General features: G+C 74.6%; 49 protein-coding genes and 1 riboswitch (1 of these 50 running past the window's edge). Of the genes, 20 read left to right on the plus strand and 29 right to left on the minus strand.

Annotation, left to right across the window (positions count from 1 at the left end; all coding sequences use genetic code 11):
* Nucleotides 1–496 carry the 3' portion of a histidine ammonia-lyase gene (hutH, locus tag GPA02_RS12355; protein ID WP_156200375.1) on the plus strand. The gene continues 1,058 nt to the left of window position 1, outside the view, so the window shows 496 of its 1,554 coding nt (coding positions 1,059–1,554); the start codon falls outside the window, past its left edge; the stop codon is at nt 494–496.
* A gap of 16 nt (nt 497–512) precedes the next feature.
* Here the strand turns inward: hutH and GPA02_RS12360 are convergent, their stop codons facing one another.
* Entirely contained in the window at nt 513–1,064 is a 552-nt protein-coding gene (locus GPA02_RS12360; protein WP_162457771.1) for an NUDIX domain-containing protein, read from the minus strand.
* Nucleotides 1,061–1,861 (minus strand): helix-turn-helix transcriptional regulator, encoded by an 801-nt coding sequence (locus GPA02_RS12365; RefSeq protein ID WP_156200377.1) that lies wholly within the window; start codon nt 1,859–1,861, stop codon nt 1,061–1,063. Before GPA02_RS12365 ends, GPA02_RS12360 begins: the two co-directional genes overlap by 4 nt.
* An 85-nt stretch (nt 1,862–1,946) precedes the next feature.
* Between GPA02_RS12365 and GPA02_RS12370 the strand changes: the two genes are divergently transcribed.
* From GPA02_RS12370 to GPA02_RS12400, 7 genes are all read left to right on the plus strand, one after another.
* Nucleotides 1,947–2,654 carry an SDR family NAD(P)-dependent oxidoreductase gene (locus GPA02_RS12370; RefSeq protein WP_156200378.1) on the plus strand — a complete coding sequence of 236 codons (708 nt, stop codon included), beginning with the start codon at nt 1,947–1,949 and terminating at the stop codon, nt 2,652–2,654.
* 181 nt (nt 2,655–2,835) lie between these two features.
* Nucleotides 2,836–4,491, plus strand: coding sequence for a urocanate hydratase (gene hutU / locus GPA02_RS12375; protein ID WP_156200379.1), 1,656 nt, complete (start codon nt 2,836–2,838; stop codon nt 4,489–4,491).
* 1 nt (nt 4,492) lies between these two features.
* Nucleotides 4,493–5,710, plus strand: a complete 1,218-nt coding sequence (locus tag GPA02_RS12380; protein ID WP_156200380.1) for an allantoate amidohydrolase — start codon at nt 4,493–4,495, stop codon at nt 5,708–5,710.
* Nucleotides 5,707–7,032 carry a formimidoylglutamate deiminase gene (locus GPA02_RS12385; RefSeq protein ID WP_156200381.1) on the plus strand — a complete coding sequence of 442 codons (1,326 nt, stop codon included), beginning with the start codon at nt 5,707–5,709 and terminating at the stop codon, nt 7,030–7,032. Before GPA02_RS12380 ends, GPA02_RS12385 begins: the two co-directional genes overlap by 4 nt.
* Entirely contained in the window at nt 7,029–8,186 is a 1,158-nt protein-coding gene (gene hutI, locus GPA02_RS12390; protein WP_156200382.1) for an imidazolonepropionase, read from the plus strand. Before GPA02_RS12385 ends, hutI begins: the two co-directional genes overlap by 4 nt.
* A gap of 22 nt (nt 8,187–8,208) precedes the next feature.
* Nucleotides 8,209–8,709, plus strand: coding sequence for a GNAT family N-acetyltransferase (locus GPA02_RS12395; protein ID WP_156200383.1), 501 nt, complete (start codon nt 8,209–8,211; stop codon nt 8,707–8,709).
* An 89-nt stretch (nt 8,710–8,798) separates the two neighbouring features.
* A complete protein-coding gene (locus tag GPA02_RS12400) occupies nt 8,799–9,494 on the plus strand; it encodes an SDR family oxidoreductase (RefSeq protein WP_156200384.1) in 696 nt (231 codons plus the stop codon).
* On the opposite strand, the gene GPA02_RS12405 is transcribed toward GPA02_RS12400, so the two are convergent.
* Complete coding sequence (locus tag GPA02_RS12405; RefSeq protein ID WP_156200385.1) at nt 9,495–10,307, minus strand: GAP family protein; 813 nt, start codon at nt 10,305–10,307, stop codon at nt 9,495–9,497.
* A gap of 119 nt (nt 10,308–10,426) precedes the next feature.
* On the opposite strand from GPA02_RS12405, the gene GPA02_RS12410 reads away from it, so the two are divergent.
* Complete coding sequence (locus GPA02_RS12410; RefSeq protein WP_204986603.1) at nt 10,427–11,620, plus strand: sensor histidine kinase; 1,194 nt, start codon at nt 10,427–10,429, stop codon at nt 11,618–11,620.
* On the plus strand, nt 11,587–12,279 hold the full coding sequence (locus GPA02_RS12415; protein ID WP_156200387.1) for a response regulator: 693 nt from the start codon (nt 11,587–11,589) through the stop codon (nt 12,277–12,279). Before GPA02_RS12410 ends, GPA02_RS12415 begins: the two co-directional genes overlap by 34 nt.
* A 243-nt stretch (nt 12,280–12,522) precedes the next feature.
* Here GPA02_RS12415 and GPA02_RS12420 read toward each other — a convergent pair whose 3' ends face one another.
* Complete coding sequence (locus GPA02_RS12420) at nt 12,523–13,311, minus strand: helix-turn-helix transcriptional regulator (RefSeq protein ID WP_240134026.1); 789 nt, start codon at nt 13,309–13,311, stop codon at nt 12,523–12,525.
* Between the two features lie 72 nt (nt 13,312–13,383).
* Between GPA02_RS12420 and ilvD the strand changes: the two genes are divergently transcribed.
* Nucleotides 13,384–15,324 (plus strand): dihydroxy-acid dehydratase, encoded by a 1,941-nt coding sequence (gene ilvD, locus GPA02_RS12425; protein ID WP_156200389.1) that lies wholly within the window; start codon nt 13,384–13,386, stop codon nt 15,322–15,324.
* On the opposite strand, the gene tadA is transcribed toward ilvD, so the two are convergent.
* Complete coding sequence (gene tadA / locus GPA02_RS12430) at nt 15,259–15,711, minus strand: tRNA adenosine(34) deaminase TadA (RefSeq protein ID WP_275689724.1); 453 nt, start codon at nt 15,709–15,711, stop codon at nt 15,259–15,261. The two genes, ilvD and tadA, sit on opposite strands and share 66 nt — an antisense overlap.
* 165 nt (nt 15,712–15,876) lie before the next feature.
* On the opposite strand from tadA, the gene upp reads away from it, so the two are divergent.
* Nucleotides 15,877–16,512 (plus strand): uracil phosphoribosyltransferase, encoded by a 636-nt coding sequence (upp, locus tag GPA02_RS12435; protein WP_156200390.1) that lies wholly within the window; start codon nt 15,877–15,879, stop codon nt 16,510–16,512.
* Nucleotides 16,513–16,552: 40 nt separating this feature from the next.
* Here upp and GPA02_RS12440 read toward each other — a convergent pair whose 3' ends face one another.
* Genes GPA02_RS12440 through GPA02_RS12450 form a run of 3 tightly spaced genes read right to left on the minus strand, consistent with a single transcriptional unit; the run spans nt 16,553 to nt 18,401 of the window.
* Nucleotides 16,553–17,779: an O-succinylhomoserine sulfhydrylase gene (locus GPA02_RS12440; protein ID WP_156200391.1), complete on the minus strand. Its 1,227-nt coding sequence runs from the start codon at nt 17,777–17,779 to the stop codon at nt 16,553–16,555.
* Complete coding sequence (locus tag GPA02_RS12445; RefSeq protein ID WP_156200392.1) at nt 17,776–18,186, minus strand: rhodanese-like domain-containing protein; 411 nt, start codon at nt 18,184–18,186, stop codon at nt 17,776–17,778. The genes GPA02_RS12440 and GPA02_RS12445 overlap by 4 nt, the downstream gene beginning before the upstream one ends.
* The gene (locus GPA02_RS12450; RefSeq protein WP_156200393.1) at nt 18,183–18,401 is read right to left on the minus strand and encodes a DUF1737 domain-containing protein; all 219 of its coding nucleotides are present in this window, start codon (nt 18,399–18,401) and stop codon (nt 18,183–18,185) included. The genes GPA02_RS12445 and GPA02_RS12450 overlap by 4 nt, the downstream gene beginning before the upstream one ends.
* 5 nt (nt 18,402–18,406) lie before the next feature.
* Nucleotides 18,407–18,496, minus strand: a riboswitch (SAM riboswitch).
* A gap of 362 nt (nt 18,497–18,858) precedes the next feature.
* Between GPA02_RS12450 and GPA02_RS12455 the strand changes: the two genes are divergently transcribed.
* A complete protein-coding gene (locus tag GPA02_RS12455; protein ID WP_156200394.1) occupies nt 18,859–19,482 on the plus strand; it encodes a hypothetical protein in 624 nt (207 codons plus the stop codon).
* A 10-nt stretch (nt 19,483–19,492) separates the two neighbouring features.
* On the opposite strand, the gene GPA02_RS12460 is transcribed toward GPA02_RS12455, so the two are convergent.
* The gene (locus GPA02_RS12460; RefSeq protein ID WP_156200395.1) at nt 19,493–20,734 is read right to left on the minus strand and encodes an MFS transporter; all 1,242 of its coding nucleotides are present in this window, start codon (nt 20,732–20,734) and stop codon (nt 19,493–19,495) included.
* An 82-nt stretch (nt 20,735–20,816) separates the two neighbouring features.
* Nucleotides 20,817–21,419 carry a winged helix-turn-helix domain-containing protein gene (locus tag GPA02_RS12465; RefSeq protein WP_156200396.1) on the minus strand — a complete coding sequence of 201 codons (603 nt, stop codon included), beginning with the start codon at nt 21,417–21,419 and terminating at the stop codon, nt 20,817–20,819.
* Nucleotides 21,420–21,492: 73 nt separating this feature from the next.
* Between GPA02_RS12465 and GPA02_RS12470 the strand changes: the two genes are divergently transcribed.
* The 4 genes from GPA02_RS12470 to GPA02_RS12485 are packed head-to-tail and all read left to right on the plus strand — an operon-like array spanning nt 21,493 to nt 24,947.
* Entirely contained in the window at nt 21,493–22,749 is a 1,257-nt protein-coding gene (locus GPA02_RS12470) for an MFS transporter (protein WP_162457773.1), read from the plus strand.
* An 18-nt stretch (nt 22,750–22,767) separates the two neighbouring features.
* Entirely contained in the window at nt 22,768–23,727 is a 960-nt protein-coding gene (locus tag GPA02_RS12475; RefSeq protein WP_156200398.1) for a hypothetical protein, read from the plus strand.
* 24 nt (nt 23,728–23,751) lie between these two features.
* On the plus strand, nt 23,752–24,390 hold the full coding sequence (locus GPA02_RS12480) for a hypothetical protein (protein WP_156200399.1): 639 nt from the start codon (nt 23,752–23,754) through the stop codon (nt 24,388–24,390).
* The gene (locus tag GPA02_RS12485; protein ID WP_156200400.1) at nt 24,387–24,947 is read left to right on the plus strand and encodes a hypothetical protein; all 561 of its coding nucleotides are present in this window, start codon (nt 24,387–24,389) and stop codon (nt 24,945–24,947) included. The genes GPA02_RS12480 and GPA02_RS12485 overlap by 4 nt, the downstream gene beginning before the upstream one ends.
* A 487-nt stretch (nt 24,948–25,434) precedes the next feature.
* Here GPA02_RS12485 and GPA02_RS12490 read toward each other — a convergent pair whose 3' ends face one another.
* The 4 genes from GPA02_RS12490 to GPA02_RS12505 all read right to left on the minus strand — a co-directional run bounded on the left by GPA02_RS12490 (nt 25,435) and on the right by GPA02_RS12505 (nt 32,024).
* On the minus strand, nt 25,435–26,952 hold the full coding sequence (locus GPA02_RS12490; RefSeq protein ID WP_156200401.1) for a hypothetical protein: 1,518 nt from the start codon (nt 26,950–26,952) through the stop codon (nt 25,435–25,437).
* Between the two features lie 52 nt (nt 26,953–27,004).
* Nucleotides 27,005–29,950: a helix-turn-helix transcriptional regulator gene (locus GPA02_RS12495; RefSeq protein WP_156200402.1), complete on the minus strand. Its 2,946-nt coding sequence runs from the start codon at nt 29,948–29,950 to the stop codon at nt 27,005–27,007.
* A gap of 106 nt (nt 29,951–30,056) precedes the next feature.
* Nucleotides 30,057–30,215 carry a hypothetical protein gene (locus tag GPA02_RS12500; RefSeq protein ID WP_156200403.1) on the minus strand — a complete coding sequence of 53 codons (159 nt, stop codon included), beginning with the start codon at nt 30,213–30,215 and terminating at the stop codon, nt 30,057–30,059.
* Between the two features lie 93 nt (nt 30,216–30,308).
* A complete protein-coding gene (locus GPA02_RS12505) occupies nt 30,309–32,024 on the minus strand; it encodes a hypothetical protein (protein ID WP_156200404.1) in 1,716 nt (571 codons plus the stop codon).
* A 103-nt stretch (nt 32,025–32,127) separates the two neighbouring features.
* On the opposite strand from GPA02_RS12505, the gene GPA02_RS12510 reads away from it, so the two are divergent.
* Together GPA02_RS12510 and GPA02_RS12515 are read left to right on the plus strand one after the other, a co-directional pair.
* Nucleotides 32,128–33,075, plus strand: a complete 948-nt coding sequence (locus GPA02_RS12510) for an alpha/beta hydrolase (protein WP_156200405.1) — start codon at nt 32,128–32,130, stop codon at nt 33,073–33,075.
* 33 nt (nt 33,076–33,108) lie between these two features.
* On the plus strand, nt 33,109–34,389 hold the full coding sequence (locus GPA02_RS12515; RefSeq protein ID WP_156200406.1) for a hypothetical protein: 1,281 nt from the start codon (nt 33,109–33,111) through the stop codon (nt 34,387–34,389).
* 4 nt (nt 34,390–34,393) lie between these two features.
* On the opposite strand, the gene GPA02_RS12520 is transcribed toward GPA02_RS12515, so the two are convergent.
* From GPA02_RS12520 to GPA02_RS12530, 3 genes are read right to left on the minus strand one after another with little or no spacing between them, the layout of a single operon-like run.
* Complete coding sequence (locus GPA02_RS12520; RefSeq protein ID WP_156200407.1) at nt 34,394–35,245, minus strand: hypothetical protein; 852 nt, start codon at nt 35,243–35,245, stop codon at nt 34,394–34,396.
* Nucleotides 35,242–35,823: a hypothetical protein gene (locus tag GPA02_RS12525; protein ID WP_156200408.1), complete on the minus strand. Its 582-nt coding sequence runs from the start codon at nt 35,821–35,823 to the stop codon at nt 35,242–35,244. Before GPA02_RS12525 ends, GPA02_RS12520 begins: the two co-directional genes overlap by 4 nt.
* Entirely contained in the window at nt 35,823–36,482 is a 660-nt protein-coding gene (locus GPA02_RS12530) for a hypothetical protein (RefSeq protein ID WP_156200409.1), read from the minus strand. The genes GPA02_RS12525 and GPA02_RS12530 overlap by 1 nt, the downstream gene beginning before the upstream one ends.
* A gap of 94 nt (nt 36,483–36,576) precedes the next feature.
* On the opposite strand from GPA02_RS12530, the gene GPA02_RS12535 reads away from it, so the two are divergent.
* The gene (locus GPA02_RS12535) at nt 36,577–36,900 is read left to right on the plus strand and encodes a histone-like nucleoid-structuring protein Lsr2 (protein WP_156200410.1); all 324 of its coding nucleotides are present in this window, start codon (nt 36,577–36,579) and stop codon (nt 36,898–36,900) included.
* Between the two features lie 589 nt (nt 36,901–37,489).
* On the opposite strand, the gene recD is transcribed toward GPA02_RS12535, so the two are convergent.
* From recD to GPA02_RS12595, 12 genes are all read right to left on the minus strand, one after another.
* A complete protein-coding gene (gene recD, locus GPA02_RS12540) occupies nt 37,490–39,295 on the minus strand; it encodes an exodeoxyribonuclease V subunit alpha (RefSeq protein WP_156200411.1) in 1,806 nt (601 codons plus the stop codon).
* Nucleotides 39,292–42,714 carry a UvrD-helicase domain-containing protein gene (locus GPA02_RS12545; RefSeq protein WP_156200412.1) on the minus strand — a complete coding sequence of 1,141 codons (3,423 nt, stop codon included), beginning with the start codon at nt 42,712–42,714 and terminating at the stop codon, nt 39,292–39,294. The genes recD and GPA02_RS12545 overlap by 4 nt, the downstream gene beginning before the upstream one ends.
* Nucleotides 42,711–46,121, minus strand: coding sequence for an exodeoxyribonuclease V subunit gamma (gene recC / locus GPA02_RS12550; protein WP_156200413.1), 3,411 nt, complete (start codon nt 46,119–46,121; stop codon nt 42,711–42,713). Before recC ends, GPA02_RS12545 begins: the two co-directional genes overlap by 4 nt.
* A 57-nt stretch (nt 46,122–46,178) precedes the next feature.
* Entirely contained in the window at nt 46,179–46,916 is a 738-nt protein-coding gene (locus GPA02_RS12555; protein WP_156200414.1) for a VIT1/CCC1 transporter family protein, read from the minus strand.
* Between the two features lie 132 nt (nt 46,917–47,048).
* A complete protein-coding gene (locus GPA02_RS12560; protein ID WP_156200415.1) occupies nt 47,049–48,533 on the minus strand; it encodes a peptide MFS transporter in 1,485 nt (494 codons plus the stop codon).
* A gap of 147 nt (nt 48,534–48,680) precedes the next feature.
* Nucleotides 48,681–51,305, minus strand: a complete 2,625-nt coding sequence (locus GPA02_RS12565; RefSeq protein ID WP_156200416.1) for an exo-rhamnogalacturonan lyase family protein — start codon at nt 51,303–51,305, stop codon at nt 48,681–48,683.
* Complete coding sequence (locus GPA02_RS12570) at nt 51,302–51,970, minus strand: DUF1961 family protein (protein WP_240134027.1); 669 nt, start codon at nt 51,968–51,970, stop codon at nt 51,302–51,304. The genes GPA02_RS12565 and GPA02_RS12570 overlap by 4 nt, the downstream gene beginning before the upstream one ends.
* Complete coding sequence (locus tag GPA02_RS12575) at nt 51,967–52,632, minus strand: rhamnogalacturonan acetylesterase (protein WP_240134028.1); 666 nt, start codon at nt 52,630–52,632, stop codon at nt 51,967–51,969. The genes GPA02_RS12570 and GPA02_RS12575 overlap by 4 nt, the downstream gene beginning before the upstream one ends.
* A 6-nt stretch (nt 52,633–52,638) precedes the next feature.
* Nucleotides 52,639–53,523: a carbohydrate ABC transporter permease gene (locus GPA02_RS12580; protein ID WP_156200419.1), complete on the minus strand. Its 885-nt coding sequence runs from the start codon at nt 53,521–53,523 to the stop codon at nt 52,639–52,641.
* The gene (locus GPA02_RS12585) at nt 53,523–54,500 is read right to left on the minus strand and encodes an ABC transporter permease (RefSeq protein ID WP_156200420.1); all 978 of its coding nucleotides are present in this window, start codon (nt 54,498–54,500) and stop codon (nt 53,523–53,525) included. The genes GPA02_RS12580 and GPA02_RS12585 overlap by 1 nt, the downstream gene beginning before the upstream one ends.
* Nucleotides 54,501–54,604: 104 nt before the next feature.
* Nucleotides 54,605–56,158 carry an extracellular solute-binding protein gene (locus GPA02_RS12590; protein WP_156200421.1) on the minus strand — a complete coding sequence of 518 codons (1,554 nt, stop codon included), beginning with the start codon at nt 56,156–56,158 and terminating at the stop codon, nt 54,605–54,607.
* Nucleotides 56,155–56,841 (minus strand): YesL family protein, encoded by a 687-nt coding sequence (locus tag GPA02_RS12595; protein WP_162457774.1) that lies wholly within the window; start codon nt 56,839–56,841, stop codon nt 56,155–56,157. Before GPA02_RS12595 ends, GPA02_RS12590 begins: the two co-directional genes overlap by 4 nt.
* Nucleotides 56,842–56,992 lie beyond the last annotated feature (151 nt).

The raw sequence follows: 56,992 nt of genomic DNA on the forward strand, positions 1-56,992 counted from the left end.
GGACGTGGCGTCGATGTCCGAGCGCCGCACCGACCGGTTCCTCGACAAGGCCCGCAACCACGGGCTGCCGCCGTTCCTCGCCGACGACCCCGGCGTCGACTCGGGCCTGATGATCGCCCAGTACACGCAGGCCGGCGTCGTCGCCGAGCTCAAGCGGCTGGCGGTGCCGGCGTCGGTCGACTCGATCCCGTCGTCGGCGATGCAGGAGGACCACGTGTCGATGGGCTGGGGCGCCGCCCGCAAGCTGCGCCGCGCCGTCGACGGGCTCGCGCGGGTGCTGGCGATCGAGGTGATGACCGCGGCGCGCGGCCTGGAGCTGCGCCGTCCGCTGGCACCCGCGCCGGCGACCGGCGCGGTCGTCGAGCTGCTGCGCGAGCACGGCGTGGGCCTGCCCGGGCCGGACCGGTTCCTCTCGCCGGAGATCGAGACCGCGCACCGGCTGGTGCGCACCGGCGAGGTGCTGGCCGCGGCGCAGCGGCACACGGCCCTGGGCTGAGCGTCGGGGCCGCGGCTCAGCCGCGCGGCCCCACGAGCCCGAGCGCCACGGCGTGCGCGAGCACGTCGGCGTGCACCGGGTCGTGGACCTCGAGGTAGGCGATCGCATCGGCGGGCGGCAGCTCGAGCACCTCGGTGATCTGCTCGCCGTCGTCGGGGCAGCTCGGCGGGCCGGTCACCTCGACGGGCGCCACGGCGTGCAGCCAGTGCGCGTGCGGGTGCGGCAGATGGGCCCGGTAGGGCGCCGCCTCCCGGCTGCGGACGGCGAAGCCGGAGAACGGCCGGACCTCGCCGAGCAGCGTGGCACCGGCCTCCTCGACCAGCTCGCGGCGTGCGAGCTCGGTGAGCGGCTCGCCCGGCTCGCGGGTGCCGCCGGGCAGGAACCGCCAGCCCTGCACCGAGCGGCTGACGACCACCCGCCCCGCCGCCGTCACCGCGACGAGGTGCAGCCGCGACACCAGGTGGTCGGGCGCGGGCTCGACGGTGTACCGCACGTCGCAGCCGGCGTAGGCGACGTGGGTCAGGCCGTAGAGGCGCGGGAAGCGTCCGCGCCAGCGGTCGTCGCTCACCCGATCACCTGGGCGAGGCGCCGCTCGTCGTCCGACCCGGGCTCGGCGGTGTAGACCATGACCCGCAGGTCGTCGTGCACGACCGTGAGCAGGTCGCAGTCGAGGTGCAGCAGGCCGACATCGGGGTGGTCGATGCGCTTGCGTGCCGACACGTGCGGGCGGGCCGGGTCGGCGTCCCACAGCCGCGCGAACGGCTCGCTGCCCTGCCGCAGCTCGGCGACCAGCGCCCGGAGCCGGGCGTCGCCCGGGTAGCGGCGGACGGCGTCGTGCAGGTCCGCGACGAGCTCGGCCTCGAGCGCGCCCCGCTCGTCGTCGGTGTAGCGCGCCCGCGAGCCCGACCCGAGGAACGTGCGCCAGACGGCGTTGCGGTCCTTGCCGTGGTACTCCCCCATGAGCGCCACGTAGGGCGCGTTGGCGTCGAGCAGCGTCCAGGCGGCGTCGAAGACGGCGACCGGGACGGCGGCGAACCGCTGGAGCAGCCGGCGCATGCTGGGCGGGATGCGGGTGGGCACCTCGTCGCGGCCGGGCGGCGCCAGCCCGGCGAGCGTGAAGAGGAGCCGGCGCTCGTCGTCGGACAGCCGCAGCGCGTGCGCGAGCGCGCCGAGCACCTGGCCGGAGGGGTGGGTGGCGCGGCCCTGCTCCAGCCGGACCACGTAGTCGACCGAGACGCCCGCGAGCGCGGCCAGCTCCTCGCGACGCAGACCGCTCGTGCGCCGTCGGCCGGCGGTGACCACGCCCACCTCGTCGGGGTGCAGCCGTTCCCGCCAGCGTCGCAGCGCTCCGCCCAGCTCGGTCATGGTGGGTCCCAGTGTGCCTGGTACCCGCGATCACAGGACAGAGCGTGCCTGGAGCGCCGGGCGAGCGGTTCCTACCGTGACGAGCATGACCACCACTCTGATCACAGGAGCGACCAAGGGCATCGGGCTCGCCACCGCACGCAGGCTGGCGGAGCTCGGCCACACCGTGCTGCTGGGGGCGCGAGACCTCGAGCGCGGCCGCCGCGCCGCCGAGGAGATCGGTGCGCGCGCGGTACAGCTGGACGTCACCGACGAGGCCTCGGTGCGCGCGGCGGCGGACGTCGTCGCCGGGCTCGGCGGTCTCGACGTGCTCGTCAACAACGCCGGCATCGAGCCGCGCCGCGAGGACAACAGCGTGCCGCCTGCCGGCGAGACCACCGGCGAGGACCTGCTGCGGGTGCTCGACACCAACACGATCGGCCCGGTGCGCGTGCTGCACGCGTTCCTGCCGCTGCTGCAGCGCTCGTCCGCGCCGGTCGTCGTCAACGTGAGCAGCGGGCTGGCCTCGCTGACCACGATGTCGACCCCCGGCTCGCTCGCGTCCGCCTACCCCGGCATCGCCTACCCGGCCTCGAAGGCCGCGGTGAACATGCTGACCGTGCAGTACGCCAAGGCGTTCCCGCAGATGCGCATCAACGCCGTCGAGCCGGGCTTCACGCGCACCGACCTCAACGGCAACACCGGCACCCAGACCGTCGAGGAGGCCGCCGAGGTCGTCGCCCGCCTGGCGACGATCGGCCCCGACGGCCCCACCGGCACCTTCCAGTCGAAGGACGGTCCCCTCCCCTGGTGACCGTCTCAACCCACTTCTGCCCCCGGAGCAGGTTTCAACCGACTCTGGCCCGGCTGAGCTCGGGTAGGGCAGTAGTGGGTTGAAACCGCGCATGGGGGCAGAAGCGGGTTGACAGCGGCGGGGCGGGGCCGCCGCCCCGACCGCCTGACGGGCGCCGGGGGCCGTGGCTAGGTTGACGGGCATGGAAGGTGCACGGCCCGTCCGCGCCCCTCGGGGCACCACCCTGACCGCCCGCAGCTGGAGCACAGAGGCGCCGCTGCGGATGCTGATGAACAACCTCGACCCCGAGGTCGCCGAGCGCCCGGACGACCTCGTCGTCTACGGCGGCACCGGGCGGGCGGCGCGGGACTGGGCGAGCTTCGACGCCATGGTCCGCACGCTCACCACGCTGGCCGACGACGAGACGATGCTCGTGCAGTCCGGTCGCCCGGTCGCGGTGCTCCGCACCCACGAGTGGGCGCCGCGGGTGCTGATCGCCAACTCCAACCTCGTGGGCGACTGGGCCACCTGGCCGGAGTTCCGCCGTCTGGAGCACCTCGGGCTCACGATGTACGGGCAGATGACCGCCGGGTCCTGGATCTACATCGGCACGCAGGGCATCCTGCAGGGCACCTACGAGACGTTCGCCGCCGTCGCCGCCAAGCGGTTCGGCGGCACCCTCGCCGGCACGCTCACGCTCACCGGCGGCTGCGGCGGCATGGGCGGTGCGCAGCCGCTCGCGGTGACGCTCAACGAGGGCGTGTGCCTCGTCGTCGACGTCGACCCGGCGCGGCTGCGTCGCCGCGTCGAGCACCGCTACCTCGACGTCGTCGCCGACGACCTGGACGACGCCGTCGAGCGCTGCACCACCGCGCGGCGGGAGCGGCGGCCGCTGAGCGTCGGGCTGGTCGGCAACGCCGCCGAGGTCTTCCCCGAGCTGCTGCGGCGCGGCGTCGAGATCGACGTCGTCACCGACCAGACCTCGGCGCACGACCCGCTCTCCTATCTGCCCGAGGGCGTCGCGCTCGAGGAGTGGCACGACTACGCCGAGCGCAAGCCCGAGGAGTTCACCGACCGGGCGCGGGAGTCGATGGCGCACCACGTCGAGGCGATGGTCGGGTTCCTCGACGCCGGCGCCGAGGTGTTCGACTACGGCAACTCGATCCGCGACGAGGCCCGCCTCGGCGGCTACCCGCGGGCGTTCGACTTCCCTGGCTTCGTGCCCGCCTACATCCGCCCGCTGTTCTGCGAGGGCAAGGGCCCGTTCCGGTGGGCGGCGCTCTCGGGCGACCCGGCCGACATCGCCGTCACCGACCGCGCCGTGCTCGACCTCTTCCCCGACGACGACCACCTGCGCCGCTGGATCACGGCCGCGCAGGAGCGGGTCGCCTACCAGGGGCTGCCCGCCCGGATCTGCTGGCTCGGCTACGGCGAGCGCGACAAGGCCGGGCTGCGCTTCAACGAGCTCGTCGCTGCCGGCGAGATCAGCGCACCGGTCGTCATCGGCCGCGACCACCTCGACGCCGGCTCGGTCGCCTCCCCGTACCGGGAGACCGAGGACATGCTCGACGGCTCCGACGCCATCGCGGACTGGCCGCTGCTGAACGCGCTCACCGCCGCGTCGTCGGGCGCCACCTGGGTCTCGATCCACCACGGCGGCGGCGTCGGCATCGGCCGCTCGATCCACGCCGGCCAGGTCAGCCTCGCCGACGGCACCGACCTCGCGGCCGCCAAGCTCGAGCGGGTGCTCACCAACGACCCGGGCATGGGCGTCGTGCGGCACGTCGACGCCGGCTACGAGCGCGCCGAGCAGGTCGCCGCCGAGCGCGGTGTCCGCGTCCCCATGCGGGAGGGCTGAGGTGCCCGACGACGGCCGCGCGGTCGCCGAGGCGGCGTTCCGGGCCGACTGGGACGCGTTGGCAGGGATCGGACGCGACCCGCGCTCGGGCGGCTACCGGCGGTTCGCATGGACCCGCGAGGACGCGACGCTGCGCGCGTGGTTCACGGCCCGCGCGGGAGCGCTCGGCATGGAGGTCGTGACCGACCGGGTCGGCAACCTGTGGGCGTGGTCGGGCGACCCGGACGCCGCGGTCGCCGACGGCGCCGCCCCGCTCGTGCTCGGCTCGCACCTGGACTCGGTGCCCGACGGCGGCGCGTACGACGGCCCGCTCGGGGTCGTCTCGGCGTTCGCGGCGCTGGAGCTGCTGCGCGCGAGAGGCCGCGCGCCGGCCCGCCCGGTCGGGATCGCGTGCTTCGCCGACGAGGAGGGCGCCCGGTTCGGGGTCGCGTGCGCCGGGTCGCGGCTGCTCACCGGGGTGCTCGACCCCGACCGCGGTCGCGCGCTCACCGACGCCCAGGGCACCAGCGTCGCCGAGGCGATGGCCGCGGCCGGGGTCGACCCTGCGCACGTCGGCCGCGACGAGGAGACGCTGCGACGGGTCGGCACGTTCGTCGAGCTGCACGTCGAGCAGGGCCGCGCGCTGATCGACGACGACGCCGCGGTCGGGGTCGCGAGCGCGATCTGGCCGCACGGCCGCTGGCGGCTCGACCTCGCGGGCCGCGCCGACCACGCCGGCACCACCCGGCTCGCCGACCGCGACGACCCGATGCTGCCGCTCGCGACCGCGGTCGCCACCGCGCGCGCCGCCGCCGAGCGGCACGGCAGCCTCGCCACCATCGGCAAGGTCGACGTGCGCCCGAACGGCGTCAACGCGATCCCCTCGCGCGTCACCGCCTGGCTGGACGCCCGCGGCGCCGACCCCGACGCGGTGCGCCGCGTCGTCGCGGAAGTGAGCGACGCCGTCGGCGTCCCGGCGGCCGAGGAGTCCTGGACGCCGTCGACCGACTTCGACGTGCCGCTGCGGGACCGGCTCGCGGCGCTGCTCGGCGACGTCCCGGTGCTGCCGACCGGCGCCGGCCACGACGCCGGCATCCTCGCCGCCGCGGGCGTGCGCAGCGCGATGCTGTTCGTCCGCAACCCGACCGGCGTCAGCCACAGCCCCGAGGAGCACGCCGAGGACGCCGACTGCGTCGCGGGCATCGCCGCGCTCGCCGCGGTGGTCGAGGAGCTGGCGTGACCTTCTGGTGCGAGCACGCGCAGCTGCCCGACGGCGTGGCGGCTCGGGTGCGGCTGGTCGTCGAGGGTGGGGCGATCGCCGCCGTCGAGCGCGACGCCGACGCGGAGCCCGGCGACGAGCGGCTCGCCGGCCTCGTCCTGCCCGGGCTCGCGAACGCCCACTCGCACGTGTTCCACCGGGCGCTGCGCGGCCGCACCCACGACGACGGCGGCACGTTCTGGACCTGGCGGGAACGGATGTACGCGGTCGCGGCACGGCTCGACCCCGACCGCTACCTCGCCCTCGCGCGCGCCGCCTACGCCGAGATGGCGCTCGCCGGGACCACCTCCGTCGGCGAGCTCCACTACCTGCACCACCGCCCCGACGGGGCTCCCTACGACGACCCGCACGCCATGGCCGCCGCGCTCGTCCAGGCAGCAGCCGACGCCGGCGTCCGCCTCACGCTGCTCGACACCTGCTACCTCGCCGGCGGCCTGGACGCCACCGGGTCAATGCCGCTCGCGCCGGAGCAGCGGCGGTTCTCCGACGGCGACGCCGAGCGCTGGGCCGCCCGGCACGAGGGCGTGCGGACGCTCGCGGGCGAGCGGGTCGTCGTCGGGGCCGCGATCCACTCGGTGCGCGCGGTGCCCGCCGCGGCGCTCGGCACCGTGGTCGCCGCGGCGGCCGGCGCGCCGCTGCACGTGCACCTGTCGGAGCAGCCGGCCGAGAACGACGCCTGCCGCGCCGCCTACGGCATCACCCCGACCCGGCTGCTCGCCGACCACGGCGTGCTCGGCCCGCGCACGACGGCGGTGCACGCGATCCACCTGACCCCGGCCGACATCGGGCTGCTCGGGAGCAGCGGCACCGCCGTCTGCGCGTGCCCGACCACCGAGGCCGACCTCGCCGACGGGATCGGGCCGTTCCCCGCGCTGACGGCGGCCGGCAGCCCGCTCTGCCTGGGCACCGACCAGCACGTGACCAGCGACGTCCTGGTCGAGGCGCAGCGGCTCGACGCCCACGAGCGGCTGCGCACCGGCGAGCGCGCCGGCCTCGGCCCGGCGGCGCTGCTGCGCGCCGCGACCGAGCACGGCCGCCGCGCCCTCGGCCAGCCCGGGGGTCGGCTGGAGCCGGGCGCACCCGCCGACCTCGTCGCGCTCGACCTCGCCACGCCGCGCACCGCGGGCACCGACCCGGCCCAGACGGTGCAGGTCGCGACCGGCGCGGACGTGCGCACGGTCGTCGTCGCGGGCGAGACGATCGTCCGCGACGGCGTGCACCGGCTCGGCGACGTGGGCGCCCTGCTGGCCGACGCCGTCGCACCACTCTGGGAGGACACGTGAGCACCGTCGTCACCGGCATCGGCGAGCTCGTCACGCACGACGAGCGCTTCACCAGCGACCTCGGGGTCGTCACCGACGCCGCCGTGGTGGTCGAGGACGGCCGGGTGGCCTGGACCGGACCCGCCCGGCACGCGCCCGCGGCCGACCGCGTGATCGACCTCGCCGGCCGCGCGGTCATCCCCGGTTTCGTCGACTCCCACACCCACCTGGTGTTCGCCGGCGACCGCGCCGAGGAGTTCGAGGCGCGCATGGCGGGCCGGCCCTACGACGGCGGCGGCATCGCGAGCACGGTCGCCGCCACGCGCGCCGCGACCGACGACCAGCTGCGCGCGAACCTCGTCCGGCTCGTCGCGGAGATGCGGTCGCAGGGCACCACGACGATCGAGGTGAAGAGCGGGTACGGGCTCGCCGTCGCCGACGAGGTGCGGTCGTTGCGGCTGGCCGGGGAGGTCACCGACGAGGTCACCTACCTCGGCGCACACGTCGTCCCGCCCGAGCACCGCGGCCGCGAGCGCGACTACCTCGACCTCGTCACCGGCGAGATGCTCGCCGCCTGCGCGCCGCACGCGCGGTGGGTCGACGTGTTCTGCGAGCCGGCGTCGGCCACCGCGTTCGACGGCGACGCCGCGCGCGAGGTCCTGCTCGCCGGGCAGCGGGCCGGGCTGGGCCTGCGCGTGCACGCCAACCAGCTGGGCGCAGGTCCGGGCGTGCGGCTCGCGGTCGAGCTCGGCGCCGCCAGCGCCGACCACTGCACCCACCTGTCCGACGCCGACATCGACGCCCTCGCCGCGGGCACCACGGTGGCCACCCTGCTGCCGACGATCGAGTTCTCGACCCGCTCCCCCTACCCCGACGCGCGGCGGTTGCTGGCAGCGGGCGCCGTCGTCGCGCTCGCGACCGACTGCAACCCCGGCAGCGGCTTCTCCTCCTCGATGCCGCTCGCGATCGCGCTCGCGGTCCGCGAGATGCGGATGACGACGGCGGAGGCGCTGCGGGCGGCGACGCTGGGCGGCGCACAGGCGCTGCGACGCGACGACGTCGGGCACCTGCGGGTGGGGGCGTGCGCCGACCTCACCGTGCTCGACGCGCCCTCCTACCGCCACCTCGCCTACCGACCCGGGGTGCCGCTGGCCCGTGCGCTCGACCTGTCCTGAGGCCCTCTGGCACCATCGCCCGGTGCCCGCCGACGACCCCACCCCCGTGACCGTCCGTGACTACCGGCCCGAGGACGCCGAGGCGACGCTGCAGATCTTCGTCGACGCGATCACGCGCACCGCCGCGGCCGACTACACGCCCGAGCAGGTGCAGGCGTGGGCGCGCCCCGGGCAGCGGTCCGTGCCCGCGTGGCACGAGGCGATGCAGGCCCGCGGCAGCGTCGTCGCCTGCGTGGGCACCCACGTCGCGGGGTTCTCCGACGTCAGCGACACCGGCTACGTCGACATGATGTTCACCTCGCCCCGGTTCGCCCGCCGCGGTGTCGCGTCGGCGCTGATCAGGCACGTCGAGCAGCGGGCCCGGAAGCGCGGCCTCGAGCGGCTGCACGCCGACGTGAGCGTGACCGCCCGGCCGTTCTTCGCCAAGCACGGGTTCGTCGTGCTCGCCGAGCAGCACCCGGTGACGCAGGGCGTGACGATGACGAACTACCGGATGGAGAAGCGCCTCGACGGCGCCTCCTGACGTCCCGTGAGGTCCGGGACCCGGGCGCCGCCCGCGGCGACGCCGTCGACTCGCCCCCGCGACCGCGCGGAAGGCCGTACGGTCGGAGCATGGCGAACATCGCAGTCGTCGGAGGCCACGGCAAGGTCGCGCTGCGCCTGCTGCCGCTGCTGGTCGAGGCAGGTCACGACGTGCACGCGTGGATCCGCAACCCCGACCACATGGCCGCGGTCGCCGAGACCGGGGCGCACCCGATGATCTCCGACGTCGAGCAGCTGGACCGGCGTCACATCACCGACGCCCTGCGCGGCCGCAAGGTGGTGGTCTGGACCGCGGGGGCCGGCGGCGGCGACCCCTCCCGCACCTACGCCGTCGACCGCGACGCGGCGATCCGCACCATGGACGCGGCATCCGCCGCGGGCGTGCACCGCTTCGTCATGGTCAGCTACTTCGGCGCCGGGCCCGAGCACGACGTGCCGCCCGACTCCTCGTTCTTCCCCTACGCGCAGGCGAAGTCGATCGCCGACGGCCACCTCGCCGTCACCGACCTCGCGTGGACGATCCTGCGCCCGTCCAGGCTCACCGACGACGAGCCCACCGGCCGGATCAGCGTCGGCACCGACCAGGAGAAGGGCTCGGTGAGCCGCGGCGACGTCGCGGCGGTCATCGCCGCGACGATCGCCAACCCGCGCACCATCGGCAAGATCTACGAGTTCAACAACGGCGACACCCCGATCGAGGAGGCGCTGGCCGCGGGCGGCTGGAAGCCGCCGGAGCCGGCCGCCGTCGGGCCCGTCCCGGACTGATCAGCCGACCCGGTCGAGCATCTCCAGCAGCCCCGTGCGCGTCAGCGCGTCACGGGCGATGAGGAACCCGAGGATCCCGACGACCCACCCGGTCGTCGAGGCGGCCGAGCGCGTCATCCACCCCTCGAACCGGCGCAGCGGCGGCTCGAGCCAGCGATAGGCGAGCACCCGACCGGCGAGCAGCACCAGCGCCGGCAGGATCATCACGAGGCAGTAGCCGACCAGCACGACGGCACCGCCGGCCAGGTCGAGGTCCGACGCCGTGAGCAGCCCGATCGCCGTCAGGTACGGGATCATGCTGGCCGTCTCGATCGCCGCGGCGCCCAGCGCCAGCCCGACGAGCGCGGCGAGCGAGCCGGCGCCCTCGGCGGTCATCGCGCGGGCGCGCCACCGCGTGACACGCCCCGGGCGGGGCTCGGCCGCCGGCGCCCACGGCGTGACCGGCCCGCCCGCGGCACCCGCGTGCGCGACGGCGTGCTGCTCGGCGGGCGCCTGCTGCTCGGCCGGCTTCTCCTCCCGCCCGATCCGGAACGACAGCACGAACAGGCCCACCCCGAGCGCGAGCTGGAGCCAGGCGGCGGTCGGGGTCGCGAGGAAGTCGCCGAGCGCGTCGGCGAGGCGGGTCGCCCCCGCGAGCAGCGCGATCCCCAGCACGAGGTAGTACGTGGCGACCGTGCCGAGGAACAGCAGCACGCGGTGCACCCGCAGCCGCCCCGGCGCGAGCATGAGCCAGAGCGGGATGAGCAGCGTGCCGAAGCTCGTGGAGTCGACCAGCGCGAGACCGACGAGCGGGGCGAGCAGATCGGTGGGCATGACCTCAGCGTCGCGCGGCCTACGCCCCGCGCGCGTCCGCCGATGGCCCGATCCCGCAGCGGGCGCCGTACATCCTTCGACCGACACCGCGCGGAGGCGGCTGTGCTGGGATGGGTCGGGTGAGCAGGGTGAGCAGGCTGGGCGCGCTGCTGAGGCGACTGGGCCGGGAGTACTCCGACGACCCCGGCCCGCTGACCGCGCTCGTCACGTTCCTCGGTGGCTCGCTCATGATCGCGATCGGCCTCACCGAGGTGTGGACCGACGCGCCGGTCGGCGCCCCGGCCTGGTGGCACCTGGTGCCGCTGGCGGTGGGGTGCGCGGCCACCACCGTGCGCCGCTCGCACCCCGCGATCACGATGGCGGTCGTCGTGGCGGCGTTCGCGGCCGACGCCGTCATCGGCGGCTCGCTCGCGGTGCTGGTCGTGCTGTTCGACGCCATCTACTCGGCCGAGCGGTTCGGCTCCTGGCCGCTGCGCCGCGCGGTGCGGTTCGGCAGCGGCGTGATCATCGCGGGCGGCACGCTCGCCGCGGCGCTGTCCGGGCTGCCGCTGCGGGCGGTCGCCGCGATAGCGCTGCAGCTGGCCGCGATGCTGCTCATCCCGGTCTGGTGGGCGGTCGACGTGCGGCACCGCACCGAGCTGGCCGCCTCCGCGCAGGCGCGCGCCGACCTCGAGGCCGCGCGCGCGGCCGAGCGGGCACGCGCCCAGGACGCCGAGCGCCGCAGCGCGGTGCAGGCCGAGCGGTCCCGGATGGCGCGGGAGCTGCACGACGCCGTCGCCGGTGACGTGAGCGCGCTGGTCATCCGGGCAGGGGCCGCGCTCGCCGCGCCGCCCGGGCCGGGGGACCGGGAGTCGCTCGCCGCCGTCCGCGAGTCCGGGCTGCACGCGCTCGGCGAGCTGCGGGCGATGATCGAGGTGCTGACCGCGGAGGGCGAGCAGGAGCCGGCGGCGCCGGCGCTCACCGAGGACGGCGGCGAGCTGCTCGCGCGCTTCGGCGCCGACGGCGACGGCGTCGACCCGGCCGGCCTGGCACCCCTGCCCCCCGCGGTCGACCGGGCCGGGTACCGGCTGCTGCAGGAGGCGCTGACCAACGCGACCCGGCACGGCCGCCCCGGCACCGTCGAGGTCGGGCTCGCGCGCGAGGACGGCACGGTCGAGATCGTGGTGAGCAACGCCGTCGACCGGGTGGTCGCGGACGGCGACGGGCTCGGTCTGACGAGCATGAGGGAGCGTGCGCACGCGGTGGGCGGCACGCTGGAGATCGAGACGACGGAGGGGACATGGACGGTGACGGCACGCCTGCCGGCGGGCTAGTGCGGGTGCTGCTCGCCGACGACCACGCCGCGGTGCGCGCGGGGCTGCGGATGGTCCTCGACGCCGCGCCCGACGTGCACGTGGTCGGCGAGGCGAGCGACGGCGCCGCCGCGGTCACGAACGCGCGGGCACTGCGGCCCGACGTCGTGCTCATGGACGTGCGGATGCCCGGCGTCGACGGCATCGAGGCGACCCGGCAGGTCGTCGCCGAGGGGCTGGCGGAGGTGCTGGTGCTGACCACCTTCGACCTCGACGACGCGGTGTTCGGGGCGCTGCGCGCGGGCGCGGCGGGGTTCCTGCTCAAGACCGCCACCCCCGACGAGCTGCTGACGGCCGTACGCCGGGTGGCCGCGGGCGACGGTGCGCTCGCGCCCGAGGTGGTGCGGCGCGTGCTCGACGCCGCGGTCGCGGGCCGGGGCGAGCCGCGCGGCGAGACCCCGGACGACGTCGACCGCGCGCTCGCCGAGCTCACCGACCGCGAGCGCGAGGTGCTCGCGGCGCTGGGGCGCGGGCTGTCGAACGCCCAGATCGCCCAGGACCTCGCCATCTCCGAGGCCACCGCGAAGACCCACGTCTCGCGCGTGCTCGGCAAGCTCGGCGTCGCCTCGCGCGTACAGGCCGCACTGATCGCACGGGACCGCCTGGGCGACGGCGGCTGACGGCTCGGCGGGCGCTCCGTCGTCGAGCGCGAGGCTGGCGACGACGAGCAGCGGGATCGGCGCGCGGGCGCCCGGGCCCGGGCGCGAGCACGAGCACGGGCACCCCGACGTCCCCGACGCGAGCTCGTACCTGTCTGCCGAGCTCGTACGGTGCACGCTACGAGCTGGGCACCACGCTACGAGTTCGCGCGCTGGCAGGCCGGCGGGCGCTGGGCGGGCGCGCTGCGGCAGCTGCTCCCGCCGTCAGCCCTCCACCGGGACGTACATGACGACGTGGAGGTCGGGGGCCTCGGACGGGACGAGGCGGTGGTGCTCGAAGGTGAGCAGGTCGCCGTCGGGGTGGCGGAAGGTGCGGCGGCGGGAGGCGAACCGCTCGATCGTCAGCTCGGCCCACTGGGTGCGGAAGTCCGCGCTGGCGGCACTCAGCCGGTCCACGAGCGCCTTGTGCCGCGGCGCGCTCAGCCGCACCCCCGACTCGGCGCGGAACTCGGCGAGGAAGCGGCGGCTGTCCTGCTCCCAGTCGGGCAGCAGGTCGCGCAGCCGGGGGTCGGTGTAGACGAGCCAGAGCAGGTTGCGGTCGCTCGCGTCGAGCTCGCCGATCGGCGGGTACAGCCACGCGTAACCGGCGTTCCAGCCGACGATCGACCAGTCGGTCGCGAGCGCGAACGCCGGGAAGTCGAGCGCGTCCAGCAGGTGCTGCAGCGCCGCGGGCATCGCGACCGGCTCGTCGTCGAGCGGGACCTCGGATCGCTCGGCGAGCGCGAGCACGAAGTCGGTCTCGGCCGCGGTCAGGTCGAGCACCCGCGCGACGGCGGTGAGCACCTGCCGGGAGACGTTGATGTCGCGCCCCTGCTCCAGCCACGTGTACCAGGTGCCGCTGACGCCGGCGAGCGTCGCGACCTCCTCGCGGCTCAGCCCCGCGGTGCGTCCCCGCGCCGGCGGCAGCCCGACGGCCGAGCGCGCCATCGCGCGGCGGCGCCGGGTGAGGAACTCCCCCAGCTGCTCGCGCCGGGGCGTGCGTGGCCTGATCACGGTTGATGGTACTGCGAGTACTACTGCCAGCGGCATCTTCCGCCGCGAGCGCGGGTGTGGCGTGATGGTCCGATGCCGGACTATCGCTCTCGCACGGTCACCCACGGTCGCAACATGGCAGGGGCGCGCGCGCTGTTCCGCGCGGCCGGCGTCGCCGGTGCCGACCTGGGCCGCAAGCCGATCATCGCCGTCGCGAACTCGTTCACCGAGTTCGTACCCGGGCACACGCACCTGGCGCCCGTGGGCCGCATCGTCTCCGACGCGATCAGCGCCGCGGGCGGCATCCCGCGCGAGTTCAACACGATCGCCGTCGACGACGGCATCGCGATGGGCCACGGCGGCATGCTCTACTCGCTGCCCAGCCGCGACCTCATCGCCGACTCGGTCGAGTACATGGTCAACGCGCACTGCGCCGACGCCCTGGTGTGCATCTCCAACTGCGACAAGATCACGCCCGGCATGCTGCTGGCCGCGCTGCGGCTGAACATCCCGACCGTGTTCGTCTCCGGCGGCCCGATGGAGTCCGGTCGCACCACCCTCACCGACGGCTCGGTGCGCACGCTCGACCTTGTCGACGCGATCTCGGAGGCCGTCAACGAGAACGTCTCCGACGCCGACATCGCCCGCATCGAGGAGGCGGCCTGCCCCACCTGCGGCTCCTGCTCGGGCATGTTCACGGCCAACTCGATGAACTGCCTCACCGAGGCGATCGGGCTGTCGCTGCCCGGCAACGGGTCGGTGCTGGCCACCCACACCGCCCGCCGCGCGCTCTACGAGAAGGCCGGCGAGCTCGTCGTCGACATCACCCGCCGCTACTACGACGGCGACGACGAGACCGTGCTGCCGCGCAGCATCGCCACGCCGGCCGCGTTCGGCAACGCGATGGCCCTCGACATCGCGATGGGCGGCTCGACCAACACGATCCTGCACCTGCTGGCCGCGGCCCACGAGGCCGGCGTCGCGTTCGGCCTGGACGAGATCGACGCGATCTCGCGCCGTGTGCCGTGCCTGGCGAAGGTGGCGCCGAACGTCGCGGGCGACCGCACCTACTACATGGAGGACGTGCACCGCGCCGGCGGCATCCCGGCGCTGCTGGGCGAGCTGCGCCGCGGCGGCCTCCTCGACGAGGACGTGCACACGATCCACAGCACCACCCTCGGCGCGTGGCTCGACGACTGGGACGTGCGCGGCGGCAAGGCCACCGACGAGGCGATCGAGCTGTGGCACGCCGCCCCGGGCGGGCAGCGCTCCTCGACGGCGTTCTCGCAGTCGGCCCGCTGGACCGACCTCGACACCGACGCCGCCGCCGGCTGCATCCGCGACGTCGCGCACGCCTACTCCGCCGACGGCGGCCTCGCGGTGCTGCGCGGCAACCTCGCGGTCGACGGCGCCGTCGTCAAGACCGCGGGCGTCGACCCCTCGATCTGGACCTTCTCCGGCCCGGCCGTCGTGTGCGAGTCGCAGGACGAGGCGGTGCAGAAGATCCTCGCCAAGGAGGTGCGGGAGGGCGACGTCGTCGTCATCCGCTACGAGGGTCCCAAGGGCGGCCCGGGCATGCAGGAGATGCTCTACCCGACGTCGTTCCTCAAGGGTCGCGGGCTCGGCAAGGTGTGCGCGCTGGTCACCGACGGCCGGTTCTCCGGCGGCACCTCCGGGCTGTCGATCGGGCACGTCTCGCCCGAGGCGGCCGCCGGCGGCGTGATCGCCCTCGCCGAGGACGGCGACATCGTCTCGATCGACATCCCCACCCGGTCGATCTCGCTCGACGTGCCCGAGGCCGAGCTGGAGCGCCGGCGCGCGGCGCTGGAGGCCGGCGGCGGCTACCGGCCGCGGGACCGGGTGCGCCCGGTGTCGGCGGCGCTGCGCGCCTACGCGGCGTTCGCGCAGTCGGCCGACAAGGGCGCCGTCCGGGTCGTGCCCGAGGAGGCGCCGGTCACGCGGGCCGCGTCAGCGCCGGCGGGCGGCGAAGAAGTCCTTGAGGAGTCGACCGCACTCGTCGGCTCGGACGCCTGAGGTCACGGCGGGTCGGTGGTTGAGCCGCGGGTCGGCGACGACGTCGAGCACCGACCCGCACGCCCCGGCCTTGGGGTCCCACGCCCCGAAGACGACACGGTCCACGCGTGAGAGCACGATCGCGCCCGCGCACATCGTGCACGGCTCGAGCGTGACGACGAGCGTGCAGCCGCCGAGGTGCCAGCGCCCGCGCGCCCGGCCGGCCTCGCGCAGCGCGAGCAGCTCGGCGTGCGCGGTCGGGTCGCCGTCGACCTCGCGGCGGTTGTGGGTCGCGACGACGACGGCGCCGGTCTCGTCGAGCAGCACCGCGCCGATCGGGACGTCGCCCACCTCGGGAGCCAGCCGCGCCTGCGCGAGCGCCAGGCCCATGGCCTCCTCGTCGTCCACGGGGCCAGTCTGCCCGACCTGCCGGGATCGCCCGGCCGACCCGCGACCACGGCGGGGAGCGGCAGGAGGCGGCGTCGCGGCGCCGGGCGGCGCACCACCGCGGCGCGGGACGACCTCGCGCCGAGCTGAGCGTGCGTGCGGGGCGAGCGGGATATCGTGCGGGCCATGCACCTCCACGTGGCCGACCACCCGCTCGTCTCGCACAAGCTCACGCTGCTCCGCGACGAGCGCACGTCGTCGCCGGTGTTCCGGCAGCTCACCGAGGAGCTGGTCACGCTGCTCACCTACGAGGCCACCCGTGGGCTGAAGACCGAGCCGGTCGAGATCACCACCCCGGTGACGTCGATGACCGGGGTGCGGCTGGCGGAGCCGCGTGCGATGGTCGTCCCGATCCTGCGTGCGGGGCTCGGCATGCTCGAGGGCATCACGAGGCTGCTGCCGACGGCGGAGGTCGGCTTCCTCGGGCTGGTCCGCGACGAGGAGACCCTCGAGGCGGTCACCTACGCCAACCGTCTCCCCGAGGACCTCTCGGGCCGCCAGTGCTACGTCGTCGACCCGATGCTCGCGACCGGCGGCACGCTGATCGCGGCGATCAACTACCTGCTGGAGCGGGGCGCGCACGACGTCACCTGCATCTGCCTGCTCGCCGCGCCCGAGGGGCTGTCAGCCGTCGAGCAGGCGATCGGCGACCAGGCGAACGTCACCGTCGTGGTCGCCGCGGTCGACGAGCGCCTCAACGAGAAGGGCTACATCGTCCCCGGCCTCGGCGACGCCGGCGACCGTCTCTTCGGCGTCGTCTGACCGGTTTCAACCCACTCCTGGGAAGAAAGGGGGTTGAGAGCTAGAGGGTGGCGAGGGCCTGGGCGAGGTCGGCGCGCAGGTCGTCGACGTCCTCCAGCCCGACCGAGAGCCGGATCGTCGACTCGGCGATGCCGCACGCGGCGCGGCCCTCGGGGCCGAGCTTGCGGTGCGTCGTCGTCGCGGGGTGCGTGACGAGCGACTTCGCGTCGCCGAGGTTGTTGGAGATGTCGACGACGCGCAGCGCGTCGAGGAAGCCGAAGGTGCGCTTCTTGAGCGCGTCGTCGGCGAGACCGCCGTCGTCGAGGTCGAACGTGACGACCGTGCCGCCGCCCTTCATCTGCGCCGTCGCGAGCGCGTGCTGGGGGTGGGACTCCAGGAACGGGTAGTGCACCCGGGCCACCGCGGGCTGCTCCTCGAGCCAGCGCGCGAGGTCGAGCGCGGCCGCGGTCTGCGCGCGCACCCGCACGGCGAGCGTCTCCAGGCCCTTGAGCAGCACCCAGGCGTTGAACGCCGACAGGCTGGGACCGGTGTTGCGCAGCATCGTCTGCACCGGCCCGTAGACGTAGTCCGCCGGCCCGAGGATCGCGCCGCCGAGGACGCGACCCTGGCCGTCGATGTGCTTGGTCGCCGAGTACACGACGACGTCGACGCCCAGCTCCAGCGGCCGCTGCAGCACCGGGGTCGCGAACACGTTGTCGAGGATGACCAGCGCGCCCGCGCGGTGCGCCAGCTCGGTGACCGCGGCGACGTCGACGATCTGCTGCATCGGGTTCGACGGCGTCTCGAGGATGACGACGTCGGCCGGCTCGGCGAGCGCCCGCTCCCACCCGGCGACGTCGACCGGGTCGACGTAGTCGGTGCGCACGCCCCACTTGCCGAGGATGTCGTTGAGCACCACGAACGTGGACCCGAACAGCGCCCGGCTGGCCACGACGCGGCTGCCCTGCTCGACGACCGCGGCCAGCGCGGTGAACACCGCCGCCATCCCGGTCGCGGTGGCGTAGCAGGCCTCGGCGCCCTCGAGCAGCCGCAGCCGCTCCTCGAACGCGTTGACGGTCGGGTTGCCGTACCGGCTGTAGGTGAAGCGGTCGATCTCCTCGGCGAACGCGGCCTCGGCGTCGGCCGCGCGCGGGTAGGAGTAGCCCTGGGTGAGGAAGATCGGCTCGGCGATCTCCTCGAACCCGGTCCGCTCGAAGCCGCCGCGCACGGCGAGCGTGCCGGGCCCCAGCCCCTCGGGCAGCCCGGAGCGCGGGACCGGGCGGCTCACTGCTGCCGCCAGGGCAGACCGTCGGCGCGCCAGCCCCGGGCGCCGCGGTGACCCTCGGCGTCGAGCGGCCCCTCGAAGCCGTCGGTCACGTTGTAGGCCGGCCCCAGACCGGCCGCGGTCAGCGCGTGCGCGGCCGCCGCGGAGCGGTGCCCGCTGCGGCACAGCAGCACGACCGGGGTGCCCGGGTCGACCTGCTCGCTCACCGCCTGCACGAACGCGCCCGGGTCCGGGCCGGCGCCGAGCGTGCTCCACTCGGCCAGCACGGCGCGCTTGCCGATCGGCGACAGGTCCGGCACCCCGACGAACACCCACTCCGCCTGCGTGCGCACGTCCACGAGCACCGCGTCGGCGTCGCTGCTCAGCAGCTCCCAGGCCTGCGTGGGCGTGAGGTCCCCGGCGTAGCTCACGCGTCCACCCCCGTCGGCAGCACGACGGCCTGCGCCACGATCGCGCGCTCGCCGTCGAAGGTGATCGCGGGCGAGCCGTGCAGCACGTAGCCGTCGTCGAGCGCCTCGCTGACGCGTCGGCAGAACTCGGCGTCGTCGGGCCCGGTCAGCAGCCGGTACCGCTTGCGCGCGGGCGGGTCGCCGGCGCGCGGGGTCGGGGTCGCCGGTGCGCTCATCGATTCCTCCATCGGTCCTGGCGTTAGCACCGTGCCCTCGCAGGTGGTTGCTGCAGCGTCGTCGAGCCAGATCTCTCGGCTGCTCTGGATGGTGTTCGTCCGCGAGGATAGCGCCCGCCCGACGGCGTCCCTCACCTCCGCGCCCGGCCGTCCACTCCTCGGTCGCCCGGCCGGCCGCAGGGGCGCACCCGCGTGCAACACGGCGACGCCCTGCGACACAGGGCGGGTATCGGGTCCGGCACCGGGAGGAGCGCGCGCCGTCCGCGGCCGTGACGGCCCTGCCATCCCGAACCGCACGGGCGACCAGGGGGTGCGCGTCGGTGCCGGACCCGGGCCAGGCCCACCCCGCCGCGACGGTCGATCGCGCGGCGGGGACGGGGCCGGCCGCACCAGGTGTGATCACCCGCACGCCGCGTGCCGCGCGGACACGCCTGGCGCACCCCACCAGAATGGCCGGGTGCGCCACCTCCGTCTCGGCCTCGTCCTCGCCACCGCTGCCCTGCTCGCCGCCGGCTGCACCGACCCGTCACCGGAGGTCGAGCAGCCCACCTCGGCGCAGCCGAGCGAGGAGTCGACCGGCACGGCCACCGAGGATGCCTCGAGCGAGGCCGACGAGACGCCGTCGGCGACCGGCGCGCCGGAGCCGCCGGTGTTCGGCACGCTCGTCGGCATGCCCGGAGCGCCCGCCAGCGCGTGCGTGGCCGAGGCGCTGGGTGCGCCGCTGACGTTCAGCACGGTGCTCACCGCCGCCGACGCGATCGTCCTCGACGCGCTGACGCTGGAGACGACGCCGGCGGACGCGGAGCCGGAGGTGCTCGACGCCTGGGTGCTGCCGTTCGAGGGCGGACCGGCCGGCGTCGGCGTGGGCGAGTTCCCGCCCGCCGACCCGCACGCCGCCCGCCAGGACGCCGCCGGCTACGAGCTCGCCGCGGGCGCGTCGGTGACGGTCGGCGTCGGCGTCACCGCGACCGAGCCGACCACGATGACGCTGGTGCTGACCTACCACGGCGGCGACGACGTCGAGCGGACGCTGACCTCCCAGCACGAGCTCGCCGTCGCCGAGACCTGCTCGCCGGGCTGAACGGCCCCCGCTAGCTCTCGGCGGGCAGCGGGTCGTCGTCGTGGGCGATGTGGCGCAGCTGCCGCCAGATCACGACGACGAACACCGCCGAGCCGACGGCGGCGAACCAGAACGGGGTCGCGACGTCGTAGCGCTCCGCGAGCGCACCGCCCAGCGCCGACCCCACGACCAGCCCGCCGAAGACACCGAGCGAGTTCACGCCGGTGACACGGCCCTGCAGCTCGGGAGGTACGGCCCGGTGCCGGATCGTGACCGACGTCGTGCCCCACACGAACGCGTGGGCGCCGAACACGACGAAGATCACCATCGCGACCCACGGCGTGTGCGTGAGGGCCAGCGCAGCGTGCGTGAGCGTCTCGATGATCAGGCCGATCCGCATGAGGTTGCCGAGCGTGACCTTGGTCGTCAGCCAGCCGTAGCAGGCGGTGCCCAGCAGCCCGCCGACGGCGTTCATCGTCGTGATGAGACCGAATCCGATCTCGTCGAGCCCGAGCTGCCGCTGGGCGTAGAGGACCAGCACCGACCAGGCGGCCCCGAACGTGATGTTGAAGATGAAGATCGTCAGCACCAGCGTCCGCACCGCGGGGTGCCGGGCCGCCCAGCGCAGCCCCTCGGCGAGGTCGTGGCGCACGTGCCGCCGCTCGGCGGGCCGCTCGACGGGAGGCAGCCGCACCTTGGCGAGCAGCGCCAGCGCGCCGAGCAGCAGCACGATCTGCGTCGCGTAGGGGACGACGTGCGCGGCCGCGAACAGCGCGGCGCCGATCGGTGGCCCGGCGAGCTGGTTGAGCGTGACGAAGCCCGCCATCACGCGGGAGTTGGCGACGGCGAGGTCCTGCCGCCGGACGAGCATCGGCACCAGCGTGGCCGAGGTGTTGTCGACGAACACCTCGGCGCAGCCGAGCAGGAACAGCACCGCGAGCACGACGACGATCGACACCGCGCCGGTGAGGATCGCGGTCGCGAGGACGACGAGCACGACGACGCGGACGAGGTTGCCGGCGAGCATGACGTGCCAGCGGCTCACCCGGTCCGAGACGACCCCGGCGAGGAGCGAGAACAGCAGCGGCGGCAGCCACTGCAACGTGGCGGCCAGCGCGACGAGCCGCGCGTCGTCGGTCAACGACGCGACGAGCAGCGGGCCGGCGGCCATGACGATGCCGTCGCCCAGGTTGCTCACCCATGACGACGACGCCAGCCACCGGAACGGGCGACCCAGCCGCTCCGGCAGCACACGCTCGACGACGCTGGTCACGAGGGACAGACCGTCGGCGAGCCGGGGCAGCGGGCCCAGCGCTGTCCACCGGGCCCGGACGGCGCGGACCCGCCCTGCGTCATCACGACGCGTCGTCGTCGACGTGCGGCAGCGGGAGGATGTCGAGATAGATCCGCACCCGGCGCACACCCTCGCGCTCGCCGCGTTCCTTGGCGCGGGTGTGGTGCTCGTGCAGGACGGCGACGAGGTCCTCCTGCAGCGCGAGGAGCTCCTCGGCGGTCATCCACGCGGTCGTGGTGTCGTTGAGCGACGCCTTCACCCACTCCTGCGGCTCCTCCCGCGACGCCTGCAGCCACCGGACCTTGTCGCGCGCGTGCTGCTCGACCTGGGTCCGCAGCAGCAGCTCCACCTGCGCCGACGTCGCGGGGTTCTTCGCGAGCTCCACCCCCTCGAGGCTGTAGCCCACGGCCTTCCACCACCGTTCGCGGGCCGTGCCGCGCCCCTCGTCCTCGACGACGAAGCCGTGCCGCTCCAGCTGGCGCAGGTGGTAGCTGGTCTGGCCGGTGGACTCCCCCAGCTCGGCGGCGAGGGTCGTCGCGGTCGCGCTGCCGCGCTGCGAGAGCAGGTCGTACATCGCCATCCGCAGCGGGTGCGCGAACGCCTTCATCGCCTCGGGCCCGATCGGGCGCGCGCGGTGCTCGGACGGGGTCTTGCGGTCGGCCATGTTGCAGAGATACCTTTGCAGAGTTGTCTTTGCAGAACTTTCTCTACCTCAGCGTATCCGAGAAGGAGCCGTCATGGCCGCCACCGCACCTGACACCACCGCCGAGCCGCGCACGCCGCTCGGTCGCCCGTTCGCCGTCCACCTGACCGGCGCCGGCCTCGCCAACCTCGCCGACGGCATCATGGCCGCCGGTGTCCCGCTGCTCGCCGTCACGCTGACCCGCTCCCCCGTCGAGATCTCGATGCTGCAGGTGGCGATCTGGCTGCCGTGGCTCGTGCTCGGGCTGCTGGCCGGCGTCCTCGTCGACCGTGTCGACCGCCGACACGTGCAGCTCGTCGCCATGGGCGTCCGCAGGCTGCTGCTGGTGGCGCTCACCGTGCTCGCCGTCGGCGGTCACCTCTCGATCTGGCTGCTCGTGGGCTTCGCCCTCTGCTACGGCGTCACCGAGGTGTTCGTCGACCTCGCGGCCTCGGCGATGGTGCCGGCGCTCGTCCCGGTCGAGCGGCGGTCCGCGGCCAACGGGCGCGTGCTCGCCGCGCAGCAGGTGGGCAACGCCTTCCTCGGTGCGCCGATCGGCGGCGCGCTGCTCGTCGTCGGCGCCGGCTGGGTGGTCGGCGTGCCGGCCGCGCTGTGCATCGGGTTCGTCCTGCTCGTCGGGCTCGGTCTGCGGCGCTCCTTCGCCGTCGAGCGCTCCGCACCCGAGTCGGTGCGGGCCGACCTCGTCGACGGCCTCCGTCACCTCTGGCGCCACCCCGTGCTGCGCCCCAACCTGGTCGCGGGCGGGGTCATGAACCTCGCGAACACCGGCTACTTCGCCGTCTTCGTGCTGTTCGTCGTGGGACCGGGCTCGGCGGTCGGGCTGCAGCCCGAGCACTACCCGCTGCTGGCGACCTCGCTGCCCGTCGGGGCGCTGCTCGGCTCGCTGCTCACCGAGCGGCTCGCCGGCCGGCTGCGCGAGGTCCCGCTCATGTACGTCTCGTGGGCCATCAACTCGGCGATGCTGCTCGTACCGGTCCTCAGCCCCACGCCCGCGGCGATCGTCGCCGCGTTCTTCGTGCTCGGGTTCACGAACACCGTCGGCAACGTCGTCTCCCAGACGATCCGTCAGCGCCTCGTCCCGTCCCGGCTGCTGGGTCGCGTGGGCGGCGCCGGCCGCACGCTCGCCTACGGGCTGATGCCCGTCGGCGCGCTGCTCGGCGGCGTCGTCGGCGAGACCGTCGGGCTGGTCCCGGTGTTCGTCGGGGCGGCGGTGCTGTGCCTCGCGGTCGTCGGCTGGGTCGCGACGCAGGTGAACCAGGCGATGGTCGACGCGCTGGAGACGCCCGCCTGAGCCGGTAGCGTCGCCGGCATGGAGTGGACGGCGGACGTCGCCGCGGGCGCCTGGCTCGCCGACCGGCTCGACGACCCCTGGTCCGGGACCGTCCACGACGTCGTGCCGCGCGGCTTCGCCGCCTACGCGCGCGTGCTGCACCCGGCGAGCCGGGACCGCCCAGTCGGGCGTCCCTGGCCGCCGCTGCCCTACGCGACGCACCGGGCCGCGTGGGAGGCGTTCGAGGCCTCCGACCCGCGGATCGAGGAGGAGCGCGTCGGGTGGGCCGACGTCGCCGCCGCGTTCGGCACCCGGCTGCACCCGACCTCCGCGTGGCAGGACCTCGTGGCCCCGGGCGTCGTCGTCCCGGGGGAGGACGGCCCGCGCGACGCCGACGGCTGGCGCTACCAGGAACCCCCGCTCGGGGAGCTGGAGGCGCCGACGCTCGCCGCGCTCGCGCGGCGGCTCGTCGAGCACACGTCGACGCCCGACGACGGCCACCTCGCCGTCTGGGAGGGGTGGGGCGGGCTGCTCGGCCACACCGGACCGACGCCGTCGCGCGCGTTCCTGCAGGCCGGCGACGACGTCCGGCACCGGCGGCTGCTGTCGAACCTCGTGCCCGAGCGCTTCCGCAGCCCGTGGGCCAGGGACCGCTGGCAGCCGGGCATCCTGCCCGACGAGGTCTCGCGCGGGCCGCGGCTGGAGCTGCCGCACCGCGGTCACGTGCTGTTCGCCGCCGGTGTCGCGGAGCTGACGTCGCCGGACTGGGTGCTGCGCGCGCCGTGGCGTGACCGCGAGGCCGAGACGCACGGCTTCCCGCCGGCCGCGCTCTCCCCCAGCCTGGTGTGGCCGCGCGACCGCGCGTGGGTGCTCGTCAGCGAGGTCGACTGGGACTCGACGGTCGTCGGCGGCAGCGCCGAGCTGGTCGCCGCCCTGGTCGCCGACCCCGAGGTCGAGGCGCTGCCGCTGCCCGCCGACGCGCGGCTCACCGGGGACTGACGCCCGGCTGGTTACGCTGACCCGGTGACCGAGGCAGGGGCGATCACGGCGAGGACGGCCGTCGTGGCGATGCTCGCGACCTGGCCTAGGCGGGTCGCGCTCGCTCTCCTGCTGCTGCTGCCGGTCGTGGTCGCGGCGCTGGGCGGGTTCCGGCCCGGCGAGCCGACGACGCGCACGGTCGAGGCCGGCGTGCCCACCGACACCGGCGCCTACCTGGTCGTGCCGCACGGCTACTTCGTGTCCGACCGGGTCGACGCCTACGGCCTCGAGGACGGCGAGCAGTGGGTGGGTGTCGTCGTCGAGCTGACCAACCAGGGCGACGAGCCGATCTACCTGACGTTCAACGACGAGACCTTCCGGCTGCCCGACGGGGTCGTCGCGTCCGACCTGGCGAGCGCGCAGGAGGCGATCCGGCTCGACACCGGCACGAACCTCGGCGAGGTCCAGCCCGGGCTGCGCTACGAGGTCGCGCTGCTGTGGCGCACGGCCGTGCTCGCCGACCCGCCGCCGGAGCTCACGTTGTCGATGACGCGCACCATCTACCGGGAGTGGAGCATCGAGGCCGGCTACTACACGTGGCGAGCCACCGAGGACGCCTACGAGGTGGCGCTGCCGCTCGTCGAGCCGCCGGAGATCATCCTCGAGGACGAGGAGGACCTGTGACGCGTGCACGATGGGCCGTGGCGACGATGGCGGTCGCGGCGCTGGGCGTCGGCGGGCTGGCCAACGTCGTCGACGACCGCTACCTGGCGAGCGGCTGGCACACGACCGTGCACGGCGTCGAGGGGGAGGACGTCGTCGGCGGCACCTTTCAGGTGCACGTGCACGGCGCGACCGCGGCCCAGGCGCTGGCCGACGACGAGCCGGTGCCGAGCGCAGGGTGGTACGTCGTCGTCGACCTCTCCTACGCGACCACCGACGAGTGGTCGACGCCGGAGGAGGTCGTGCTGGTCGACCGTGACGGCCGCGAGTTCACGCACCCGGGCGGCTTCGGGTCCACGGGTGCCCCGTGGCTGGCCGGGCCCGACATCTGGTTCAGGGGCACGCTGCTGTTCGAGGTCCCGGAGGACGCGCTGGAGTCGTTGAGCCTCGTGGTGCGGGGCGAGCGCCCCCGCCCGATCCTGCCGGGCACGGTCGCGCGCGTGCCGCTGACCGTCACCACCACCGCCGAGCCGCTGGTCGTCGAGCGCGGCTCCCTGCTGCCGAGGCGCGAGCGATGAGCGGGCAGGCACCGGACCCGTACGACGACCGCGCCCAGGTCGCCCGGGACGAGGCGACGGCGGAGCCGTCGCCCGCCCTCGTGCGCGCTGCCGGCCCGGCCGACGACGGCGCGCTCGCGCCCGAGCGGTCGCGGGTGACGACGGTGGTCGCGGCCGTCGCGCTCGTGCTCGGTCTCGGCGCGTGGGGCTGGTTCGCGACCGAGGATGCCCGCGACGGCTGGTGGGCGCTCGGCGAGCACGTGGCGATCACGCCCGACGACGACGGCTGGGTGGAGGTCGCGCCCGTGCGGCTGCGGCTCGTCGGCGCCGAGGCGGACGTCCGCACCGGGCCCGGGACGGCACCGCCGGCGGGGTTCAGCTACCTGGAGCTGACGTTCGAGGTGACGTCGGAGGAGACCGAGGCGTACCGCAGCTGCGAGGTCGAGGTGCTCGACGAGCAGGGCAGGTTGTTCCTCGCCGGTCGCGAGGTGCCCGGGCTCGGCGACGACTACGTGTCGGAGCTCATGTGCGGGACGTCCGACCCGGAGGACGACCCGGTGCCGTCGACCCAGGCGACGCTCGTGCTCGTGCCCGACGACGCCGTGCCGGTCTCGGTGCGGGTCGACTCCCGGGACTTCCCGCCCGCGTCGTTCGTCGAGCTGCCGCTGCCCTGACGGCGCCGCCGCGCAGCCGTGCGCAGCTGCCCGACGGCCCCGAGCCGGGTGAGCAGCCGGTCGGCGAACACCGCGGTCAGCGCCACCGTCAGCACGGTCGTGAGCATCTCGGAGAGGTCGGTGAGCGGCCGGTACCAGGCCACCCAGACCAGCTCCGAGCGGTACCCCAGGACGGCGCGCGCCAACCACCACACGAGCACGTCGAGCTGGGCGACGAGCGTGACGAGCACGCAGTACGCGAGCACGGGCGCGAAGGCCGACCGCAGCACCAGCCCGGCACCGCCCGCCAGCGCGCCGAACCGGGAGCCGGGGTCCGCCAGCCGGTCCCACGCCGCCAGCAGCGGGGCGTCGCCGACCCGTCCGGTCAGCGAGCGCCAGCGGCCGCGGTGCACGGCGCGCAGCACGGTCTCGTGAGGGACGGCGTCGGCGACCTGGATGCCGTAGACGATGACGGCGATCGTCAGGATCGACAGCGGCACCACCAGCCCGGTGACCGCGGCGTCGGTGACGAACGGCAGTGCCACCGTGACCCAGTCGCCGACCGCTCCGAGGGACGGGAGGTGGTCGGAGACGTCGGCCCACGCGGCGAAGATCCGCTGCGCGATCACGCGTGTCGACCACCACGCCTCGACGTTGCCCAGGGCGGCGGTCACCACCCAGGCGCCGAGGAGCACCCAGACCGCCTCGGCGTAGCCGACGAGGACCTGCAGCGCACCGCGCCGGGGGTCGTCGGGGTCCGACCACCGCCGGTGCACGAGCCGGCCTCCCACCGACCGCACCAGCAGCGCCGCGAGCACGATCGAGAGCACCAGGAACGAGCCGATCTGCGGCAGCCGCTGCGACTCGACGTCGGCGGCGATGTCCTCGAGCACGCCCGCGCGGCTGTAGGCGACGAGGTCGGCGCGCAGGTCGCCGCGGCTCTCGTAGACGACGAGGAACGGCACCAGGACGCTGCCGACCGCAGCGACGACGCCCCACAGGTCGGAGCGGCGAGCCTCGCGCGTGCGCAGCACCAGCAACATCCCGACGAGCGCGACGACGGCGCTGAGCGGCACCAGCGCGAGCGCGAGGAACCCGGGCACAGCGCCGGCGCGCCCGGCGACGACCGCCAGCCGGGCCAGCAGCTCGTGCGCCACGACGCTGACGACGGCGATCGCCAGCAGCGGCAGCCAGTGCTCGCGCAGCACGGCGCCGGTGCGGCGCACCAGGTCGAGGGTCTCGCGCAGCCCGAAGGGGTCCGGGCGCCGCGCCTGCGGCGCGTCGCGCTCGACGGCACCGGGCGGCGCGACCGCGGTCGTGGCGTCCCCGACGACGGGCTGCGCGCCCTGCTCGTCGCCCCCGCCGCCGGTCATCGCCGTCACTGTAGCGAGCGGCGGCCCGCGGTCGCGGCGGACGGGGCCGCGGTCAGATGAGCCCGCGCGACATCGCGATCGCCACCGCCTCCGTCCTGCTGGTGGCACCGAGCTTGGCCATCACCCGGGTGAGGTGCACGCTCACCGTCTTCTCGGAGATGAACAGCTCGGCCCCGACCGCGCGGTTCGTCATGCCGCGTGCGACGAGCTCCAGGACCGACCGCTCGCGCGGCGTCAGCACGTCACCGCCCGACGGCACCACGCCCGCCACCCGGACGCGGAACCTGCGCGCGGTCGCCTCGACAGCGGCCTGGAGCGGCGCGATCGACATCTCGCGCGCCTCCTTGTGGGCGCGGAGGAGCTCGTCGGCGCCGCTCTCGTCGCCCTGCACGAGCAGCGCCTCCCCCAGCCGCCAGCGTGCGACCGCCTGGTGCGGGCGCTCGCCGAACCCGGCCGCGTCGACGACGGCGCGCCACAGGTCCGGGTCGTCACGCGTGGCGCGGGCCGCCTCGGCGCGGGCACGGGCGAGCCACAGCTTCGCCTCCGGACCGGCCTCCTTGCCGCGCGGGACGCCGATCCGGTACACCTCCTCGACCCGGTCGAGCATCGCGGCGATGCCCGCGAGCACCTCGGGGTCGCCGCCGGACCGTCGGGCCAGCTCGGCGCGCGCCGCGAGCAGCATCGCGCCCACCCTGATCTGAGCGAGGTCGTCCGGGTACGGCGGGTCCTCCATCGCCTGCGTGAGCGCGCGGTCGACGTCCTCGTACTGCCCGCGCCACAGCCACGACGCGGCGATCGCGTGGCCGGCGATCGGGGCGACGACACCGCCGGGGATGATCTGCTGCGCCACCGTCTCCAGCGGGGCGATCGCCGCGACGTCCTCGTCGACCCGCTGCCAGTCGCCCAACCAGCAGGAGGCGAGCGCGCGGGCCGCGTAGAGGTCGCTGCGCGAGGTGTGGGGTGCCGCGCCGAGCGCGGCGGTGGTGCGCTCGACGACGTCGGTGAACCGACCCAGCCCGACCTCGATGATGTCGAGCAGCCACCGCAGCTCACGCCCGTAGCCCGCCCACGACCGGCCGTGCCGCTCCGCGACGCGGTTGCCGGCGAGCGCATGGGCGTGCGCGGCGGCGAGGTCGCCGTGGTCGTACCACAGCATCGCCATGTTGAAGTAGGCGCGCAGCTCGGTGTCGTCGGCACCGCTGGCGGCGGCCTTGTCGCGGGCCTCCTCCAGGCGGGCCATCGCGCCGTCGACGTCGCCGTCGTGCTGCAGCAGGAACGCGAGCGAGATGAGGGCGTCGGCCTCCGGGCCCGGCGCACCGACCGCGCGCGCCTCCGCGATCGCCTGCTCGGCGAGCTTGCGCCGGTCCTGGGTGGCGTCGCCGAAGGACATCGTCGAGAGCACCCACGCCCGCTCGGGCGTGGCGGGCTGGTCCTCGAGCAGCGACCAGGCCTGCGCGATCAGCCGCTCGGCCTCGCGCCAGTCGCCGTTGCTGTAGGAGAGCTTCGCCAGCCGCCGCCGGGCGCCGGCGCGCTGCTCGACGCTGCCGACGTCGTCGGCCATCGCCACGCACGCGCGGGCGTAGCTGAGCGCGCGGTCGGTGCGCCCGGACGCGATCGCCTCGTCGCAGGCGCGCAGCGTCACCGCGAGCTCGTCGGCGCCCGCCACCACCTCGGGGTCGGGGACGCCGCTCCACAGCTGCAGGGCGTTCTCGAGGTGGTCGAGCGCGTCACCGTGCGCCGCGGCGGCGCTGGCCTCCGCGGCGGCGTCGAGGTGGGCGCGCAGCGCGGTGGCGGGCTGGCCGGCGCGCAGCGCGTGGAACGACATCGCGGCGAGCCAGCCCTGCGGCTGCTCCTCCTTGAGCACCGGCACGTACGCCGCGTGCAGCCGGGACGCCTCGCCGGGCAGCAGATCGCCGAGCACCGCCTCGCGGAGCAGGGCGTGCCGGAACGCGAAGCCGCCGTCGTCGGTCACGACGAGCACGTGGGACTGCACGAGCTCGCGCAGGGCCGACTCGACCGTGGCGGCGTCGAGCCCGACGACGTCGCTGGCCGCGAGCCGCTCGAGGGAGGAGGCCCACAGGTCGCGCTGACCGACGATCGCCGCGGCGCGCACGACGCGCTGGGCCTGGGGCGAGAGCCGCTCGATCCGGTCGAGCAGCACCGACGCGAGCACGTCGCTGAGCTCGGCACGGCCGTTGTCGACGGCGCTGGTGAGCTCCTCGGCGAAGAACGCGTTGCCCTCCGACCGGGCGGCGACGTCGCGGACGAGCTCCTCGTCGGTGTCGCCGTCGCCGAGCAGGGCGCGGACGAACGCCATCGCGTCGCTGCGGCGGAACGGCTCGACCTCGAGCCGCTCGACGCCTGGCATGCGCGCGACCGAGGCGAGCCACGGCCGCAGCGGGTGGGCGCGGTTGAGGTCGTCGGTGCGGTAGGTGAGGAGCAGCAGCAGGCGACCGGTGCCGAGCCGCGACAGCAGGAAGAGGAGGAGGTCGCGGGTCGAGGGGTCGCTCCAGTGCAGGTCCTCGACGACCACGAGGACGGGGGCGTCGGCGGCAGCGCGGCGGAGCACGCCCTGGACGCCGTCGAAGAACCGGACCTGGTCGCCGGCGAGGTCGGCCTCGCCGAGCTCGGCGGCGACCTCGGCGGCCGAGGCGGACACCTCGCGCGCCTGGGTGAGGATCTCGAGGACCGGCAGGTACGGGGGCGCGGCCTGGCCCAGCCCGAGGCAGTGGCCGACGAGCACGCGCCCACCCTCCTCGCGCACCTCGCGCGCGAGCTCGCTGACCAGGCGGGTCTTGCCGATGCCCGCGTCGCCCGCGACCACGACCGCGGCGGCCTCGCCCGGCTCGGACGCCGTCGCACGCCGCCACGCCGCACGGAGCGTCTCCAGCTCCGCCGCACGGCCGATCAGCGGGATGGTCGGGGCAAGCGTCGCCACGTCCGGCATGGTCTCACGCCACCCCGACACGACCACGTCGGTCAGGTCTGCGGTGCTCATCGTGGATCGCCCCCGGGAACGGCAACGGCCCGGTGGTCTGCTGACCACCGGGCCGTCGGGTCATGGCCTGTGCACGGGCGGACGCCCCTGCACCGTGCTCCGCGCGTCATGCCGCGCGGACGAGCGCCTCGCGCTCGGCACGTCGCTCCGCCAGGATCGCGCGCAGTCGGAGCGCCTTGCGCGCAGCCTTCGCGCGCCGGGCGTCCCGCAGCAGCTCGCGGCGGTACTCGTGCTCGGCCAGATAGAACTCGGGGTACGGTCCCATCTCCCTCTCCCTTCCGTGTGAGTGCCTCTACTCTCGCGGTGAGGGGCCGGGCGCCGCCATGGGAATTCCACGCACGTCTGGGTAGGGCACCCCTTACCTCAGGGGTAAGGGGTCCTGACCGGGGTAAGGGGTGACGGCCGCCGGGGCCGCTGCGACGGCGTCGCCGGTCGTGACGGCGAGGCCACGGGTCCCCAGCTGGGCGAGCACGCCGAGCGCCGCGACCAGCAGGAACACCGGTATCGGCAGCAGCAGACCGAGCAGCGGCTCGACCTCGCCGATCCGCAGGCCGTACTGGCCGAGGCGCAGCAGCACGGTCACCGGCGCACCCGGCTCCGCGCCCATGCCTGTGATGAGCCCCGGCAGCAGGCTCTGCCCCTGCACGAGCAGCAGCAACGCGCCGATCCCGGCGGTCGCCGTCGCCACCTGGGCCCGCGCACGCGGGCCCGGCTGCTGCGCGACACGGTCGAGCAGCAGCGCCAGCACGACGACGGCCGCGACCACGACGACCGGTCGCGGCACGGTCCCCCACCAGGTGCCGAGGAGCCCGGCCTCGCTGGCGTCCACGAAGTCGACGAGCACCAGCGGACCCGGCCCGACGAACAGCCAGGGCGCGAGCGGCAGCAGCAGCCACAGGCTGCGGCTGCCCGCGGGTCGGCACAGCCCGATGGCGGCCCCGCCGAGGACCGCGACCCCGACCTGCAGGAGCGTGCCCAGCGCGGCGGGCAGCCAGGTCCGCACCGCGAGCTCGGTCGGCCGGATGTCCGGCGCGACGGCACCGACGTCCGTCAGACCGGCCAGCAGGAAGGGACCGACCAGGAGCAGCCCCAGCACCAGGACGATCGCCGCCACGACCAGGCCGGCAGGCCCCGAGCGCGGCGGCGCGGCGGGCGGCTCGACCGCGGGCGCCAGCCGGGTCCGGGTCAGCAGCAGCGCCAGCATCGCGACGACGCCGAGCAGCCCCGCCCCCAGCAGCATCATCGAGGCCACCGCGGCCGCCGGGCCGACGTCCATCCGCGCGAAGCCGAGCATCTGGACGAGCAGCATCGGCGGCAGCGTGCCCTCCGACGTCGCGGTCAGGTAGACGAGCTCGAACAGCTGCGGGCCCAGCGCGAGCGCGCCGGCGAGGCCCACCACGAGCACCACCGCGACCCCCCGTACCGGGGCAGGCGCCGACAGCACGGGTGCGAACGCCGTCGCGAACAGCGCGGTGAGCAGCGGCAGCGCGGCGAGCGTGAACGTCGTGCTCAACCCGGTCAGCGAGAGCTCGTAGCCGGCGTCTACGTAGCGAAGGGCAGCGGTGCCGATCGGCACGAACAGCGCGCCGAGCACGCCGACGACGACCCGGACAGGCACCGCGAGGCGGTGCTGCGCCGTCATCCCGCCGGCGATGACGAGACCCAGCGCGGCGGCGACGACGGTCGCCGGCAGCACCGCCGCCATCATCATGAGAGCGCCGGGCACGGCCTGCGGCGCGACCGCCTCCCAGTGCGTCAGCCCGACCGGCGCACCCGACCCGTCGAAGCTGCTCTCCCGCATGCTCATGAGCAGGGTCCGCACGGTCGGCACGGCCAGCTGCCACAGCACCAGCGCGTAGAGCACCGCGACGCCCACCCAGCCCAGCGTGCGCGACGACGACCGCCGCGAGGGCGAGGCGCCGACGTACGTCGGTGACCCGGGAGAGGGGGCGGTGGAGTAGGGCTGCGGGGCCGGCGCGCCGGGCGCCGGCGCCCCGGCGGGTGGCGCCGTGGGCCCGCCGTACGCGTGCTCGGCGTGCTGCGGCTGGTGGTCGCCCTGGGGCGGCATGGTCATCGGACCTCCTCGGCTGCGGACCACCCAACCTAGGGACCGACGCCGTCGAGCGGGCCCGTCGGAGATGGTGAGGTCTGCCCGTCCGGTGGGCCAGGATGGGGCGATGACGTGGAGCGAGCCGCGGCCGGACGTCCTCGACGGCTGGGTCGCGCGCACCCTGGAGCTCGAGCCGGACGCGCACGGTCGGGGCGTCGCCACGCTCGTGCACCGGCCCGACGCCGGCAGCCGGCCGCGCGCGATGGTCTACCTGCACGGGTTCGTCGATTACTTCTTCCAGACCCACCACGCCGAGGAGTGGGCCGCGCACGGCTACGACGTCTACGCGCTCGACCTGCGCGACTACGGCCGCTCGATCCGGCCCGGGCGCACGCCCAACTGGATCACCGACCTGCGCGACTACGACGAGGAGATCGATGCCGCGCTGGCGCTGGTCCGCGCGCAGGGGCACGACGTCGTCGTGCTCGACGGCCACTCGACCGGTGGGCTGATCGCCTCCCTCTACGTGCACGACCACCCCGGCTCGGTCGACGCGCTCGTGCTCAACAGCCCCTGGTTCGACCTCAACGCCTCCTGGTTCGACCGCGTCGTGAGCACGCGGGTGATCGACCGGCTCGGCGTCTGGCGCCCGACGGCGCAGGTCGCCTCGCTCGGCGAGCCGTACGGTCGCTCGCTGCACACGAGCACCGGCGGCGAGTGGGACTACGACCTCGCGTGGAAGCCGCACGAGGGCTTCCCGGTGCTGGCCGGCTGGCTGCGGGCGATCCGGCGCGGCCACGCGCGGCTGGCGCGCGGGCTGGCGATCACGGTGCCGGTGCTGGTCGCGACCTCCGGCCGCAGCGGGCACCGCAAGCGCCCGACACCGCAGGACCTGGCGGGGTCCGACGTCGTCCTCGACGTGCGCCACATGTGGGCGCGCGCGCCGCTGCTCGGACCGCACGTGCGGGTGCTGCGGGTGCCGGGCGGGCGGCACGACCTGACGCTGTCCGAGCCGCCGGTGCGGCAGCGCTACAGCGCGCTGCTGTTCGACTGGCTGGAGCGTGCGCTCCCCTGAGCCCGCGCGGGCGACGTCCTACAGTGTGCTGCGATGACGCAGACGGTCGGGGCGCCGCCGCAGCAGAGCCTGTCGGAGCTGCTGGGGCTCGGGCTGCTGCGCACCTCCGCGCGGCTGCTCGCCGCGCACTGGTGGCAGCTGCTCGCCGTCGCGACGTGCGCCTACGTCGCGCACCACTACCTGATCGAGCTGGCGGTGCGGGTCGGGCGCGCGGGCGCCGTCCCGGGTCTGCTGGTGTTCTCGCTGGTGCCGCTGGTGCCGCTGGTCGCCACCGTGCTGATGCTGCTGGTGCTGCGGGAGCGGCGCACCGGCGGCGGCGGGGTGGCGGCCTTCGTGGCCGCGATCGGCAGCGTGCTCGTGCCCTTCCTGGTGGTCTACGAGAGCCAGGGCGACTTCATGGACGACCTCGGCTCCTACTTCAACGTGGGGTTCGAGGACGACATGGCCACGGGCTCCGACACCCTCGCCCGCACCCCGGAGCCGACCTCGCCGCTGGTGATCGCGGTCGTCGGCGTGGCGTTCCTGCTGCGCGTCGTCGGGGCACGGGCGGCGGAGCGCGAGAGCCTGTGGCGCGGTGGGCGCCGGCCGCTGCGGTCGACGCTGCGTGCGCTCAACGGCTACGCCGAGGTCGTCTGGATCGTGCTCGGCACCGTGGTCGTCGTCGCCGGCCTGCGCGGCCTGCGGGACTGGTGGCGGGACCGCCGACTGGGCCGCGCGCTCGCCGACTGGTGGGACGGCGTCGCGGTCGCCTTCCCCGATCTCGGGGCGCTCGGCGACTGGCTGGTCACCGCCGTCGGCACGGTGACGGACGGCGTGGTCACCGGACTCGTCGCACCGCTGGCCTGGCTGGCGATCGGGGTGATCGTCTACGGGCTGTCCGCGGCCGAGGGGATCGCCGAGACCGAGGTGGTCGACGCCGTGCGCCGCACCTCGGGCATCGGGCGGGTGGCGCAGCGCGTCGACCCCGGGGTGATCACGCTCGCCTGGCGGCGCATCGCCGACCCCGAGGGCCGCTTCGGTGCGCTGCTCGGCGGTGTCGCGATGATCCTGCGGTCCCGCTTCGTCCCGGTGCTGGTGTTCTGCGTCGTCTACACGGTGCTGACCGCCGCGCTGCCGTACGCGGTGTGGGAGGTCGCGCGCACGGTCTTCACGAGGTTCGACTACCCCGACTGGCTCGCGGCCTACGGGCCGCTGCAGGCGCTCGTGCACGTGCTGCTGCTGTGCCTGACCGCGCCGCTGCTGGCCGCGTGGGCGGACGCGCTGCTCATCCGCTTCGGCGCACGCTCCCAGCTCCGCCTGCCCGACGCAGGCTGACCGCTCAGACCGGCAGCTCGATGACGTCCGGGTTGAGGAACGTGTTCCAGATCCGGACCGAGCGGATCTCGGCGTCGGCGGGCACCAGCACGAGCAGGGCCTGCTCCGGCGGGACGTCGCTGCCGGGGTCCGCCGCGCCGCACGTGAAGGACCACTCGTAGCCCTCCACGAAGCTGTCCACGAAGGTGTTGGCGTAGAAGTACCGGTCGCGGTCGTCGACGAGCGCGACGTCGCAGCTGACCAGGTCCTCGTTCGTCGAGGAGGTCGCCAGCACCACCCGCCACGCGTGGAACCCCGCGGGCGGCTGCCAGTCGGTTCCCGGCAGCGACGGCGAGTCACCGAGGTCGCGGGCCTCGACCAGCGAGACCGTCACGCCGGCGAGCGTCGCGGTGCCGTCGGCGCTCACCGGGACCGGGTCGCGCGGCCACGCGAGCGGCCACTGCGTGCGCAGGTAGTCGGTCGAGACCCAGGCGGTGCCCACGAGGCCGAGGACGAGCGCGACGACCTGCAGCACCGTGCTCCACCGCACCCGGCGCGGGGGCGTCGGCGCAGCAGGGGGCCGCTGCCACACCTCGTGGGGCTGCGGAGGCGGCGGCGCGGGCGGTGCAGGCGCCCGGGGCGTCACGCCGTCGGCGGCGGGCCGGCCGTACGGGTCGGGCTGGCCGAGGCCAGCGGGCTGTCCCGGCGGCTGGGGCCCTGCGGGGCCGGCCCCGCCCACCGGGCCGTGCACGGGCGGCACCGGACCGTGCCACGGCTCGACCGGGCCGGGCGCACGCACGCCGCGCGGCGGCGTCGGCACCTCGGCCTCGGGACGCGGGTCCCCGCCCTGGGAGGACGACGGCGTCGTGTCGCTCATCGCTCCCCCACCGCCAGCTCGACCGGCTGCGCGAGCTCGGCGGCGTCCAGCACCTCGACGTCGGCGAGGTCGAGCGGGATCCGCGCGTACGGCATCGGCATCGGCCCGTAGATCTGCAGGCCCGGGTCGAACACCAGCGTGAGGTGCTCGACGGCGTCGGGCGCCACCTCGAACGCAAGGTCGCCCCGCACCCAGGTGTCGGGCCCCGCGAGCCACGTCGTCAGGCCGGAGCGGGCCGACACCGGGAACTCCCGACCGTCCTCGGCGCGCAGCACGATCCGCCCGCTGGAGGGGACGCGGAGCCGGTCCTCGGTGGCGTAGGACAGCGTGACGACCACCCAGACGCCGTCGCTGGCCACCGGGTCTCCGGGCTCGAAGAGCCGGGGCTCCAGGATGGTCTCCGCGACCCGGACGTCGCTGACGTGCACCCGGTAGGGGAACGCGCCGATGTCCTCGCCGACCTCGCCGGTGGCGCCGGTCGGGCCGTAGGGGAGCAGCCGGGCGTCGACGACGTTGACGACGACGCCGAGCAGCACCGCGCCCACCGCGAGCAGCGCGACGACGAGCCGGCGCCGCATCAGAGGTCGTCCTCGGGTTCGACGAGGGTCTGGGGCATCTCGGTGCGCGGCAGCTCGACGGTCCACACGTCCCCGAGCGACATCCAGCTCTCCTCGCCCGACATGATCCCGTAGCGCCACTGGGACTCGGTCATCGTCGCGGTGAGCACGTCGCCGATCTCGTCGGGGTCGGTGACCGGCCACAGCAGCGCCACGTAGGAGGGCAACGACGGCAACGAGTTCCGGCCGTCGGTGTTGTCCTCGACGCGGGAGGCGTACGGCGGCGTGCTCAGCTGGTCGATGATCTGGCCGTCGGGCAGCTGCGGCACGAGCGCGTCGCTCGCGGCGCCGCCGAAGGTCAGCGAGATCGGCCGCTCGGTCGTGTTCTCGACCTCGACGAGGACCCCGAGCCACGCCTCGCCACCGGTCGCCTCCAACCAGGTGCGGTTGGTCTCGTCGGAGACGAAGAACGCGATCGGGCGCATCGTCATCGGCCCGAGGTCGAGGGTCTCGCCGGCCTGCAGCTCGAAGGTGCGGCCCTCCGCCGTCGCGAACCCGCCGAGGGCGGCGACGACCGCGGGGAGCAGGAGCACCAACCCGGCGACGAGCCGGCGCGGCCAGGTAGCGAGCAGGAACGCACCCACGGTGCGTGCCGTGATCGCCCCCGCCTCCACGCTCACGTGTGGCAGGGTACCCATCCCGCTCGGACGCGGTGACGGGCCGGAACCGGACGGGCCCTATCATCGGGGCCAGCGGCACGAGCGAAGGGCTGGCATGGCCACGAAGACGGTGACGGTCCTGGTCGACGACATCGACGGGAGCGCGGCGGACCGCACCCTCGAGCTCGAGCTCGACGGCGAGCGCTACGAGCTGGACCTCTCGACCGCCCACCACCACGAGCTGGTGCGCGACCTCGCCCGCTACATGGCGGTCGCCCGCCGCGTCGGCGGCGACGGCGCCCCCACCCCGTTCTTCAGCGAGACCCGCGCCGACCCCCGCGCCGTGCGCGAGTGGGCCCGCGCCAACGGCATCGCCGTCCCTGCCGGCCGCCGCGTGCCCAAGGACGTCGTCGAGCGCTTCCACGCCGCCGGCAACTGACCCCCTCCCCCCCCCCCGCTCACTTTCACCGCACTTTGCAACACGGCTCGCTCTCACCGCACTTTCTGCCGCGCCCGGGTTTCACCGCACTTCTTGCCGGCGGTGACGCCCCGCACCGAGAGCGCCGTGCCGCAGCTGACGCGACACGAGCGAGGCGCGCACAGCCGTGCTGAGCTCGTGCGCGCGACGACTTGCGCGCGTGCCACGAGCGGGCCGCCGACCGGGGCGCGCGACCACGACCGCGTCCCGCTCCGCAGGCACGATGACGGCGTCGTCAGCCATGACTCACCTGCACCGCGCGAACTCGTACCTCCGTACCGAGCTCGTACCGTGCACGCTACGAGTCGGGTACGACGCTACGAGTTCGCGCGGTCACCCGGGCGGGCGGGCGGGCGCTGCCACCCGGAGCGGAGGGCGGCAAGAAGTGCGGTGAAACCCGGGCGCGGCAGAAAGTGCGGTGAGAGCGAGCCGTGTTGCAAAGTGCGGTGAAACCGGGGCCTGTTGCAAAGTGCGGTGAAAGTGGGGGTGCTGGGCGGGGCGGGAGCTGCCGGGCGGGGCGGTCAGGTGGGGAGGGTGGCGAGGGGGCGGGTCAGGTGGGGAGGGTGGCGAGGCGCTCGGCGAGGCCGGAGGCGCGCTGGACATCGCGGCCGACGGCGGTGCGGACGGCGTCCGGTGACCCCACCACGCGGACGCGGGCCTTCGCACGCGTGACAGCCGTGTACAGCAGCTGGCGGGTCAGCAGCGGGGAGTCGGAGTCCGGGAGCAGCACCGTGACCTCCTCGACCTGGCTGCCCTGGCTGCGGTGCACCGTCATCGCGTGCGCCGAGCGCACCTCGGGCAGCCGGCCGACCGCGAACCGGACACCGCCCGGGTCGGCGGCGTCCATGACGACCGACATGCCCGCGCCGTCGTCGGTGCTGACGACCACGCCGAGGTCGCCGTTGAACAGCCCCAGCCCGTAGTCGTTCTCGGTGACGATCACCGGGCGGCCCACGTACCACGTGCCGACCCGGGCGTAGCGGTGCCGCTGCTCGGCGAGCGCGCGCTCGACGCGGCGGTTCCAGTGCCCCGCCCCGTAGGGGCCCTCGCGGTGGGCGCACAGCAGCCGGTGCTGCCCCAGCAGCGCGAGCGCCCTCACCGCGTCGCCCTCCAGCGCGGCCTCGCGCAGCGCCAGCGCGTGCCCCAGCAGCAGCGCCTCGGCCGCCTCGGGGTCGGTGAGGAGCTCGACCTCGGGCACGCCCTCGACCGGCTCGGTGAGCAGCCGGACCGCCTCCTCCTGCTGCCCGTCGCGGATCGCGGCGGACAGCGTCGCGATCCGCCCGCCGAACCGGTAGCTGCGCGTCAGCGTGCGGACCTCGCGCGTGGTGCCCGCGCTCTCGAGACCGCGCACCAGATCGCCGAGCACGGCGCCCGCGTCGACCGACGCGAGCTGGTCGGCGTCGCCCATGAGCACGAGCCGTGCGTGCGGCCGGACGGCGTCGAGGAGCCGCGCCATCAGCGTCAGCGACACCATCGAGGTCTCGTCGACGACGACGACGTCGTACGGCAGCCGGTTCGCGCGCCCGTGACGGAACGTCCCCCGCCCGGGCTGCCAGCCGAGCAGCCGGTGCAGGGTCGAGGCGCGCAGCGCGCGGATCCGTTCCTGGGACGGCCCGTCGGGGAAGTCCGCGCGCGCCGTCGCGGCAGCGATCGCCTCGCTCATCCGTGCTGCGGCGCGACCGGTGGGCGCGGCGAGCGCCACCCGCAGCCCCGGGTCGGCGTCGAGCAGGACCCCGAGCAGCCGTGCGATCGTCGTCGTCTTGCCGGTGCCCGGCCCGCCCGTGACGACGGTCGTCCAGCCGCCGCACGCGGCCTCGGCCGCCGCACGCTGGTCGCGGTCGTCGGCGTCCGGGAAGTAGCGGTCGAGCAGCGTCCCGACGCCGTCAGGCACCTCGGGCGCGGACGCGCGCCGCTCCTGCAGGTCGCGCACGACCTGGCCCTCCTCGCCCCAGTACCGGTCGAGGTAGAGCCGGTCGCCGTCGAGCACGAGCGGCGTCACCGCGTCGTCGGCGGCCTCGCGCACGAGCGACGAGGCCAGCAGCGCGGCGCGCCACTGCGCCGGCTCCCACGCGTGCTCGCCCAGCAGCTCCTGCGCGCGGTCGCTGGCGAGGTCGAGGCACACCGACCCCTGCCGCACCGCGCGCACCGCGAGCGCGGCGGCGACCAGCACCTTCTCGTCGTCGCAGCCGCCGAGCCGCGCGAGCCGGCGCGCCACGTGCACGTCGGCGGCGCTGAGCCCGTCCGGGTGGTTGAGCTCGGCCAGCAGCCCCTCGGCCGAGCGCGCGGTGTCGCGCGCGAACTCCTCGCGCGCGGGGACCGGCTCGTCGCCGGCCTCGGTGACGGCCACCTCGCTCATGCGCTCACCCCCACGCCGTCGAGCAGGTCGGACACCTCGGCGACGAGCGCGGCCGGCGGGCGCCACGCGAAGACGCCGCACGGCTGCCCGTCGACGACGGGCGTCTGCGGTCCGCACATGCCGCGCACGTACAGGTAGAGCACCCCGCCGAGGTGCTGCTCGGGCCGGTAGGCGGGCAGCCGCCACCGCAGGAACCGGTGCAGCACGACGGCGTACAGCAGCGCCTGCAAGGGGTAGGAGGAGTGCGTCATCGCCTCCGCGAGCCGCGCGGGCGCGTACGCCCCCGCGGTCAGCGGCTCGTCGAGCGGGCCGAGCCAGTTGGTCTTGTAGTCGACGACGAGGTAGCGGTCGTCGGTGCGGAGCACGACGTCGACCGAACCGGTGAGGTAGCCCCGCAGCCGCTGGGCCGCGTACGCCGGGTCGGTGACGACGTCGGCGTAGGGCAGCAGCGGGTCGCCCTCGGGGAGGTGCCGCCGCAGCAGCGGTGCCAGGTCGGCGAGCGTCGGGTCCCGCGGCGCGTCCCCCACCTGGTCGCCGCCGTGCAGCGGCAGCTCGAAGTCGAGCTCGGCGAGCCGGTCGCGCAGCCCGATCTCCCGCAACGTCCTGCCGACCAGCGGACCGAGCGGTGTCTCGCACACCGCGACCAGCGCGTCCGCGAGCGCCTCGCCGTCGAGATCGGGCACAGGCCAGCGCACCTGCGCCTCGGCGATCCTGGCCAGGACCTCCGCCCGCAGGTCGCCGCCGTGCTCGGGCGCCTCCGGGTCGGTGTGCTCGAGCACCATGTGCACGAGCGAGCCGAAGGTCGCGCCGGTCGGCAGCGCCGCCATCGGCGAGGGCACGTCGCCCTCGACGACGGCGGGGCTCGCCACCGCGATCTCCGGCTCGTCGTCGCGCGGAGCGTCCTCGGCCTCGGTCGCGACCATACCGCCGTTCGCGCCGGTCGCGTCGAGCCGTGCGACCGCCTCCGCCTCGGCGGCGGCGCTCAGCGCGGTGTAGGAGGTGCGGCGCCAGACCATGTCGACGTGCCGTCGCCAGCGGCGTGCCTCGAGCGGCGGCGGCTCGTCGCGCTCGGCGATCTGCTCGGCGTCGACCGGGTCGGCGCTCTCGACCGTGAGGGCGCCAGTGGCCTCCCACCGCCGGGCGTGCTCCAACGTCGCGGCGTCGTCGAGCACCGGCACCTCGTACGGGACGGCGGCGGACCGGGGCGTGCGCCCGAAGACCAGCCGGTGCAGCGGCGACTGCGGGGTGTTGCGGCTGCTCGGCAGCCACCACGCGACGACCTGCGACTTCGCGCGCGTGAGCGCCACGTACGCGAGCCGCAGGTCCTCGCCGAGGTCCTCGGTCTGCGCGGCGCGCAGGTGGTCGGCGGCGAACGGCGGCCCGCCGACGTCGAGGCAGCGGGTGCCGTCGGCGTCGTGGAACAGCGGGAAGGTCGGCTCGGCGACGAAGTTGTCCGCCAGGAACGGCAGGTAGACGACGCCGAACTCCAGGCCCTTGCTGCCGTGGATCGTGAGCACCTGCACCGCGGCGTCGTCGCTGTCGAGGCGGCGCGGCCGCTCGTTGGCGGCCGCCCCGGTGGCGCCGTCGCGCATCTGCTCGCGCAGCCAGCCCGCGAGCGCGATGACACCCAGGTCGTGGGTGTGCGCGTGCTCGTGCAGCACCTCGGCGACGTGCCGCAGGTCGGTGAGCAGCCGCTCGCCCCCGGCCTGGCCGAGCACGCGCTCGAGCAGGCCGTCGCCCGCGGCCGCCTCGAGCACGGCGGCGACGCCGCGGTCGCGGAGCAGGTCGCCCCACGTGCGCAGCTGCTCGGCGAGCTCGTCGGTCACGGTCTCGGCGTCGCGGTCGAGCTCGGCGGCCGTGCGACCGAAGAACGCCGTCAAGCCGGCCGCGCGGACCCGGCCGGAGATCTGCGGCCGCTCGATCGCCTCCAGCAGCGTCAGCCACTGCCTGGCGCCCTCGGTCGCGAAGACCGAGCCGCCGGAGGCGAGCACGACCGGGATGCCGGCCTCGCCGAGCGCGTCGGCGACGTAGCCGGACTGCCGGTGGGTCTGGCACAGCACCGCCACGTCGCTCGCGCGCAGCGGGCGCCCCTCGTAGCTGGCGCCCGAGGTGAGCAGCGCGCGCACGTCGGCGGCGAGGTCGCGCGCCACGTGCTGGCGCAGCGCGTCGATCTTCGGCCCGCTCCGGCCGCCGCCGAACCGCGCACGGTCGACCACCCGCAGCCGCAGCGGCGAGGTGTGCGGGGCGCCGACGAGGCGGGGCCGCTCCTGCTCGGCGACCCCGACCTCGCGGACGACGATCTCCGGGTCGCCCAGCTCGGCGCCGCGCAGCAGCGTCTGCAGCCGCGCGTGCAGGGCGGCGTCGGCCCGGTGGTTGGTGCCGAGCGTCGCGACGACGCCCGCGGTGCGGCGCGCCTGCAGGAAGGTGACGACGTCGCCGCCGCGGAAGGCGTAGATCGCCTGCTTCGGGTCGCCGATGAGCACCATCCGCGCGTGCCCGGTGAAGGCGCGGTCGAGCACCTGCCACTGCACCGGGTCGGTGTCCTGGAACTCGTCGACGAGCACGACCGACCAGCGCTGCCGCATCCGCTGCCGCGCGGGCGAGTCCTCGCCCTCGAGCGCGCACGCGAGCTGGCTCAGCAGGTCGTCGTAGGAGAGCACGCCGAGCCGCCGCTTGCGGACCTCCATCTCCGCGCGGACCGCCTCGGCGAACCGCAGCCGCCGGGCGGCGGGGGTGCCCTGGGCGGCGCTGCGCGGCTCCAGCCGCGCCGAGGGGTCGCCGACGGCGGCGCGCGCCACCGCGAGCGCCTCTCCCCGGCTGAACTCCGGCCGCTCGGCCTTCGCGAAGCCGCGCAGGTAGAGGTCGTCGACGACCTCGACCAGCAGGTCGTCGAGGTCCTCGACGAGGGTGGCGTCGGCGTCGGTGTCGCCCGCGACGCCCAGACCCTTGAGGACCATCTGGCAGAACTGGTGGGTGGTCGCGATCGTCGCGGCGTCGAACCTGCCGAGCGCCTCGCGCAGCCGCCGGTGCCGCAGCGCGCGCTCCTGCTCGTCGGCCGCGAGCAGCAGGTCGAGCACCGGGTCGGGCCGCTCCGGGTCGCCCACCGGCTCGCCCCGCGCCGCCGCGGTGAAGGCCCGCTCGACGGCGACGAGCCGCTCCCGCACGCGCTCCCGCAGCTCCTGCGAGGCCGCGCGCCCGAAGGTGACGACCAGCATCTGCTCCAGCGGCGCGACACCCTCGGCGACCATCCGCACCACGAGGGCGGCGATCGTCCACGTCTTGCCGGTGCCCGCGCTCGCCTCGAGCATGGTCGTCGTCGCCTCGGCGGGCAGCTCGCCGAGGACGTCGAAGCGCCGAGGCTCGAAGGGCGACGGCGTCGCTCGGTCGGCGCCGAGGGGGTCGGTCATCGGTCCGCTCATGCCTCCGGCACCGCCCGCCCGGTCTGCTCGTGCTGCAGCAGCGGCGCCCACACCCGCAGCGCGTACTGCCCCAGCCGGGTCTGCTGGACGCTGCTCCACCACTCGTCCTCGCGCGGGGGGTCGAGCAGCAGCCCGCGCTGCTGCTCCGGCGGCAGCGTGGTGTCGGGTCGCAGCGGCAGCGCAGGGCCCCACACCAGCTCGTGGTAGGCGTCCTTCTGCTCGCCCGGGACACGGTCGCTGCCGTGCCAGGTCCGCCATGCGGCGCCGCTGCGCTCCCAGTCGTTCCCGGGCGTCTCCGCCCACGCCGCCGCGGTCTTGAGCGGCATCGGCAGCGGCTCGCACATGCCGCGCCGGAACACGTCGACCAGCTCGCCGAGGAAGGCGCGCGCGTTCTCCGGGTCCACCGGGCCCAGCAACGACCGCTGCGGACCCGTGCGGCCGCCGGCGCCGAACACCTCGGCGCGCCAGCCGCCGTCGGGCTCGGCCGCGGTGAGCGCGAGCAGGTCCACCCATGCCGCGAGCCGCTGCCTCGGCCCGAGCCTGCTGTAGGAGACGCGCACGATCGTGCTGCCGCGCACGTCGGGCACCTGCCCGGTGACCCGGACGCCGTCGACCTCGGTCGTGACGTCGACGGTCTCCGCGGGCAGCCGGCGCGCCGCGGCGCTCACGGTCACCAGCGCCTCGACGGTCTCGTGCACCTTGTCGAGCACGGGTGCGCCGAGCCGCAGCGGTGGGATGTCGCCGCGCGCACGCTCGGCGACCTCGACGGCGGCGAGGTCCTCGCCCGCCAGCACCCGGGTGAGCACCCGGTCACCCACGGCCCAGGTCTCCAGCGGTCCGAGCTCGACGGGGATCGCGTCGGACGGCTCGTCCTCCTCCCACGACAGCGAGACGTCGAGGCGCCGCCGCACGAACGCGCGCACCGGGTGGGCCAGGAAGAGCTGCAGGTCCGCGAGCAGCACGTCCCGGCTGCCGTCGGCGGTCGTGGCCGGCAGCGGCGGCAGCGCGCCGTCGAGGAACGGCGGTGGCAGCACCCGCGGCCCGCGCGCCGCGCGGGCCCCGCTCAGCGCGTGACGGTCGAAGCCGAACGGCCGCGTGTCGCCGGGCAGCAGCCGCCCGGGCGTGAAGTTGCGCGGGTCGAACGGCTGCAGCGGGTGCCGCACCAGCACGTGCTCGCGGACCGGGGTCGCCGTGGTGGCGTCGAGCGCGTCGAGCAGCTCGCCGATCGGGACGGCGGGCGGCCGCACCTCGCCCTTGACCTCGTCGGCGCCGGTGTAGGTGAGCACGAGCCGCTCGGTCGCGGCGAGGACGGCGTCGAGCAGCAGCTGGCGGTCCTCGGCGCGCACGTCGCGCTCACCGGTGCGCGGCTGCCGCGCGAGCGCGTCGTCGCCGTCGATGCTCGCCTGCCGCGGGTAGGTGCCGTCGTCGAGCCCGACCAGGCAGACGACGCGGTGCGGCACCGACCGCATCGGCACCATCGTCGAGACCGTGAGCGCTCCGGTGCGGAAGTTCGCGCGCGTGGCGCGCCCCGCGAGCCGCTGCTCGAGCAGCGCACGCACGTCGGAGAGATCGAGCGGCACGTCGTGGCCACCGGCGGCGTCGGCGACCGCGGCGAGCTCGCGCGCGGCCTGGGCGCGCTGCCACGCCTCGTCGCCGCCGACGTCGCCCAGCGCGTCGACGACCTCCGCCAGCGCAGCGACGTGCTCGGACGCGCGGCGGGCCGCGAGCAGCGCACGGACACCGGTCTCGAGCCGGTCGACCAGCTCCGCGAGCCGCCCCGCCAGGTCGATCTCGGCGCTGCCCACGTCGTCCAGCGGCAGCGCCCCGCCGAAGCGTCGCTGGCCGGCCTCGGCCATCCCGACCCCGAGGAGCAGCCGGTCCAGGCCGAGCCGCCACGTGTTGTGCGGGTAGTCGGCCAGGGCGTACGGGCCGCGGAGGTCGGCGGCGAGGCCCCAGCGGGTGCCGGACTCGGCGACCCACTGCGCGACCTGCTCGAGGTCGTCGTCGCTCAGCGCGAAGCGGCGCCGGACGACGTCGGTGCTCGCGAGGTCGAGCACCTCGCTCGCGGTCGCCCGCCCGCCCGCGATCTCGACGACGCGCACGGCGAGGTCGAGCAGCGGGTTGGTGCGGGCGAGCCCGCGGTCGGCCAGCCGCACCCGCAGGCCGTGGGCGGGGTGCCCGTCGTGCACGACCTCGGCCAGCCCGAAGCCGGCCTCGAACAGCGACGCGTAGCCCTCGATGTCCGGGCACATGACGAGGATGTCGCGCGGCTCGAGCGTCGGGTCGTCGTCGAGCAGACCGGCCAGCACCTCGCGCAGCACCTCGACCTGCCGGGCCGGGCCGTGGCATGCGTGGACCTGGACCGAGCGGTCGTCGGGGCGCAGCGCACGCGCGGCACGGGTCGCGGCGTCGGGCTCGGCGTCGCGGCGCAGGTCGTGCTGCAGCCAGCCGAGCAGGGTCGCCGGCTCGTCGGGCGGGTCGTCGACGACGGCGTCGGTCGCCGGTGCCAGCGGCGCCAGCGTGCGCTGCAGCTCGCGGGCGTCGCGCCCCAGGCTCGCGAGCAGCGGGTGCCCCACGAGCAGCGCGGTGTCGTCGCGCGCCCGCAGCACCGGACCGTCGGCGACGTGCGGCGCCAGCCGGTCCCACAGCACCGCGGAGGTCTGCGGCAGCCACAGGTGCACCTCGCGCACCTCGCCGACCGCGGCCAGCAGCTCGACCTCGGTCACCGGCACCCGGGTGTGCCCGAACAGCGACAGCCGGTCGGGCAGCGCGAGCGGCTCACCGGCACGGATGCGCGCGAGCACGTCGGCGTGGCGCACGTCGGGCGGCGGCGCGTCGACGCGCTGCTCCAGGCGCCGGTACAGCTCGGGCTGCCACCGCAGGTCCGGGTCGATCGGGTGGCCCTGGCCGTCGGTGTCGTCGCCGGCACGCCAGGCGGCGAGGATCGCCGGCCGCTGCACGGCGTAGGAGGAGAGCAGCCCGGCCAGACGCCGTGCCACCGAGTAGCGGCGGCCGCGCCGCTGGTCGGCCGTGCCCGGGGTCGTACCGGCGCCGAGGTGGCGCGCGAGGGTGGCCGCCCACGGCTCGTCGAGGACCTCGTCGATCGTGGCGAGCAACGGCCACACGAGCCGGTCCGGGTCCCACGGGTCGGTGCGCTCGGTGCCGGTGAGCATCGCGACGAGCGAGCGCGGCGAGACGAGCCGGACACCCGCGCAGACGCCGTCGAGCCGGCCGTCGGTCGCGCCCAGCCGGTGCGACAGCCGCTGGGTGAGCCACCGCTCCACCCCGCGCGCCGGGACGACGACGACCTCCTCGGCGAACGGGTCCGCCATCGGCGTCGCGAGCAGCCGGGCGAGCGCGTCGGCAAGACGGTCCGTCCGGTGCGCGCGATGGAGGTGCACGGCCACACCGGCAGGCTAGCGAGCCGGTGGGACAGCGAGGACGGGCGCCGTGCGGCGCGCCCGTCAGGCGATGCCGACGCCGAGCAGCGAGCCGATCAGGTAGGTCGCCGCGAGCGCGAGCCCGCCGCCGAGCACGACGCGCACGGTCGGGCGGGCGACCGGCGCCCCGCCGAGCCGGGCACCCGTGGCGCCGAGGACGGCGAGCGCGACGAGCACCGCGACGATCGTCGCGGGGATCCGCGCCTGCACCGCGACCAGCAGCACGGTGGCGAACGGCAGCAGCGCACCGGAGACGAACGCGAGCGCCGAGGCGAGCGCCGCGTGCCAGGGGCTGACGACGTCGTCCTCGTCGATGCCGGCCGCGGCGAGGTAGGCGGCCTCGCGGGCGGCGGCGTCGGGCTGGGTGTCGATCTCCTCGGCGGCGCGCTGCGCCGTCGAGCGGCTGAGCCCGAGACCGGTGAGGTGGTCGACCAGCAGGTCGGTGCGGCGACCGTCGGACGCGCTGCGGCGCGCGGACGCGATCACCGAGCGCTGGCTGTCGCGCGCGCTCGAGACCGACACGTACTCCCCGAGCGCCATCGACAGCGCGCCGCCGACGAGCGCCGCGACGCCGGCGACGAGGATCGCGGTGCGCGAGGTCGTGGCCGCAGCGACACCGACGACGACCGCGGCCACCGACACGATGCCGTCGTTGGCGCCGAGCACGCCCGCGCGCAGCCAGTTCAGACGCGCCGCGAGCCCTTCGGTGGGCGGCGTGGCCGCTCGCTCGACGGGCTGCACGGGGTGCGTCGTGGTGGTCATGGAGAAAGGCAACCACCATTCCTGGATCATTTCCAGGAAGGTTCGGTTTACCTAACCTCGACGGAATTCCGAGTCATTTCCCCAACGACGGCGTGATGAATTCCTGGATATGCGTGTCTGCGCCCCAGGATCTCACCGGACCCCGCGCATCATACGGCTGATCCACCGGCTCAGCACGGCGATGACGACCGAGACACCGATCGACGCCAGGCCCACGAGCAGGAAGTACGGCACCTCGTCGTTCGGGTCGTAGCCGGCGCTCAGCGCGCCCGACATCGAGGACCCGACCGCGATCGAGAGGAAGAACAGCGCGATCATCTGCGTGTGGAACGCGCGCGGCGCGAGCTTGGTCGCGAGCGACTGCCCCACGGGCGAGAGGAACAGCTCGGCCATCGTGAAGAAGAACAGGATGAGCGCGATCCACAGCAGCGGCGTCGAGTTCTCGCCGCCGTTCGCCATCGGGATGAACAGCAGGAACGCCAGGCCCATGATGAACGTGCCGATCGCGAACTTCCACGGCGTCGTGGGCTGCCGCGGCCCGAGCTTGGTCCACATCGCGGCGAACACGCCGGCGAACACGATGATGAAGACCGGGTTGATCGACGTCACCCACGCGGGGCTGACCTCGAACGACCCGATCGTGCGGTCGACCCGCTGGTCGGAGTAGACGGCCAGCACCGTGAACTGCTGCTGGAACAGCGACCAGAAGGTCGCGCTCGCGACGAACATCGGGATGAACGAGATCACCCGGGACCGTTCGTCGGCGTCGATCTTCGACGAGCCGAGGATGACCGCGAACAGGGCCACGGCGGCGAGGACGGTGATGACCGTGACGATCGTCGCCAGGCGCTGCGGCGCGAGCAGGCCGGTCATGGCCGCGACGACGACGAGCGCGACCGCGATCGCGGCCGGGACCGCGTAGCGCACCCACTCTCCGGCACGCAGCGGGTTCGTGGGACGGGCACCGATGCCGCGGATGGTGCTGCGGCGCAGCAGCAGGTACTGCACGAGGCCGGCTGCCATGCCGATCGCGGCGGCGCCGAAGCCCCAGTGGAAGCCGCGCATCTGCCACAGCCAGCCGGTCAGCAGCGGCCCCAGCAGCGCGCCGATGTTGACGCCCATGTAGTAGATCGAGAAGCCGGCGTCGCGGCGGTCGTCGCCGGCGGCGTACATCTCGCCGAGCACCGACGACGTCGTCGCCTTGAGGGTGCCCGACCCGATCGCGACGCACACGAGGCCGACCCCGACGCCGACGAAGCCCGGCAGCACCGCGAGCGCGACGTGCCCGGCGAGGATGAGGCCGGCGCCGTAGGTCAGGGTGAGCTCGGCGCCGAGCACCCGGTCGGCCACCCAGGCGCCGAGGATCGCCGAGAGGTAGACGAGGCCGCCGTAGGCGCCGACGATCGAGGTCGCCTGCACCTCGGTCAGCCCGAGACCGCCCTCGCTGACCCGGTAGTACAGGTAGAACGCGAGGATCGCCTGCATCCCGTAGAAGCTGAAGCGCTCCCACATCTCGACGCCCGCCAGGTTCCCGACACCCAGCGGGTGACCGAAGAAGCGGCGGTCGGCACGGACGGTCTCGTCGACCTCTGGTTCCACCACGGGAGAGCTCGCCATGTCTCCAGACTGGCACCGACGAGGCGCTCGCGGGGCCGCCCGGGGACCCGACGCCGAGGTCGCGATCGGCGTCGTCGTGCGGTTCCGGGGGCCTGCGGCCCGGGTGCGTGACGCTCCGCACGTGTGCCGAGCGTCACGCCCGCGGGCTCACTCCGGCGGCAGCCGGTGCCCGATCAGCGCCAGGCACTGCATGGTCGCGAGGCTGCCCTGGGCGGCGTCGTTGGTCCACAGCGTGGGGGCGTCGTCGACCGGTGCCATGACCGACGGCGGGTCGAACCGCTCGCTGACGAAGTCGCCGCGCATCCGCTCGCCGCCGGCGAAGAACGCCTGCCAGGCGCGGTCGGCGAGGTCGTCGCGGCCGAGCCGGTTCGCGGCGTAGGCGAGGATCCGCGAGTGCGCCTGCTCGAACGGGGCGCCGCCGTGCTCGCGGCCGAGCTCGGCGACCTGCTCCTCGGGGGTGCCGAGGTAGAGCCGGCAGTACTGCAGCCAGGCGTCGCGGAAGCCCGGGGCCTCCTCCTCGCTCACGAGGTCGACGAGCTCGGAGCAGATCTCGACGAGCCCGAACATGATCGACAGGTGCGAGGCGCCGACCTGCTCGCGGCTGGTGTCGAACCGGCCGGTGTCGAGGTCGTAGAGCGCCTCGCCGGTGAAGAACCCGTAGCGCAGCGCCCCGATGTCGGCCATGGTGCCGAGCAGCCGGTCCCGCGAGCGCTCGTTGCCGGTGATCTCCCAGTCGGCGAGCCAGGTCGCCGCCAGCGCGCTCCAGTCGGTGCCGAGGCCGACCCCCAGCGCGTGGCGCTGGGGCCGGTAGGTGGCGGCGTCGGGCCGCACCTTGCGCACCGGGTCGAGCCCGAGGAAGGTCCGGTCGGAGTCGCGCAGCTCGAGCATGAGGTCGCGCGAGTGCTCGTCGGCGGTGAGGAAGTAGTGGTGCCGGCGGTAGGCGGGGGTGCTGATCCGCAGCTGCTTGGCGCTGCAGCCCCAGTGCTGCACGTTGTGCCGGGTGCCCAGCCCCTGGAAGCGGCCTGCGTGGTAGACGTCGACGTCGCCGGTGTGACGGGTGAGCCGCTCGGCGAGCCGGAACACGTCGGCGCGCCCGGTGCGCAAGAACGCGGTCCACAGCCACAGGTCGGGCGAGAGCTCGGAGTTGTCCCAGGCGTAGCCGCCGACGTCGTAGCGCCAGGTGTGGCGGTCGGCGTCGTAGGCGTGCATGAGGTCGCCGTGGTTCCAGAACCCGTACCAGGAGCGCTGGTCGACCTGCCCGACGTAGAAGTCGAGCAGCGCGCTCAGCCGCCGCTCGAGCCGTGCGCGGGCGGGCGTGCTGTCGTCGGGCAGGTCCCAGTCGCCGAGGACGTGGGCGGCGTGCAGCGCCTGCGGCGTCGGCGCCAGCCGGGGCGCCTCGACGACGTGGGCGACGTCGGCCGCCAGCCGTTCCAGCGGCGGGGTCGCCGGGTAGGCGACGACGGTGAGCTCGTGGGTGCGCGCGATGCCGTGGGCGTCGCCGAAGCCGGGCTCGTAGTCCTCGTAGGTGATGTCGAGCGCGTCGAGCTGCTGGGCGTAGGTCTCCTGGCCGAGGCCGTCGTGGTAGAACCGCAGGTCCATCGGCTCGGCGTCCGGCGACCAGAGCCAGACCGTGACCGACCCGGCGTCGGAGGTCGCGCGCTCGACGTCGAGTCCCGTGGGGTGGGACTGCCAGAAGTCGGTGACCCCGACCGCGAGGCCGCCGCCGGGGTCGCCGAGGTAGGCGACGCCGTCGGACCGCGTGCCCTCGGTGACCCCGATCCACGGGTGGTCCGGTGTGGTGCGCTTGTGGACGGTGAACCCGTTCGCGCTGTGCTGGCGCAGCCGCCACGCGTCCCAGGTCGGCACCCAGCGCGCGAGCCGGGCGACGTCCTGCTCCCAGGTCTCCGGCGGCGGCGTCGGCTCGCCGGCCATCTGGGCGGCGCGCACGGCCTCGCCGGGGTCGCGGCGCAGGCCGGTCAGCCCGCGCACGGCCTCGCGCAGCAGCCCGCCGCCGGCGCCGGCGAGCCGCACGTGCCGGTCGTGCGGCTCGGCGCGCAGCGGCACGTCGAACGTCAGGCCGAGGGAGGACAGGAAGTCGGTCTCCGGGGCACCGTCCCACACGAACGAGTGGACGACCCGCAGGTGCGCCGACCCCGCGACCGCGACGAGCCGGACGGTGAACGGCAGCCAGCGCCGGCCGGTGTCGGTGCGGTGCCGGCCCTCGACGCGCACGACCGCGCGGACCGGGCCGCGCTGCTCGACGACGACGCCCTCGACCTCGCCGACGCCGTGGTCACGCGCGGCGTGGTTGGGCTCCGGGGTGGTCTGCACGCTCGAGCGCAGCCGGCCCTCGCGCCCGACGACGACTCCGCCGACCGCGATCTCGCGCACGAGCGCGTCACCCGAGGTCGGGACGGTCACCCGCATCGCGCCGGTGTCGAGGACGACGGCGTCGCCGGTCTCGGCGACCGTCACGGCCACGTCCGGGTCGCGGTGCGCGTCCGCGACGAGCCGGTAGCGCCCGCCCGGCGCAGCGGTCGCGCCCAGCGCGACACCGGTCCACTTGACGCTGCCGTCGGGCCACGTCGCGAGCGGCCACAGCTGGGCCGGCACCGCCGCGCCGTCGCCGTCGACGACGCCGAGGCTCGCCAGGTCGGTGACGGCGCCGCGCGGGAGCGGTGCCCCGAGCGTCGCGCCCGCGGGCAGCGCGGACGGGGTCTCGTCGTCGATCCAGCGCAGCGGGACGTCGACGACGGCGGGGGCGGAGGTCATGAGAGGGGGGTCACCTCGAGGTTGCGGTAGTGGGCGGTGAGGGGTGCCATCTGGCGGAAGCCGATCCGGCCGGCGCCGAGCGGGGGCCCCGTGGTGCCGTCGTCGACCCAGCGGAACAGCTCCAGGTCGTCGATCGCGAAGGCGACCTCCGGGCCGCGCTTGGTGACGCGCACCCGGTAGTGGTCGTCGACGTCGGCGAGCGGCGGCAGCGGGTCGGCGCCCTGCGCGACCAGGTGGAAGCCGGGGCTCTTGCGCAGGTTGCAGGTGTGGAAGCGGCGCTCGCTGGGCCACTTGCGGCGGTAGTAGGACACGTGCAGCGTGCGCACGTCACCGGAGTGGTACTGCGGGTAGTAGCCGCTGCGCGGGGCGAGCGAGGGGTCGAAGAGGTCACGCTCCTCGGTGCCGGTCGCGGCGAAGAAGAGCATCGCCAGGCCGGCGCCCGCGAGCGGGCGGAAGTCCCACGCGATCTCGACGTCGGGGCCGAAGACCTCCGGGCACCAGAACGTGATGTGTGCGTGGTCGCCGCGCCCCGCGGCCGCGAGCGCGGGCTCGTCGGCGGTGCTGCGCAGCCGCATGCCGCCGTCGACGTGCTCGACGCCGACCGGACCCTCGGCCACCCAGCCCTCGAGGTCCGCGGGCGCCGCGAGCGGGTTGCGGTAGGTCACGGCTGCACCACCCACGCACCGAGCGGCTGGGTGCGGTCGTCGAGCCCGCGGACCACCCGCAGCTGCTGCGCGACGAACGCCGCCACCGTCCGCGCGCCGTCCGCGCCGAAGTGGGTGTTGTCGGGGGCGCCGGTCTCGGGGTGGGCATGGCCGAACAGGCGCCACGACCCCTCCTCCCCGAGCCAGAGGTACAGCCAGCGCGTGAACCCGGTCAGCTCGATCACCGGCACGCCCGCCGCGGCACCGAGCGCGCGCACCGCAGCCGGGTAGGGGCCGTGCGAGTGCCGCAGCTCGCCGTCGTCGGTGAACAGCCGGCGCTCGACGCTCGTGGCGAGCACCGGCTCGGCGCCCGCCGCGCGCGCCTCCTCCACGAACGTCCGCAGGTTCGCGGTGTACCCGCCCTCGGCCGCGAGCGCTTCGGGCTCCTTCTGGTCGTTGTGCCCGAACTGGACGACGACGAGGTCGCCCGGCTCGACGGCGTCGAGGATCGCCTGCCAGCGCCCCTCGGCACGGAACGACGCCGTGGTCGCGCCGCCGATCGCCTGGTTGTGCACACGCTCGGTGACGTGCTCGTGCAGGGCGGCGCCCCAGCCGGCGACACCGGAGTCGTCGAGCGGTCCCGGTGCGACGGTCGAGTCGCCCGCGAGATGGATGGTCACCACGCCGTCTCAGCCCTTCACGCTGCCGATGAGCATGCCCTTGGCGAAGTGCTTCTGGAGGAACGGATACGCCAGCAGCACCGGGATCGTCGCCACCATGACGACGGCGAACTTGATGCCCTGCGCGGGCGGCGGCACCTCGGTGTTCATGTCCTCAGCGGTGAGCGTCGCCGAGGCGGTGACCTGCCGCAGGATCATCTGCAGCGTCCACTTCGACTGGTCGTTGAGGTAGAGCAGCGGCGACATGTAGTCGTTCCAGATGCCCACCGCGTAGAACAGCGCGAAGGTCGCCAGCACCGGCTTGCTCAGCGGCGCCACGACGCTGCGCAGGATCCTCATCTCGTTCGCGCCGTCGATGCGGGCGGACTCCTCGAGCTCCTTCGGCAGCTCCTGGAAGAAGTTCTTGATGATGATGAGGCTGAACGGGTTGATCGCCGCCGGCAGGATCAGCGCCCAGTAGGTGTCGAGCAGCCCGAGGTTCTTCACGATGATGAAGGTCGGGATCATCCCGGCGGAGAACACCATGCAGAACACGACGAGGCTGAGGATGGTCCGCCGTCCGGGCAGGTCGATCTTCGACAGCGGGTACGCCATCAGCGCGGTCAGCGTCAGCTGCACCAGCGTGCCGACACCGGTGACGGCGATCGTCGTGACGAACGCCCGCACGAAGATCTTCGACGACAGGATCGACCGGTAGGAGTCGGTGATGACCTCGGTCGGCCACAGGAAGAACGGCCGGGTCGTGATCTCGAGCTCGGTGGCGAACGAGCCCGCGAGCACGTAGAGGAACGGCAGCAGCGCGAGGGCGCCGATCGCGCTGAGGACGACGACGTTGACGACGTCGAAGACGCGCCCGGCGCGCGTGTTGAACCGCTTGTCGGTGAGGCTGGCCATCAGAAGATCCCCGGCTGCTTGAGTCGCTTCGCGAGCCAGTTGGTCCCGAAGATCAGGACGAGGCCGACGATGGCCTTGGCCAGACCGACCGCGGTCGCGTAGGAGTAGGCACCCTGCTGGATGCCGGTGAAGTAGACGTAGGTGTCGAACACGTCGGCGACCGAGCGGTTGAGCGCGTTCGACATCAGGTAGATCTGCTCGAACCCGGTGTCGAGGATGTTGCCGGTCTGCAGGATCAGCAGCACGACGACGACCGAGCGGATCGACGGCAGCGTGATGTGCCAGACCCGCTGCCAGCGGCCGGCGCCGTCGATGATCGCGGCCTCGTACTGCTCCTGGTCCACGCCCGCGAGCGCGGCGAGGAAGATGATCGTCCCCCAGCCGGTGTTCTTCCAGACCCACTGCAGCAGGATCAGCGGCCGGAACCAGTCGGGGTTCGCGAGGTAGTTGGTGTCGGAACCGAACACGTCGTTGAGCAGCGTCCACAGCGGGCCGTTGCCGACCGCGAACAGCAGCCCGGTCAGCGACACCACGACCGTCCACGACAGGAAGTGCGGGATGTACACCAGCGTCTGCACGGTGCGCTTGAAGACCTGCTGCCGCACCTCGTTGAGGAGCAGCGCCAGCACGATCGTGATCGGGAAGGCGATGAACAGGCTCAGCGCCGCCAGGATCAGCGTGTTGCCGAGCAACCGCGGGAAGTCAGGGTTCGTGAAGAAGTTCTCGAAGTGGTCCCAGCCGACCCAGTCGCTGCCCTCGATCCCGAGGAACGGGATGTAGTTCCGGAACGCGATCTGCGCGCCGTACATCGGCCAGAACCGGAACAGCGCGAAGTAGACGACACCGGGGGCCAGCAGCAGGAACAGCCACCGGTACCGCACCAGCGTGACCCAGAGGTTGCGGCGGTTCTGCGGCGGCGGCTCGGGCTTGATCAGCGGTCCGCGGTCCACGTCCTCGACGGTCGTCGCGACGGCCATGGCAGCCCTCCTCTCGAGGGATCAGGGGCGCGCGAGGGCTCGCGCGCGGGTCGGCGACCCGGCTGCGGGCCCCGAGACCGGGGCCCGCAGCGGGTCGGGAGCGATCAGCCGAGCTGGCTGTACAGCTCGTTGATCTCGGCGGTCACCTGGTCGCCGCCGCTGGTGCGCCAGCGCTCGATGGCCGCGTCCAGGCCGGCCTCGTCGATCTGACCCGCGAGGTACTGGATGCGGGCGTCGCCGATGATGTTGTCGAGCTGGGTGCCGTTCGTCGTGTAGGTGTCCGACACCAGGCCCGCCGCCGGGTTGAAGACGGCGTTCGCGAGGTCCTCCTCCTGCAGCTGCAGGCGGAGCTCGTCGAAGGCGATCGCGTCCTCGTCGGACGGCTTGACGCTGTACGCCTCGTAGCCGGCGACGTTCATGCCGAGCTGCGCCCACGCACCGGTCACCTGGTCGGTGAAGTCCTGCCGGTCCTCGTTCCAGACGATGTAGTCGCCGTCGACCTCGAAGTTGTCGCCCTCGACGCCGTTGTTCATGAGGATCTGCGCCTCGGTCGAGTTGAGGTCGTTGAGGATCTGCAGCACCTGCTCGAGCTGCTCCTCGGTCTGCACCTTCGCCCGGGGGATCGCGAGGAAGCCGGCGTAACCGGTCGTCGGCAGCGCGAAGGTGCCGTTGGGGCCCTCCAGCTGGCCGACCAGCGCCACCTTCTCGTCGGGGTCCTCACCGGCGTCGGTGAACAGGCCGCGCAGCTGCCCGGCGCGCGACTGCACGTCGATGATGATGCCGCCGTCGCCGTTGAGGAAGGGCTCGTTCCAGGTCGCCGGGTCCATCGTGGCGAAGTCGGGGTTGATGTAGCCGTTCTGCACGAGCTCGCGCTCGAACTCCAGCGCCTCGCGCCACTCCGGCGTGGTGAACGCCGGCACCAGCTCGCCGCCCTCGTCGCGCCACATGTTGCCGGCGCCGTACCAGACCTCGATGGTGTCGTACGGGCTGTTGGTGCCGATGCCGCCCGGCCACTGCGGGGCGATGAGGCCGTAGGTGTCGTCCTCGCCGTTGCCGTCGGGGTCGTCCTCGGTGAACGCGCGCGCGATCTCCATGAGGTCGTCGGTGGTCTCGGGCTGGTCGAGCCCGAGGTTGTCGAGCCAGTCCTGGCGGATGATCACCGAGGCGCGGATGACGTCGCGCGCGCGGTAGACGCCGAAGATCCGGCCGTTGATGCCCGAGGCGAGCTCGACGTCGGGGTTCTCCGACACCAGGTTCGGGTAGTCGCCCGAGTGCAGGTAGTCGGTGAGGTCCCAGAACCCGCCCGCGAGCGCGGTCGAGACGAACCCCTGGTCCTTGCCGGTGATGACCATGACGTCGGGGATGTCGTCGCCCGCGAGCGTCACGTTGACGCGCTCGCCGTAGGAGGAGTTCGGCACCCACTGGACGTCGATGTCCACGCCCGCCAGCTCGCTGAGGCCCTGGTCGACCGGGTCGTCGTCCTCGGGCGGCACCTCGGCGAAGTACGGGGCCATGATCGTGAGGCTCTCGAGCGCCTCACCGCCGCCGCGGTCACCACCGTCGGTGCCGCCGCCGCCGTCGCCGCCACCGCTGCACGCGGTGAGCACCAGCGCACCTGCCACGACCGTGGCGAGCGGTGCGATCCGTCGCATTCTCATCGGGTTTCCTTTCGAGCGGGATCACTCATCGGGGTGTGCGCAGCGACCAGGCGGTCGTTGCGAGCGAAGCAGGACACGCAGATCGCGGTGACCGTGTAGATCCAGCCGCCGATCGCGAGCACGGGCAGCAGGCCGGGCGCGAACCACACGACCAGCGCGGCGACCGCCGTCACGGCCGCGACGAGCACGGTCGCGGGGAGGTCGTGGGCGAGGTAGCGCACCGCCGTCGTGGCGTAGCGCCCGAGCGGCAGCTCGTAGTGGGTGTAGAGCGTCAGCGCGAACGTCGCGGCGAGCGCCACGAGCGCCAGGGCGACCCAGAGCGCCGGGACGAGCGGGCCGCCGGTCGGTGCGAACGTCGCGATGTTGGTGCCGAGCAGCGCGGCCACGAGGCCGAACGGCGCGAGCAGCAGGTTGGCGCGCACGAGCTCGCGCCGCCACACGCGCGCGAACGTGCGCAGCAGCGGCTCGCCGTCGCCGCGCACCCGGGTCCGCGAGACGGTCGCGGCCGCGACGAGCGCCGGCGCGAGACCCAGCACGACGCCGCCGAGCAGCGTGAAGACGACGACCAGCAGGTTGAGACCGGCCAGCCAGACGAGGAGGTCGGCCGCGTCGTAGAGGCGGCCACCGGGGAGGCCGGAGGTGCGGGGAATCGCTTTCCGTGCTGGCTCAGCAGTCAGGGCCATCGCGGCGCTCCCTCGAGAATCCTCGTCGATGTCGGCGTAGAGCAGGGCCGCACGGGTCAGTGGCGGCATCCCGGTTGAATGGATTCATGACCATAACCGCGCGATGATGCAGCCGTCAAGACGAGGCTGCCGCCATCCACGGCGCGGGCAC

The sequence above is a fragment of the Actinotalea caeni genome (assembly GCF_009733795.1).
Classification (GTDB): domain Bacteria; phylum Actinomycetota; class Actinomycetes; order Actinomycetales; family Beutenbergiaceae; genus Pseudactinotalea; species Pseudactinotalea caeni.

Bases quoted from the DNA above. Each gene is read 5' to 3' on its own strand.
- GPA02_RS12585 (WP_156200420.1), bottom strand. From the start codon at position 54,500: ATGGCCGTCGCGACGACCGTCGAGGACGTGGACCGCGGACCGCTGATC.
- GPA02_RS12555 (WP_156200414.1), bottom strand. From the start codon at position 46,916: ATGACCACCACGACGCACCCCGTGCAGCCCGTCGAGCGAGCGGCCACG.
- GPA02_RS12465 (WP_156200396.1), bottom strand. From the start codon at position 21,419: ATGGCCGACCGCAAGACCCCGTCCGAGCACCGCGCGCGCCCGATCGGG.
- GPA02_RS12590 (WP_156200421.1), bottom strand. From the start codon at position 56,158: ATGAGAATGCGACGGATCGCACCGCTCGCCACGGTCGTGGCAGGTGCG.
- GPA02_RS12450 (WP_156200393.1), bottom strand. From the start codon at position 18,401: ATGAGCGCACCGGCGACCCCGACCCCGCGCGCCGGCGACCCGCCCGCG.
- GPA02_RS12535 (WP_156200410.1), top strand. From the start codon at position 36,577: ATGGCCACGAAGACGGTGACGGTCCTGGTCGACGACATCGACGGGAGC.
- GPA02_RS12510 (WP_156200405.1), top strand. From the start codon at position 32,128: ATGACGTGGAGCGAGCCGCGGCCGGACGTCCTCGACGGCTGGGTCGCG.
- GPA02_RS12565 (WP_156200416.1), bottom strand. From the start codon at position 51,305: ATGACCTCCGCCCCCGCCGTCGTCGACGTCCCGCTGCGCTGGATCGAC.
- GPA02_RS12400 (WP_156200384.1), top strand. From the start codon at position 8,799: ATGGCGAACATCGCAGTCGTCGGAGGCCACGGCAAGGTCGCGCTGCGC.
- GPA02_RS12500 (WP_156200403.1), bottom strand. From the start codon at position 30,215: ATGGGACCGTACCCCGAGTTCTATCTGGCCGAGCACGAGTACCGCCGC.
- GPA02_RS12520 (WP_156200407.1), bottom strand. From the start codon at position 35,245: ATGAGCGACACGACGCCGTCGTCCTCCCAGGGCGGGGACCCGCGTCCC.
- GPA02_RS12405 (WP_156200385.1), bottom strand. From the start codon at position 10,307: ATGCCCACCGATCTGCTCGCCCCGCTCGTCGGTCTCGCGCTGGTCGAC.
- GPA02_RS12545 (WP_156200412.1), bottom strand. From the start codon at position 42,714: ATGAGCGGACCGATGACCGACCCCCTCGGCGCCGACCGAGCGACGCCG.
- GPA02_RS12580 (WP_156200419.1), bottom strand. From the start codon at position 53,523: ATGGCCAGCCTCACCGACAAGCGGTTCAACACGCGCGCCGGGCGCGTC.
- GPA02_RS12475 (WP_156200398.1), top strand. From the start codon at position 22,768: ATGGAGTGGACGGCGGACGTCGCCGCGGGCGCCTGGCTCGCCGACCGG.
- GPA02_RS12415 (WP_156200387.1), top strand. From the start codon at position 11,587: ATGGACGGTGACGGCACGCCTGCCGGCGGGCTAGTGCGGGTGCTGCTC.
- hutU (WP_156200379.1), top strand. From the start codon at position 2,836: ATGGAAGGTGCACGGCCCGTCCGCGCCCCTCGGGGCACCACCCTGACC.
- ilvD (WP_156200389.1), top strand. From the start codon at position 13,384: ATGCCGGACTATCGCTCTCGCACGGTCACCCACGGTCGCAACATGGCA.
- GPA02_RS12595 (WP_162457774.1), bottom strand. From the start codon at position 56,841: ATGGCCCTGACTGCTGAGCCAGCACGGAAAGCGATTCCCCGCACCTCC.
- GPA02_RS12470 (WP_162457773.1), top strand. From the start codon at position 21,493: ATGGCCGCCACCGCACCTGACACCACCGCCGAGCCGCGCACGCCGCTC.
- GPA02_RS12525 (WP_156200408.1), bottom strand. From the start codon at position 35,823: ATGCGGCGCCGGCTCGTCGTCGCGCTGCTCGCGGTGGGCGCGGTGCTG.
- GPA02_RS12365 (WP_156200377.1), bottom strand. From the start codon at position 1,861: ATGACCGAGCTGGGCGGAGCGCTGCGACGCTGGCGGGAACGGCTGCAC.
- GPA02_RS12495 (WP_156200402.1), bottom strand. From the start codon at position 29,950: ATGAGCACCGCAGACCTGACCGACGTGGTCGTGTCGGGGTGGCGTGAG.
- GPA02_RS12505 (WP_156200404.1), bottom strand. From the start codon at position 32,024: ATGACCATGCCGCCCCAGGGCGACCACCAGCCGCAGCACGCCGAGCAC.
- GPA02_RS12490 (WP_156200401.1), bottom strand. From the start codon at position 26,952: ATGACCGGCGGCGGGGGCGACGAGCAGGGCGCGCAGCCCGTCGTCGGG.
- upp (WP_156200390.1), top strand. From the start codon at position 15,877: ATGCACCTCCACGTGGCCGACCACCCGCTCGTCTCGCACAAGCTCACG.
- GPA02_RS12370 (WP_156200378.1), top strand. From the start codon at position 1,947: ATGACCACCACTCTGATCACAGGAGCGACCAAGGGCATCGGGCTCGCC.
- GPA02_RS12515 (WP_156200406.1), top strand. From the start codon at position 33,109: ATGACGCAGACGGTCGGGGCGCCGCCGCAGCAGAGCCTGTCGGAGCTG.
- recD (WP_156200411.1), bottom strand. From the start codon at position 39,295: ATGAGCGAGGTGGCCGTCACCGAGGCCGGCGACGAGCCGGTCCCCGCG.
- GPA02_RS12560 (WP_156200415.1), bottom strand. From the start codon at position 48,533: ATGGCGAGCTCTCCCGTGGTGGAACCAGAGGTCGACGAGACCGTCCGT.